Below are 53,176 nucleotides of genomic sequence, written 5' to 3'. Positions count from 1 at the left end.
GGGCCGGGTGGGGTGAGCGGGTCGGGCAGTCGGAGGCGGGCGGGGCGGATGTGCGGGCGTTGGAGCGCAGCGGCAGACGGGCCGGTGGGCGGGTCCGGCGGGCGGTGGGGCGGCTGGGGGACGAGTTGGGCGGTCGGGTCGGTCAGGGTTGTTCGAATGGTTCCACGCGGTTGCGGCCCTTGCGTTTTGCCGTGTACAGGGCGGTGTCGGCGTTGGCGAACAGGCGCTCGAACGTGCCGGGGCCGTCGGCGACTCCCACGCTGACCGTGGGGTGTTGGGCCGTGCCCAGGACCGCCGTCCAGTCGTGGGTGTCGACCGCGGTGCGGATGCGGTCGGCGACCGCGTGGCCGACGGCTTCCTCCTCGGTGGCGGGGTGGGTGAGCAGGACCACGAACTCGTCGCCTGCCCACCGGGCGATCAGGTCGCCCACCCGGCACTCGGTGCGGAGGATGGCCGCGATTTCGCGCAGGGCGGCGTCCCCGGCGGCGTGGCCTGCGGCGTCGTTGACCGCTTTGAACCAGTCCACGTCGATGAGGAGGAGCCAGGGGTGGCGGGCGGCGGTGGCGGCGTGGTGGAGCATGTGGGGGGCGGCGCGTTCGAGGCCCAGGCGGTTGGCCAGGCCGGTGAGGGGGTCGCGTTCGGCGGCTTCCTGGGCGGCGGTGGCGAGGCGTTGGGCCCGGATGGCGAGGCGGCGCTGTTCCAGGGCTTGGCCCAGGCCCTCCTGCAGGGTTTCCACGGCGGTGCGGCGGGCGCCGATGTTGCGGCGCAGCGCGTCGGCCTCGCCCGCGAAGTCGCCGGAGGCGTGGCAGATGTCGGCGAGGTCTTGGGAGTAGCGCTGGACCAGGGAGGGGTCGTTGACCGATTCGGCGTCGTGGACGGCTGATCTGGCGTGGTCGGCGGCTTCGGTGAGGCGGCCCTGGGCTCGGCGGACGGTGGCGAGGACCCAGTTGCCGACGGACATGGCCCAGCGGTTGTCCTCGGGGGCCGCGGCTTCCAGGGTGCGGCGGGCGGTGTGCTCGGCCCGGTCGAGGTCGCCGACCCCGGCCAGGGACGCCCCGTGGGCCGCGGTGAGGGCCAGGTGGATGCGGCCGCCCTCGACCAGGGTGAGGCCTTCCTCCAGGAGGGCGATGGCCTCGCGGAAGGTGGCGGCGGCCTCGGCGGGGGGTTGTTCGGCGGCGCGGAAGTTGAGGGTGCCCGCCAGGTTCTGCAGGGAGTGGGCGAGGATCTCGACGTCGTCGCCGGTCCTGGCGACCTCGACGGCGACGCGGGCGACGTCGAGGGCGGCGTGGCGGTGGCCGATGCCCTCCAGCAGGTAGCCGAGCCTGCCCAGGGTGTCGGCGGCGGAGGAGCCGCGGGGGTGGTCGATGTCGATGTCGCTCCAGCCCTCGGCGACGAGTTCGAGGGCGAGCGGGATGCGGCGCAGCCGCCAGGCCGACACCGCGCGCCTGGTGAGGATGGCCGCCCTGGTCCAGGGGGCCAGGTTCGGCGGGACCTTGGCCAGGAGCTGGTCGAACAGGGCGTTCGCCGCCCCGGTGCGCCCGGCGTCGATGAGCATCCGGATCTCGCGGTCGGCGCGCAACGCCTCGGTCGCCGCGAGCTCGTCGCCTGGTTCCAGCCCGTCCTGCCCCAACACCGTCCCCGACTCCACCTCGCCGAACTCAGCCGGCGAACGGCGCGGTTCGTGGTCTGCGACACAGCTCCGCGCAGGCTACAAGGCGGGCCGGTCGTGACCCGTTCGGAGTAACGCGTTCTGCCTGCTCGGACGGCGGGGGCGCGGGCGGTCAGCCCCTGGTGCCCGCGTGGGGCAGCAGGGCCATCTCCCGGGCGTTCTTGATCGCGGTGGCGACGGCTCGCTACTGCCAGGGGTGAGCCCGGTGACGCGGCGGGCGCGGATCTTGCCGCGGTCGGAGATGAAGGTGAGCAGCAGCGCGGTGGTGGGCGCGCGGCCTGCCGTGGACGGCGTTGCGGATGCGGGTGGCGCCGGCGTTGCGGGGCATCCGGCGCGGTTCGCGGGAGGCGGCGGTGCGGTCCTCTTCGGACGACGGCCTGCGGGTGATCCCTTGCGCTCGACGTGCCGGGCGTCGATCTCGGACTTCTCGGCCATCAGTGGTCTTCCCGGAACTCGACGTGCCCGCGGGCGACGGGGTCGAACTTGCGCAGCACCAGCCGGTCGGGGTCGTTGCGCCGGTGGGAGTGGGAGACCTGGTTGCCGAAGTCGGATTTTGGGCCGGTGACCTGGTACATCGCCGACACGTGACCTCCTGTACATGGGAACCGTTTTCATCCAAGCCGTCGCCGGGGTAACCTCGACCGGGTCCAGATGGAAATGATTGTCGATTGGAGTGCCGGTGCTCACGCTCGTGGCGGGATGGGACCGCGCGGCGGCCGGGGCGTTCGCCGCCCGGCTGCTGGCGCCCGGGACCGCGGTGGTGCAGTACGCGATCACCGACAGTGGAGTCGAACGCCGTTGCCGGGTGGACAACACCGACACGACCGAGCGGTTGGGGGCGGAGCACGACTGCGTTTCGTGCACGCTGCGCGCCGACCTGGCGCTGCTGACCGACGCGTTCGACCGGCTGGTGGTGCACCTCGACCCGGTCCTCGAACCCGGTCCGATCGCCCGGGAGCGCCGGGTCGACGCGGTGGTGACCGTCGTCGACGTCGACACCTGGCTGGCCGCCGCGACCGGCGACGACCTGCTGCCCGATGACGAGCGCACCGTGGCCCAGGTCGTGGTCGGGCAGGTCGAGGCCGCCGACGCGCTGGTGCTGACCGGCGCCCCGGACGCGCGCACCACCGCTGTGCTCGACCGGCTCGCCGCCGCGGTCCCCCGGGTGCCGTTGGCCGAGGCCGGGCCCGCGCTGCTGCGGGCCGTGCGCCGGGGCGACGAGGTCGACGAGGTCGACGAGGTGTTCGGCCCGCTGCTGCGCGGGCAGCCGCCGCTGCGACCGGAGTGCGGGGTCGGGCTGACGGTGTTCCGCGAGCGCAGGCCGTTCGACCAGGACCGCCTGGTCGACGCGCTCGACGTGCTGCTCGACGGCGTCGTGCGGGCGCGCGGGCGGGTGTGGGTGGCCGGGCGGCCGGACGAGGTGCTGCTGCTGGAGTCCGCCGGTGGGGGCGTGTGCGTGGGTCCCGGCGGCACCTGGCTGGCCGCCTCCGACGACTGGGACGCGGTGTCCGCCGAGCGCCGGGCCCGCGCGGCGCTGGACTGGGACCCGGTGTGGGGCGACCGCGTGCAGGAGTTGGTGATCCTCTCCCACGCCGCCGACCCCGAGGCGTTGACCGCCGCGTTCACCGCCGCACTGGTCCAGGAGGAGATCGCGTTGTGAAACCGGGAATCCCCCCCCCCGGCCACCACCCGGTGGTCTCCCGGGACCCGTCCCCAAGCGCAAGACCTCGCGCTCGAACACCAGGTCGCGCCGCCTGGTCGCGGCGTACCGGCGCGGCCACCTGTAGTCGGCCGCCGGGCGGGTGCGTCACACCTGGGTTGTCCCGTCCGGTGAGGGACGCCACTGCTCGAACGGCCGATCCAGCGACCAGGCGTTCCCGACCCGGGTCAGGACGCGCGGGTCGCAGTGGGCCGGGTTCGACAGGGACTCGAACAGGTCGATGCTCCAGGAGAACGCCCGGCGGCACAGCAGCCGGGCGGTGAGGCCGTGCGAGACGACCACCGCGGTGTCCGGGTGGTCCGGGTCGCGGGCCACCCGGTGCTCCAGTTCGGACAGGAAGCTGGCCACCCGGTCGTCGACGTCCGCGCCCGACTCGCCGTGCGGGAGCCGGTAGAAGAAGTGGCCGAACTCGTGCCGCAGCCGCTTCTGCACCTGCTGCTCGTCCGGGTCCTGCAGGTTCCCCCAGTCCTGCTCGCGCAGCCTCGGCTCCGGCACGCACCGCTGCACGGCGGGCAGGTCGAGCAGGCGGAACGTGCCGACCGTGCGCGCGTAGGGGCTGACGTAGGCGGCGACGGGTTCGTCGCCGAGCAGGGCCCGCAGGTCGGCGCCCGCCCGCGCCGCCTGCGCCTCGCCGAGCGCGGTCAGCGGCAGCGAGTGGTCGGGGGTGCGGCAGTACGCCAGCTCGTCGACGTTGCCGAGGCTCTCGCCGTGGCGCAACAGGATGATCCGCATACCGGCATCGTCACACGCCCGCGCGCGGCTGCTAAGAAGGACTCCGGTCGACAGAGGAGGACTCCAGTGGGCGGCGTACCGGCAACCGTGGCGGTCATCGGGGGCGGCACGATGGGGGCGGGGATCGCGCACGTCTTCCTCGCCGCGGGCAGTTCCGTCGTGCTCGCCGAGGCCGACGCGCAGCGGGCGGCGCAGGGGGTGGCGAACGTGACCGCCTCGGTGACCAAGGCCGAGGAGCGGGGCAAGCTCCCGGAGGGGACCACCGCCGCCGACCTGCTGGCGAACCTGAGCACGGTCGAGCGGCTGGGTGACCTGTCGCCGGACACCGCGCTGGCCGTCGAGGCCGTCCCGGAGGACCTCGCGCTCAAGCGGGCGGTGTTCACCGAGGTCGCCGCGGCCTGCCCGGACGCGGTGCTGGCGTCGAACACGTCGTCGCTGTCGATCACCCGGCTGACCGAGGGGCTGCCCGCCGAGCGGGTCATCGGGATGCACTTCTTCAACCCCGTGCCGGTGCAGGCGCTGGTGGAGCTGGTGCACCACGCGGGGCTGCCCGAGCGGGTGCGGGCGGACGTGCGCGGGTGGGCGGAGGCGCTGGGCAAGACCGTCATCGAGGTGCGCGACTCCCCCGGCTTCGCCACGTCCCGGCTGGGGGTGGCGGTCGGGCTGGAGGCGATCCGGATGCTGGAGGAGGGGGTGGCCTCGGCGGAGGACATCGACACCGGGATGCGGTTGGGCTACGCGTGGCCGATGGGGCCGCTGCGGCTCACCGACCTGGTGGGGCTCGACGTCCGGCTGTCCATCGCCGAGCACCTGGAGCGCGAGCTGGGGCCGAGGTTCGCCCCGCCGGAGCTGCTGCGGGCGAAGGTGGCGCGCGGCGAGCTGGGGCGCAAGACCGGGCAGGGCTTCTTCACGTGGTGACCGTCCGTCCCTTCCGGACCTCCGACGCCGACGACGCGTACCGGCTGCGCAGGCTGGCCTTCGGTGGCCCCCGGGAGGTCGACCCGGACTGGGCGGGCGCGCCGGGGTGGACCGGGTTGACCGCTGAGCTGGGCGGGCAGCGGGTCGGGTTCGCCCGGATCTGGGAGTACCGCCAGTTCTTCGGCGGTCGGGCGGTGCCGATGGGTGGCATCGCCAGCGTGGCGGTGGCCGCGCACGCGCGCGGTCGGGGGGTGGCGAGCGCGCTGCTCGACGAGTCGCTGCCGCTGATGCGGGAGGCGGGGCAGGGGATCTCGACGCTGTTCCCCTACGTCGTGCGCCCGTACCGGCAGCGCGGCTGGGAGCACGCGGGGGTGCTGGAGCGGGCGACCGTTCCGCTGGCGGGCCTGGCCTCGGCACCGCGCAGCACCAGGGAGGTGCGGCCGGCCACCGTGGCCGACCTCGGCGAGGTGCACCGGGCGTACCTGCGCACGGCGAGCACGATTGACGGTCCACTCGATCGGGGGACTTCGGCGTTCACCCTGGAGGACGCCCTCGACCTGGACCTGCTCACCGTCGTCCCCGGACCGGACGGCATCACCGGCTACCTGTCCGCCGACCGCCCCGACGGCGAGAGCCTGCACGTCCACGACTTCGTCGCCGACGACGCCGACACCGCCCACGCCCTCCTGCACCAACTGGCGTCCTGGGCCGGGCACACCGAGGTGGCGACGGTGCGCGTGCTCGACAGCGCCCTGTTCGACCTGCTCATCCCCGGTGCGGTGACCAGGGGCAGCCACGTGGAGACGTGGATGCTGCGGGTGGTCGACCTGCCCACCGCCCTGGCCGACCGGGGGTGGCCGCACGCCCCGGACCTGACCGTCGACCTCGACGTCACCGACCGGCACGCCCCGTGGAACGCGGGCCGCTGGCGGCTGACCGCCGCGGGTGGCACCGTCCACTGCGAACGCGGCGGCGACGGCACCGTCCGGCTGGCCGCGCGGGCGCTGGGCCCCTGGTACAGCGGCGCGTCGAGCACCGCGGAACTGCGCCGCGCCGGTCTGCTCGACGGGGACCCGGCCGCGGCACGCGCGCTGGACCTGCTGACCGGTGCCCCCGGCGGGCCCCGGACGGCCGACGCGTTCTGAGCGCTCTCAGGCGCGTCTCAGCCCGGCAGGACACACTGGTCGCATGCGCATCCTCGTGGTCGACGACGATCGGGCCGTGCGCGAGTCCCTCCGGCGGTCGTTGCAGTTCAACGGCTACCAGGTAGACCTCGCCAGCGACGGCAGGCAGGCGCTGGACTCCGTCCTGGGCGCCGACAGCTCCCGCCCGGACGCGATGGTGCTGGACGTGATGATGCCCCGGCTGGACGGGCTGGAGGTGTGCAGGCGGCTGCGCGGCGTCGGCGACGACCTGCCGATCCTGGTGCTCACCGCGCGCGACCTGGTGTCCGACCGGGTCGCCGGGCTCGACGCGGGCGCCGACGACTACCTGCCCAAGCCGTTCGCCCTGGAGGAGCTGCTGGCCCGGCTGCGCGCGCTGCTGCGCCGGGCCACCCCGGAGCAGCAGGGCTCCCCGCAGGCCGCCCCGCTGCGCTACGCCGACCTGGAGATGGACCCCGGCACCCGGGAGGTCCGCCGCGGGGCGCGCGAGATCAGCCTGACCCGCACCGAGTTCGCCCTGCTGGAGCTGCTGCTGTCGCACCCCAGGCAGGTGCTGACCCGCGGCCGCATCCTGGAGGAGGTGTGGGGCTACGACTTCCCGACCTCCGGCAACGCGCTGGAGGTCTACGTCGGGTACCTGCGCCGCAAGACCGAGGCGGACGGTGAACCGAGGTTGCTGCACACGGTCCGCGGGGTGGGCTACGTGCTCCGCGAGACCCCGCCGTGACCGCGGTCGCCGACCAGGACGACCAGGACGACCGGTCCGACCGGTCGCAGCCCCGGGAGCGGGTGTCGCTGCGCTCCCGGATCACCCTGCTCGCCGCGCTGTGCGTGGGCGGGGCGGTGGCGCTGGTCTCCCTCGGCGCGTACTTCACCGTCTACCGGGGCCTGTACCAGCAGGTGGACGACAGCCTGAACGAGCGGGCCACGGCGCTGCTGCGCAACACCCAGGCGATCACCTCCACCCGCGCGGAGATCCCCAGGGTGTTCCTGGAGCTGACCGACATCAAGTTCGACGTGGTCGACGGCAACGGGCAGTCCGCGCTGGGCATGACCGTCGAGCACCCCAGGGTCGGCCCGGAGGAGCTGAAGGTCGCCCAGGGGTTGACGCCGATCTCGATCCGCACCGAGGCGAGCACCGACACCCGCATCCTGGCCCGGCCGTACCCGTTCCTGGACAACACCGCGCTGGTGCTCGCGCAGCCGCTGGACACCACCAAGAGCACGCTGTCGAAGCTCGCGGTGGTCCTCATCGTCATCGGCGGGTCCGGCATCATCGTCGCGGCGCTGGCGGGCACGGCGGTGGCCCGGGGTGGTCTGCTGCCCGTGCAGCGGCTCACCGCCGCCACCGAACGGGTGACCCGCACCGGTGACCTGCGCCCGATCCCGGTGTCCGGCGACGACGAGCTGTCCCGGCTCACCGACAGCTTCAACACCATGCTCGGCGCCGTCGCCGAGTCCCAGGAGCGGCAGCGCAGGCTGGTGGCGGACGCGGGCCACGAGCTGCGGACGCCGCTGACCTCGCTGCGCACCAACCTGGAGCTGATGCTGGCCTCCGAGGCGCCGGGGGCGCCCGCGCTGGCACCGCAGGACAAGGCCGACATCCAGGTGGACCTGCGCGCCCAGCTCGACGAGCTGACCCAGCTCATCGGCGACCTGGTGGAGCTGGCCCGCGAGGACGCCGCGCCGACCGTGCGCGAGCACGTGGAGCTGGTCGAGGTGGTCGACGCCGCCCTGGACCGGGCCCGGCGGCGGGCGGGCGAGGTGACCTTCGAGGTGCGGCTGGAGCCCTGGCACCTGATCGGGCACGCCGCGTCGCTGGAGCGGGCGGTGCTGAACCTGCTGGACAACGCGGTGAAGTTCAGCCCACCGGGTGGTGTGGTGCGGGTCGAGCTGCGCGACGCGGGCGACGGGTACGCGTTCGTGCAGGTCGCCGACGCCGGGCCGGGGATCAGCGACAGCGACCTGCCGCACGTGTTCGACCGGTTCTACCGCTCGGAGGAAGCGCGCACGCTGCCCGGTTCCGGGTTGGGCCTGGCGATCGTGAAGCAGGCGGCGGAGCGGCACGGCGGTTCGGTGTTCGCCAGCCGTTCGGCCGACGGCGGGGCGCTGATGGCGATGCGGTTGCCCGGCGCCGCGGGCTGAGCGTTCCTAGACTGCCGGTGTGAGGCGCACAGTCCGGAACCTGGCCGACGGCCGCGAGATCCTGTACTTCGACGACCACCCGGACGCCCCGGGCAGAACCGCCGTCGACACCCGGGACCTGCCCCGCAACGAGACCGCGTCGCAGATCCGGCGCGACCCGCTGACCGGTGAGTGGGTGGCGCTGGCCGCGCACCGGCAGACCCGCACCTACAAGCCGCCCGCCGGGCTGTGCCCGCTGTGCCCGTCGGCGCCGGGCAGGCCGACCGAGGTGCCGGAGTCGAGCTACGACGTGGTGGTGTTCGAGAACCGCTTCCCGTCGTTCTCCCAGCACGCCACCGGCCCGGTGGAGCCCGGCCTGGTGCCGGTCGGCCCGGGGCTGGGGCGGTGCGAGGTGGTGTGCTTCACCGACCGGCACACCACCTCGTTCGGGGAGCTGCCGCCGAGCCGGGTGCGCACGATCGTCGACGCGCTGGCCGACCGGACCACCTCCCTGGGGGCGTTGCCAGGGGTGCGACAGGTCTTCCCGTTCGAGAACCGGGGCGACGAGATCGGGGTGACGCTGAGCCACCCGCACGGGCAGGTCTACGGCTACCCGTTCGTCACCCCGCGCACGGCCCTCATGCTCACCACCGCCGAGGCGTACCTCGCCGAGCACGGACGTCCTGTGATGGGGGACGTGTTGGAAATGGAGCGTTCCGCGGGTACCCGGGTGCTGTTCGAGTCCGAGCACTGGACGGCGTTCGTGCCCGCGGCGGCCAGGTGGCCGGTGGAGGTGCACGTGGTGCCGCACCGGCAGGTGCCGGACCTGCCCGCGTTGACCGAGGAGGAGCGCGACGACTTCGCCGAGCTGTACCTGCGGGTCCTGGGCAGGCTCGACGGCCTCTACGACCGCCAACTGCCCTACATCGCCGCGTGGCACCAGGCACCGGTGTCGACCGGGCGCGACCTCGCCTGGCTGCACCTGGAGGTGTTCTCCGTGCTGCGCACGGCGGACAAGCTCAAGTACCTGGCCGGTTCGGAGTCCGGCATGGCGGTGTGGATCAACGACGTCACACCGGAAGACCTCGCCGCCCGGCTGCGCGCGGCCCCCGCCCGCTACGGCCGCTGATTTTCCTCGGCGAGCGCACAGGCACGTCTCAGGTCCTTCTCAGTCGAGAGGTTCAAGGTGGTCACATGACCGAGAACAACCCCGACGCCACGACCGGACAGGGAACCGGCGACGTCAACCCGTGGTCGGCGCAGGCGGCAGCAGGGGCCGCCTCGACGTCGCAGGGGGCGTCGGAGTCGAGTGATCGGGCATCGGTCGGGGAACAGGGCCCCGACCGACAGGAGTCCGGCCCCCGCGCGACCGGGGAGCAGGGCCCCGCGACGCCGGGGGCCGGAAACTCCGCCTACTCCCCACCCGCGCAGTGGTCCCCGTGGGCCGCGAGCGGGTCGCAGCAGCACCAGCCCGCCACGGGCACCCACGGCGTGCTCTACGGCTCGGCCGCGCAGCACCCCGGCTACCCCGCCGCGCCCTACCAGCAGCAACACCAGACCGGGCAGCTCCAGACGGCGCCGCCCGAGCAGCGGCGCCGCGCGGGCGGCCTGGTCGCGGGCATGACGGTGCTCGCGCTGCTCGTCGGCGGCGGCGCCGGTGCCGCGGGCGGCTACCTGGTGGCCCAGGACAACGACACCGGCAGCCCCGCGGCGACCGCGCTGAACACCCCGCCGACCGCCCAGCAGACCGGGTCGGCCCCGGCGGGCTCGGTGGAGGCGGTGGCGGCGAAGGTGCTGCCCAGCGTCGTGCAGTTGCAGGTGCGCGGCCCGTCCTCGGCCGGTGAGGGCTCCGGGTTCGTCATCAGCGGCGACGGCCTGATCGTCACCAACAACCACGTGGTCGAGGTCGCCGCCTCCGGCGGGCAGATCGAGGCCGTGTTCCAGGACGGCCGCACCGCCAAGGCCACCATCGTCGGCCGCGACCCCACCTCCGACCTGGCGGTGGTCCGCGCCCAGGGCGTGACCGACCTGCCGGTGGCGGAGCTGGGCCGCTCCGACGACCTCAGGGTCGGCCAGCCCGTGGTGGCCATCGGCTCCCCGTTCGAGCTGGCGGGCACGGTGACCTCCGGCATCGTCAGCTCGCTGCAGCGCCCCACCAGGGCGGGCGGGGAGAACGGCAGCCAGGCCACGGTCATGGACGCCATCCAGACCGACGCGGCGATCAACCCGGGCAACTCCGGCGGCCCGCTGGTGAACATGGCCGGGCAGATCATCGGGATCAACTCGGCGATCTACAGCCCGTCGTCGAGCGCCAGCGCCCAGGGCGGTTCGGTCGGCATCGGCTTCGCCATCCCGATCAACCAGGCCCGGCGCACCGCCGACGAGATCGTCAAGACCGGCAAGGCCACCCAGACCGTCCTCGGCGTCTCGGTCCGCGACAACGCCGACGGCGGCGCGCTCGTCGCCGACGTCGTGGCGGGCGGCCCCGGCGAGAAGGCGGGCCTCAAGCAGGGCGACGTGGTCACCCAGCTCGACGACCGCCGCATCGACTCCGCCGACGCCCTGGTGGCCGCGGTCCGCTCGCACGCCCCGAACGACACCGTGAAGCTGGTCGTCGGCGCGAACAACACCGTCCCGGTGACCCTGGGCGGGCAGCCGGTGGAACTCAAGTAGACGCTGGGCCGTCGGGAGACGGCCCAGACCAACCCCGGTCCGCTGCCCCCGGACCGGCGCTCCATCCCCGGAGCAGACACGAGCCGCGAGCGCGGGACCCTCCCCTTGGTCCCCCGCTCGCGGCTCTGTCACGCTCGCCCGCCGGTCAGGCGATGAGCCCGCCGCGGTAGGCGACCAGCGCGGCCTGGACCCGGTTCGCCGCCCCGATCTTGCCCAGCACGGCGGACACGTACCCCTTCACCGTGGCCTCGGACAGGTGCAGCGCCGCCCCGATCTCCGCGTTCGACATCCCCTGCCCGATCAGGCCGACGACCTCCAGCTCCCGCTCCGACAGCGACGACAGCAGCCGCCGGGCGGGCTCGGCGGCCCGCTCCCCGTCGGCCACCGCCGAGACCACCCGCGCCGCCACCTTCGGGTCCAGCACCGCGCCGCCGCGGGCCAGGTCGCGCACCGCCTTGATCAACTGGACCGGCTCGGTGTCCTTGAGCAGGAACCCCTGCGCGCCGATCCGCAGCGCCAGTTGCACGTACTCGTCCACGTCGAAGGTGGTCAGCATCGAGACCGAGGGCGGTTCCGGCAGCGCCACCAGCCCGCGCAGCGCGGCGATCCCGTCGGAGGCGCCCATCCGGATGTCGAGCAGCACCACGTGCGGCCGGTGCTGCCGGGCCAGGTCGGCGACGTGGGAGCCGTCGTCGCACTCGGCGACCACCTCGATGTCCCCGGCGCTGGACAGGATGGTCCGCAGCCCGGAGCGGACGAGGTCCTCGTCGTCCGCGATCATCACCTTGATCACAACGCCTCCCGACTGGCGTCCTCGGCCCCCGGTGGGGGGCCTCGTGGCTGGCCGACGCCGCACCCGCCCGGGTGCGCCGACCAGGTCGGACTCGGTCGGATGCTACCCCGCCGGAGGCCGACACCCCGGCTCTCGCACCACCCGGCCGCTGCGCGCTTCCCCGGGCACGGCAAGGGCCCCACCGCCGAGGCGGTGGGGCCCTTGCCGGACCGGTGTCAGCTCGCGCGCAGGGCGTCCCTGAGCTTGACCTTCGCCCCGCTGCGCATGACGGCGTTGCGGTAGATCCGCCCGGAGAGCCACACCAGGCCCGGGATGAGCGCCAGCATCAGGACCACCGCGAGCCCGGCCTCCCAGGCGGGCACCCCGCCCATGGCCAGGCGCATCGGCATCAGCGTGGGGGCGAACAGCGGGACCACCGACAGCACCTCCACAAGCTGGTTGCCCGGGTCGTTGGGCAGGATCGAGATGCCCAGCACGTACCCGAGGATCACGAACATCAGCGGCGGCATGATCACCCCGCCGACGTCCTCCTGGCGGGAGACCAGCGCCCCGAGCGCGGCGAACACCAGCGAGTAGGCGATGAACCCGAGCAGGTACCACACCACCAGCCAGACCACCGTCCCCACGGCGGTCGACAGCGAGACGTCCAGCACCCCCAACCCCAGCGCGGCCCCCAACCCGACCCCGCCGATGAGCACCATCTGCAGCAACCCGATCGCGCCGATGCCCACCACCTTGCCCACCATCAACTGCCACGGCCGGATGGTGGCGAGGAGCAGTTCGACCACCCGGCTGGACTTCTCCTCGACCACGCCCTGGGCCACCGACTGCCCGTTGATCAGCAGCGACATGTAGATCAAGATCCCGGCGAGCATGCCGATGACCAACTGCTGCCCGTCGTAGTCGAAGGGCGCCTCCAACGGCCGCACCTCGGCGGTGGCGCCGCTGACCTCCTGGGCCACCTGGGCGGGGTCACCACCGAGCTGGGTGATCTGCCGGTTGAGCGCCAACTGCCCCGCCAGCACGTTGACCACGCTCTCCAACGAGGAGTCGATCTCCTTCTCCACCACCACGATGATCTTCGACCCGTCCCCCACCAGCAGGGCGTCGAGCGAACCGTCCTCGATCAGCCGCCGCCCCTCGGCCTCGTCGGCGACGGTCCGAGTGGCGATGTCCTGCCCGACAGCGCCCGCGCTGTTCTTCAGCGGCGCCTCCAACGCGGCCGACGCGCCGGTGAACCCGACGGTCGCGTCCGCCCCGTCACCGCTGGTGAACTTCATGACCAACGAGAACCCGACCAACAGCAGCAGGGTGACCGCGGTCGTGACCTGGAACGCCTTCGACTTCAACCGGATGGTGACCTCCCGGCCCGCCACCAGGCTGATCGCGCCCCAGTTCCCCATCCGGACATCCGGCACCCCACTCATGCCGCCACCTCCTCGGACACGACGTTGCGGAACAACTCGGTGAGCGACTGCCGCCGCCGGGAGAACTCGACCACCGGCCCGGTGGCCAACGCCGCGCGGAGGACTTCCTGATCATCGGCCCCCTCCCCGAGTTCCAGGACGGTCTGCGTCCCCACCTGCTCCAGCACGGTCACACCGGGCACCCGATCCGCCCACCCCGGCGAAGCCCCGGGGGCCTCCACGACCAACCGCACCAGTCCCCCTTCCCGCAGCGCGTCAACCCGGTCGCATGCCACCATCCGCCCACTGCGCACGATCCCCACCCGGTCGCACAACCGCTCCACCAGGTCCAACTGGTGGCTGGAGAACACCACCGGCACCCCCTGCCGGGCCTTGTCCACCAGCACCTGGCTCATCACGTCAACGGCCACCGGGTCCAACCCGGAAAACGGCTCGTCGAGCACCAAGATCCGAGGCTCGTGCACCAGCGCGGCGGCCAACTGCACCCGCTGCTGGTTGCCCAGCGAAAGCTTCTGCACCTCGTCCCCCAACCGCTGGGACACCCCCAGCCGCTCCGTCCACTCCTCCACGGCCCGCTTGGCCCGACCGGCGGAAAGCCCGTGCAACCGGGCGAGGTAGACGAGCTGCTCCCCCACCTTCATCTTCGGGTAGAGCCCCCGCTCCTCCGGCATGTACCCGATCCACCGCCGGGTCTCCGCGGTGATGGGCGCCCCACCCCACCGCACCTCCCCCGAGTCGGCCGAGAGCACCCCGAGCGCGATCCGCATCGTGGTCGTCTTCCCCGCCCCGTTCGACCCCACGAACCCGAACAGCTCCCCCGCCCGGACGTCGAAGGACATGCCGGCCAACGCCACCACGTCCCCGTACCTCTTGGAGATCGAGTCGATCTCCAACGCCCCGTCAGTCACCCCTGGCTCCCCTCTCACCTGCGCTTACACCCCACTTGCCCCCCGGCAGCGGGAGACAAACCCACTGCGCAGCCTGCCCGGCCGACAGGTTGGGGACATCCGGGATCGCCCCTAGTGGAGCAGCCGGGGGTGTGGTCCTGCATCAGCCTGCGGGAGGACCCGGTAGGGTGTCCCGGCGTAGGCCCTCGTAGCTCAGGGGATAGAGCATCGGTTTCCTAAACCGTGCGTCGCAGGTTCGAATCCTGCCGGGGGCACCACGCCCGCCTGTCTGTGTCGCGACATGGCTGGATGATCTCCTTCGCGTTCGCCGCGCGAGGCATGACATGTGGATCGGCTGCCACGTCTCACCTCCTCGTCAGGACACGGCGGACACCGGGTTCCGAGGCACGCACCTCCGCGGTACGATTTCGCGGTGTTTCCCCAGGCTGCGTTTCCCCTAGAGGTCGGTACCAGCGTCGAACTGTTCTCCGGCGGTGGCGGTCTCGCGCAGGCCATGCACGAGGCGGGCTTCAGGCACCTCGTGGTCAATGAGTTCTCCAAGCGGGCGTGCGAGACGCTGTTGGCGAACTTGGCCGTCAAGCGCAAGGGGGAAGACCACATCCCCGTCGACCTGATGGAGAAGTGGCCCTTAGTAGAGGGTGATGTCCGCGAAGTCGACTTCAGCTACCTGCGCTCCCAGGGGGTGGATGTCGTAGCGGGCGGTCCACCATGTCAGCCGTTCAGCCTCGGCGGCGTGCACAAGGGGGATGAAGACGCACGCAACATGTTTCCCGAACTGTTCCGCGTAGTCCGTGAAACTCGTCCCTTGGCTGTCGTGTGCGAGAACGTCCGAGGGCTGTTGAGGCCTTCTTTCAGCCCGTACTTCGACTACATCCTGCGTGAACTCTCCTTGCCTTTCGAAGAGCGGTCCGACGATGTGGACTGGGAGGAACACGATGCCATCCTCCAGAACCGGGACAAGGTCGTCCCCCTTGACTCCGCTCAGCGCTACGTGGTGAACGTCGCGCTGGTCAACGCTGCCGACTACGGCGTCCCCCAAGTCCGCAACCGCGTGATCATCGTCGCCTTCCGCGCGGATCTCGGGATCACCCAGGAGATGTGGGATCAGGTCTTCAAGCCGAAACGAACACACTCGCAAGCCGCTCTGTTCAAAAGTCAACTTGACGGCAGTTATTGGCGACGGCACAAAAAGGTTCCACCTGAGGTACGCAAGCGGATCAAAGAGTCAATCAAGGACAAGAAGGTTTTGGACGGCTCGGACCTACTGCCTTGGCGGACATTGCGAGACGCGCTCTACTCGAACCCCGACGCCGAGGACTTCAAGCCGCTGCCAAGAGATGTGGTCAACGGTGCGGACCACCCGGAAGAAGAATGGACTCATCACATAGGGTGGCCCGGGGCCCGTATTTACGCGGGGCATACACCGAACAACCTGGACAAGCCGGCGAAAACCGTGAAAGCGGGCGTCCACGGCGTTCCCGGTGGAGAATCCGTCATGTTGCTCGACGACGGAACATACCGGTACATGACCGTGCGCGAAACGGCAAGAGTGATGACTTTTCCCGACTGGTGGCGATTCAAAGGCCCTCGGGGTGAGCAGATGCGACAACTGGGCAACGCGGTTCCCGTGCTGCTCGGCAAGGTGTTCGCCAAGGCTGTCGCGCGAGCACTGGCCGCGGCGAGCGTGGGAGAACTCCCCGACCTCGGGAAGTGAGTCCGGATGCCTTCTTGGCGGAGCCCAACGCCTGAGGACTCCGCATGGCGGCCCCAATCCGGACTACCACGCGCGGAGCGCTCCGCGGAGCAAGACGAAGCGGCAGGTGGTCGCGGCAACCGTACTCTGCTTTTGCCGGACGGCCGCACCGCCACCGCATCGGTGTCACTCCGCCTCTACAGCAAAACGCGAAGAATCCGAGCTTACCTGCGATGGTCCGACGCCGGGAAAACCCAAGAATCCTACATCGGCGAGGTTGATCGCACTTCCCGGGTCGAGAACCTCGAACTCGCTTGGTCGGAAGCACGCAGGAGTGGCCGGTTCAAGTTCGCGATGCTCAAGATCGAGGGGTCGTGGGCTTCATCAGCGAGCAGTCGCGCGGTGATGCGGGCGAACAAGCGCAAGGACACCCGGATTGAGTTGCGCCTGCGCACCGCCCTCCACTCCAGGGGTTTGCGGTACCGCGTCGATGCCCAACCCGTCAAGGGCATCCGCCGTCGAGCGGATGTTGTCTTCACCGCCGCACGGGTCGCCGTGTTCGTGGATGGCTGCTTCTGGCACGGCTGCCCCGAGCACTACCGCCCGGCGAGCAAGAACGCGGTGTTCTGGAGCGCCAAGATCGAGGGGAACCAAGCGCGCGACGCCGAAACGGACAGACTGCTGGACGAGGCGGGTTGGCGGGTGATCCGGGTGTGGGAGCACGAACCCGTGGATGACTGCGCGCGGCGGATCGAGGACACCGTGCGAGCGCGCCGCGGTGGAGGCTCTGACTCCCGCGGGGGTTCGGGCGTCCAGGGCGGTCCGCCGCCGAACCGGAAGAGGATGTTAGCCTAAAGCGGTTTCCGAAATTTCTCAAATCAGGGTTACACGTACCCTCGACTTCCCCTACAGTCTTCGCTACGTTGCCGGACGACACCTGGGTCGCTCCGGTGTTCAGCGAACCAAAATGACGACTCAAGCACCTCCCCATCCATCGGGAGGATGGTCGCGAGGGGAGACGAATGCGGATCACACCATCTGCGCGTATTCTGCGCATGCTCGGTGAGATCGAGTTCGATGAATGGCAGTGCATCGCCGAGTTGATCGACAACTCGTTTGACGACTTCAACGAGATCGTCCGCAGCGGTACCTCGTGGCCGGACGGATTCAAGGTCAGCGTCACCCTGCCGAGTCTCAACTCCCGACCCGCCGATGCCGAAGTCGTCATCAGCGACACCGGGCGCGGCATGACCTACGAACGGCTTGAGCAATCTGTTCGCGCCGGGTGGTCGAGCAACGACCGGTTCGACAAGCTCGGCCTGTTCGGCATGGGGTTCAACGTGAGTACCGCCCGCCTCGGGCGGCGAACGCGCGTCCTGACCACTCGTGTCGGCGACCCGGAGTGGATCGGGGTGGAGATCGATCTCGACCGCATCGGCGACGACTACGAAGCCGACGACATCCACGAGCCGAAGGACGACCCGACCAAGCACGGCACTCGCATCGAAATCGGCAGGCTGAACCCCGAGCGCGCAGAATGGCTGCGCAGGAATGCCGCCAACCTTCGCACCACTCTGGGCAAGACCTACTCTTGGATCTTGGAGAACAACCCGTTCGAGCTGTGGGTGCAGGGGCAGCGCGTCCATCCACGGCGCCACTGCCGGTGGGGTGACGACCGCTTCGTCGTCTTCGGCAGCGGGGCATCATCCGAGAAGATCCCGGCCTACATCCCCATCGACCAGAAGTTCGAGCCCGCGGAGGCGTGCTTCAACTGCGGGAACTGGCAGGTTCCGGACAAGGGGAAGTGCGATCAGTGCGGCAGCGACCGGCTCACGCGGCGCGAGCGCAGAATCCACGGCTGGCTCGGTGTCCAACGCCATCTCGACAAGCGGGAGTTCGGCATCGATTTCCTGCGCAACGGCCGCAAGATCCTCCAGTGGGACAAGCAGCTCTTCAACTGGCAGAATCCCAATGACCCCTTGGGTGCCGTGGACATGGAGTACCCGATCGAACTCGCCAACCAGGGCGGGAGACTGATCGGGGAGATCCACTTGGACCACGTGCCAGTGACCTACCAGAAGAACGCGTTCGAATACAGCGACCGCAGTTGGCGCGCGGCCGTGGATTTCCTCCGCGGCATCGGTCCCCTCCAGCCGGAGAAGGCGAAACGGGCGGGCTACGAACCGAACACCAGTCCGCTGGGACGACTGCACAAGGGGTACCGACGCAATGCGGCGGGCACCCGCTGCCTGATCCCGGGTGATGGCACGCGTCCGATCCACGAGCAGACCCGGCGCTGGGCTCAACTGTTCCACCAGAGGAAGGAGGAGTACCAGCCGGACACGATTTGGTGGGAAGCAGTCCTCCATCACGACGCTCAGGGAAACCACGCGAAGGTGGGCCGTGCCCGGGAGCAGACTCCGGACCAGGCCGACGAAGCCGCGGTGCTCGAGGCGCTGGGCGTGTCGAGTGCCCAGCGCGCGGACACAGATTCCACCGGTTCGGAGGATTCGAAGCACACCGTGGACGTGGAGTCGTCCACGGCGCCACCGAAGAAGGAAACCTTTCAGGACCAGTTGGCCCGCTACGATGGAGCCTCGACTGTGGTGACCGCGCTGACCAGGGATTTCGGGCTGCCCCGGATGGGTGACCTCCAGGTGACCACCCGGAGGCTCGACGTTGTCCGACTACGAGCCGAGGACAACAGTGAAACACCGGTCCTGCTGGTCCAAGGTGCGGGCGGAACGGCGACGGCCTACTACGACCCGGCGCACGAGGCGTTCGCGAAAGTGGGCAGCGATCCCGCGGAACTGCTGCTCATCGAGATCGCCGCGGTGCTCAAGGTACGCGCGGAGACGAACCGCGGTCTCGCCGAGATCGTGAGCGCACTGCGCGCACGGTGCTTGCCGGACACCCTGGCCGACCCCAATGTGGTTGCAACCCAGGCTCGGGAATTGCTTGCCGAGGTGCGCAGGCTCATGGCCGTTCGGATCGATCCCATCGCCGAAGAGGTCTTCCAGACCTTGTCAGCGGATGAGCGGACGGCAACGGAGAACGAGGTGATCGCCAACGGACGGGACGCCGTCATGGGAGATCTGGGCCAGAACGGTGAGTTCCTGCTCTACACCCCACCGCTGTTCTCGGTGCGCTTGCTGGAGACCCGACCCGAGGTTTTCATGGATGGCAGGGTGTTCACCGGTCCGTACACCTCGCTGACTTCGCCTTCCGCTCAGCGGCTGAGCGTGGCCAAAGTGGTCGGCTACATGAACGACATCGCGATGGTGGTCGGCTTCCGCGTCGAACAAGAGCTCGCCCAGCTGCAGCGCACGCGCCTCAGCGTCGAGCTGCTCGCCAGAGAACTGGTGACGACAGCGTGAACTTCCTCTCCGGCGAGGAGCTCCTCCGAGGAGGGGCGACCGGGTTGCCCATCGCCGTGGAGCGTGCGCTGTGGTATCTCGGGTTCGTCGATGTGCGCGTGGTCGACGGTGCCGGGGACGACGGTGCGGACCTCCTCGCGGTTCGCGACGGCGAGCAGTGGATCTTCCAGTGCAAGTGGTCGAGCCGCGGAGCGGTGGATCGTCAAGGCGTGGACGACTTGGAAAGGGCTTTCACCAAGTACCAAGCCGAAAAGGCGGTACTGGTCACCAACACCGGTTTGACCAAGTCCGCCTTGGAGCGCAGGCAGGCGCTCCAAGGCGTGGGGATCAAGATCACGGTCTGGGATGGGCCGACCCTGGAGGCGATCTGGCGGCGAATGCCGAACAGGGTGCCGAACGCGTACAGGTTGCGCGACTACCAGGGCGCGGCCGTGGCGGCGGTCGAGCGCGACCTGCACGGCCAGGGGAGGGCGCTCCTCGTCCTCGCGACGGGGTTGGGCAAGACGGTCGTGGGTGGTGAGGTCATCAGCCGGTTCCTGGAGAACAAGCCCGGAGCGTCCGTCCTGGTGACCGCGCACACGAAGGAGCTCGTGGCACAACTCGAGAAGGCCATGTGGCGGCACATCGACAAGGCGACCCCGACGCGATTGGCAACGGGGGACACCAAGCCGAAGACCTACGACGGCGTGGTGATCGGCACAGTGGAGACCGCGCTGGGTGCCGTCCAAGCGGGTTTCGAGCCCGCCCTCGTCATGGTTGACGAGACACACCACGTCGGCGAACAAGGCATGTTCGCCCGCTTGCTCGACCTGTGCTCCTCGGCGGCGCAACTGGGGGTCACGGCGACGCCGTGGCGCGGCGACAAGTTCGACATCACCGCGCGGTTCGGAACGCCGAGCTTCACCATGGGGATCGCCGAGGGCATGGCGAACGGGTTCCTCTCGACCGTCGACTACCGGCTCTACGTGGACAACATCGACTGGGACGTGGTCAGACAGGCCAGCAAGCACGGCTACTCGGTGCGCGAGCTGAACAGGGTGCTGTTCCTCCCACAACGCGACGAGGAAATCGTCGAGCGGTTGCGAACCGCTTGGCGGCGGACCACCGACCCGCGAGCGATCGTCTTCTGCCAGACCATCGAGCACGCCGAGCGGATAGCGACCATGTTGACCGGGGCGGACGCGCTCTGGCGGCGGGCCACGTGCCTGCACAGCGGTGTCCCCAGGCAACGACGCCAGGTGCTGCTCAACGAGTTCCGGTTGGGCAGGGTTCCGATCATGACTTGCGTCGACATCTTCAACGAAGGCGTCGACGTGCCTGACGTGAACCTGATCGCCTTCCTCCGGGTCACCCACAGCAGGCGCATCTTTGTCCAGCAACTGGGGCGAGGGCTGCGGTTGAGCCCGGGCAAAGACTCGCTCAGAGTTCTGGACTTCGTTTCCGACATCCGACGGGTGGCGGCCACTCTCGAACTCCGAAGGTCGCTGGAGGCCGAGGCGGAATACTTGCGCATCAGGAAGCGCGAAGGCACCGGTGTGACGTTCAGCGACAAGACAGCGGGCAAGCTCTTGGATCACTGGATCGAGGATGCGGCCGACCTGGAGACGGCCGCGGATGAAGTCCGGCTTCAATTTCCACCATTCGAGGGGAGTTTCTGACCATGGCGGTTCCCGAAAATATTGAAGAAAAAGTCGTCGGAAAGATATTCGCGGACGCACAAGCGAGAGGATGGACGAACCTCTCCGCCAACGCGCGCACGAATATGTACAACGAATGGGTCAACCACCCGGACGTGGGCGGACGTCTGCGGGGGTCCATGTCCGCGGAACAAGCTCGGGTGTGGATCAAAGACGGACCTATGAAAGAGTTCAGTCGAGCCCGGTACGGCATCGGCAAGTACAAGGACTACATCACCGAGCCCGCCCTGGGCAGGCAAGAACTCATCCGCCGAGCCCTAGGAGTGGGCTGGCAAGAGGAGCCGAAGAGTCTGCGTGTCAAGCCGCTCCGCATCACGGCGAGCAAGGAGGGCGAACTGGTTCGACTGACGTGGGGACCAGCGAGCGATTTCAAGCACCTCCTGTGGGCGGCTCTGCAATCCGGCGCGAATGGTGACACCATGGAATGGGAGCTTTGTGTGGTGAGCACTTTCGAGGACCCCACCCCGACCGACAAGCGAGAACTCTTCAACAGGATCGCTGAACGCTGCGGCCTGCGCGTCAAATTCCTCTGAGGTCCGGGACGATAAACGTGGACATCGTGGAGTCGGCGGCACTGGATCTGCCACACGACTTCTGGGAACCCCGAGAGCGAGACATACTCGAGCTCCGTCGGGCCCGCCAGACATTGCACGCCATCGGCAGGAAGCACGGCTTGACCGGCGAGCGCGTTCGACAGATCAGCCGTCACGCCGAGGCTCGGTTGATCGCCGAGTGCGACCAACGCGAGCCGAGATGGAGAACCGCGACGCGAGCGTTTCTGGACGAGGCCCTCGCGGTGCCGGAGGCGGACTTCGCGTGCTTGTTGGTTCGCGAGGACGGCTTGGTGCTGGATGCGCTGCTGCGTGAAGCCGGTGCGGTGCGGCCGCGATTCTGGAGGTACGACGCGACGGGGTACTGGACATCGAAGACCGGTCAGCTCCGCCACGCCATGACGGAGCTGATCAGTGGGGCCCCCTACCAGGGCCACGAACTGGGGCCACGAGCCGAATCACTGGGGATTCCGGCGGAACTCCCGTGCGCGGTACTGCTCGGTGGAGTCGACCCCCCGCTCATCCGGACTTCGTCGGGGACGTGGGTTCGCCGCAGGTCCAAGCGTACCGACTCCGCCTACCTCTGGATGCTGGATGAGGGTGAGGAACGCACCGCGGAGGAGATCGCGGAGGCGTTGGGTGACGAGGTGCGCGCGGTCAACGCGGCGATGAGGAAGGACGACCGCTTCCAAAAGGTGCCGCTGGAGCGCACCTGGTCATTGACAAGCTGGGCTTCAGGCAGGGGAACACCGTACGGGGACACTCTGGAAGCCATGCTCGCGGTCCTCACGGAGCATGGACCGGTGACGCAGAAGGAACTCTTTTCCGAGGTGACCAGCCGCTACCCGGTGAGCTACGCGCGGCTACGGCAATGCTTGCTGAGCGATCGTTTGGGTGTCCTGGACGACGGTCGCTTCGACCTCGTCGAACGAGGAGCGGTCCACTTCGACGAGCCCGAACCCCGACGTCCGTCGAACATGGTCAGCGCCGCGGACGACAATGTCATCGGTGTGGTGCTCAAGGTTGATGCGGACATGGTGGCTGGGAATGGGATTCCGGTGCACAACTGGCTCACCTGGCGCCTCGGCTTGAGAAGCGCTCCCATGAAGAAGTCATTCGCTTTCAACGACGGAGGGAAACCACTGATCGTCAGCCGCAACACAGGAGGCGCGCAACTGTCAACGCTTCGAGCGCGAGTGACGGCTCTTGGCACGGTGCCAGGGTGTCTGATCACTGTCGCCTTCCACCTGAGCACCTCGACGGCATCCATCAATCACACCTGTGGGGAAAGCACATGTGCGGCCCGAGGAGAGGAATCCAACCACTGAGACACTGACCGCAGCAGATTTCTCCCATCAGTTCGTCGCCAGGTCACAAACTTGGCAACGTCAATCTTTGACAGGAAAGCTTCAGAATCAGTAGACGTCGCGGACGTAGCGCTTTTCGGTGGTGAGGCGTTTGACGTAGGCCGTGGTTTCCTCTGGGGTGAGGTGGCCCTGGTGGGCTATGACCTCGTGCAGGGCCTTGTCGACGTCCTTGGCCATTCTGGTGGCGTCGCCGCAGATGTAGAGGTGGGCTCCTTGTTCGAGCCAGGTCCAGAGGGTGGGGGCTTGTTCTCGCATTCGGTCTTGGACGTAGACCTTGTTCCTCTGGTCTCGGGAGAAGGCCGTGTCGAGGCGGGTGAGGGTGCCTGTGGTGTGGTGGTGGGTGAGTTCTTCTTGGTAGTAGAAGTCTGTGGATTGCCGTTGTTCGCCGAAGAAGAGCCAGTTGGGGGCTTTGTCGCCCCTGGCTTGGCGGTGGTCAAGGAAGGCCTTGAAGGGGGCTACGCCGGTGCCGGGGCCGACCATGATGGCGGGGGTGGCGGGGTCGAGCGGGGGGCGGAAGTGGGGGGAGCGCTGGATGAAGACGGGGACCCGGGTGTCGGGGGCGGCGTCGGCCAGGTAGGCGGAGCAGACGCCTGTTCTGGGGCGGCCGTGGGGGTTTCCGTAGCGGACCACCGACACGGTGAGGCTGACCCGGGTGGGGTCGGTCAGCGGGCTCGACGAGATCGAGTACTGGCGGGGTTGCAGGCGCTTGAAGGTGTCGGCCCAGGCCTGGGCGCTTGCTCGCAGGGGGTATTCGGCGGCGATGTCGACCGCCTGCCTTCCCCAGGCCCACTTGGACAGGGCGTCGCGGTCGTCTTGGCGGAGGAGGATCTTGAGGTCTTTGTCCTGGGTGTGGTCGACCAGGAAGTGCAGGAGGTTGGGGGTGACCTTGGCGATTTCCAGGTGCCGGGTGAGGGCTTCCCGCAGGGGGACCTCGCCGATGCCCTTGATGTCCACCGTGGACTCGGGGTCCAGGCCGGTGACGGTGAGCCATTCCTGGACCAGGAGGGGGTCGTTGTCCGGCCAGATGCCCAGGGCGTCGCCCACGTCGTAGGTGAGGTCGGTGCCGGTGAGGTCGAAGGTGAACTGGCGGACTTCCTTCTGGGCGCCGGGGAGGCTCAGGAGGCGGTTTCCGGTGAGGGTGACCGTGCGGACGTCGGGCTTGGCGCGGCCGGTGGGGGCGGGGGCGACTCGCTCGGCGGTGGTGGCGGGTGAACCCGCCAGTGCGGCCAGGACCCGGTCGAGCCACTGGTGGGCGGGGGTTTCGTAGTCGGGTTCGCAGTCGGTCCTGGGGGCCAGGCGGTGGGCGCCCAGTTCGCCCAGGCGCTGGTCGAGCCGTTTGCCGTGGCCGCAGAAGTTGTCGTAGTTCGAGTCGCCCAGGGCGAGGACGGCGTAGCGGACGCCCGCCAGGGCTGTCGCATCCACTGTGGACAGTTCGGACCAGAAGTCGGTGCCGTTGTCGGGGGCGTCCCCGTCGCCGAAGGTGCTGCTGATGAACAGGAGGTCCGATTCCCTGGGCAGGGAGCGGGGGGTGATGTCGGACATGCACAGGACGCGGGCTCGGTGCCCGGCTCCGGCCACCGCCTCGGCGACGGCCGCCGCGACCCCCTCGGCGTTGCCGGTCTGCGACGCCCACAGGACCAGGACCTCGCGGCCCGGCGCGGAGCGGGAGAACAGGCCCGCCAGGAGGCCGTTGACCCAGTGCTGCTGCTCGGTCGACAGCGGGGAACCCGGGGGCAGCACCGGCACACCAGGGGCGCTCGTGGCCGCGCCGACACCGGAGAGGAAGCCCGCCAGGTAGGTCTTCTCCGCGTCGCCCAGCGGGGGCGGGGTGAGCGCGGGCAGGCCGAGGGCCTGGGCCAGGATGGCGGCGGGGCCGCCCTCGGGGGTGGGTGCGACCAGGGTGGGACCGGGATCGGGCGCCGGGGTCACCGAGGCGACCTTGGCCAGGGCCACCGCGCACACCTTCAGCTCCGGTTGGAACGACAGCGGGTCCACCGCGTCGTTGGTCACCGCGTTGATGCTCAGGTACTCGCCGAACAGGTCGTTCCAGTGGAACGGGGCGAACAGGCTCCCCGGCCGCACCCGGTCGGTGACCACCGCGGGCAGCACGGCCCGGCCCCGGCGGGACGCCACCTCGACCGGGTCGCCGTCCCCGACCTCCAGCGCCGCCGCGTCCGCCGGGTTCAGCTCCACGAACGGGCCCGGGTTGAGCCTGGTGAGCTTGGCGACCTTGCCCGTCTTCGTGAGCGTGTGCCACTGGTGCTGGACCCGGCCGGTGTTGAGGACGAACGGGTAGTCCTCGTCCGGCATCTCGCGGGCGGGCAGGTGCGGGCGGGCGAAGAACTGGGCCTTGCCGCTGGGCGTGGGGAAGACCAGGTCGCGGTAGCGGATGGGGTTGCGCGCGGGGCCCGCCGGGGCGCTGGGCCACTGGACCGGGGTCTCGCGGAGCCGGTCGTAGGTGACCCCGCGCAGGTCGTAGCCGGTCTTCGGGTTGTGGAAGCGCTTGATCTCGGCGAACACGTCCTCGGCGCAGGCGTAGTCGAACGCGTCGGCGAAGCCCATTTCGCGGGCGACCCTGGCGATGATCAGCCAGTCCGGCAGGGCCTCCCCCGGTGGGGTCACCGACTTCGGCACCAGGGTCAGGTTCCGCTCGGAGTTGATCAGCACCCCCTCCCCCTCGACCCACATCGCCGCGGGCAGCACCACGTCGGCGTAGGCGTTGGTCTCGGTGGCGGCGAACACGTCCTGGGTGATCACCAGCTCGGCCCGTTCCAGGCCCTCCAGCACGGTCCTGCGGTTGGCCACCGACGCGACCGGGTTGGTGCAGATGATCCAACAGGCTTTGATCTCCCCGGCCGCCATCCTGGCGAACATGTCGACGGTGCCGGTGCCCGCCTCGGTGCGCAGGGTCCCCTCCGGCAGGCCCCACACGTCCTCGGTGAACGCGCGGTCGTTGTCGGCGAGGACGCTGCGCTGCCCGGGGAGGCCGGGGCCCATGTAGCCCATCTCCCGGCCACCCATGGCGTTGGGCTGGCCGGTGAGGGAGAACGGGCCGCTGCCGGGGCGGCAGATCGCCCCGGTGGCCAGGTGCAGGTTGACCAGGGCGTTGGTGTTCCAGGTGCCGTGGGTGCTCTGGTTGAGGCCCATGGTCCAGCAGCTCATCCACTCCCCGGCGGTGCCGATCAGCTCGGCGGCGCGGCGCAGGTCGGCCTCGGGGATGCCGGTGGTCTCGGCGACGGTGGCGGGGGTGTAGTCGGCGAGGAAGTCGGGCAGGGCGTCCCAGCCCTCGGTGTGCGCGGCGATGAAGTCGGGGTCGGTGTGGCCGTTCTCCACGAGCAGGTGCAGCAGGCCGTTGAGCAGCGCCAGGTCGGTGCCGGGTTCGATCCGCAGGAACAGGTCGGCCTTGTCGGCGGTGGCGCTGCGGCGCGGGTCGACCACGATGAGCTTGGCGCCCGCCTTGACCCGGTCCATCATCCGCAGGAACAGGATGGGGTGGCAGTCGGCCATGTTGGCGCCGGTGACCAGGAAGACGTCGGCGCGGTCGAAGTCGTCGTAGGAGCCGGGCGGCCCGTCGGCGCCCAGGGAAAGCTTGTAGCCGGTGCCCGCGCTGGCCATGCACAGCCGCGAGTTGGACTCGATCTGGTTGGTGCCGATGAACCCCTTGGCCAGCTTGTTCGCCAGGTACTGCGCCTCCAGGGTCATCTGCCCGGACACGTAGAACGACAGCGCGTCCGGGCCGTGCTCGTCGAGGAGGGCGCGCAGCCTGCGGGCGGTGTCGGTGATGGCCTGGTCGACGGGGGTGCGCACGGGTTCGGCGCCGCGCTCGGGGCGGACCAGGGCGGTGTCGAGGCGGTCGGGGGCGGCGAGCAGGTCGGCGCTGGTGGCGCCCTTGGTGCAGAGCCTGCCCGCGTTGGTGGGGTGCTGCTTGTCGCCGACGGCCTTGAGCGCCGTGCGGGTGCCGTCGGGTCCGATCCCGATGTCGAGCACGATGCCGCAGCCCACGCCGCAGTACGAGCACACCGTGCGCACCGACGTCCCGCCCACCGCGCCTTCCCCCTTCGATCACGACCGCCTGCCACCGAAAGTTAAGGAGCGCGCGTTACGCCCGGATGACTTTCACCCCGGGGGTGCGTTACATGGCGCTCGCGCTGCCGGGATTCACCCTGTGCGCGACTGAGTCGGAGTTCACAGGTCCGAACGCGGTGTACGCGTCGAGGGTGACCTGCTCCAGGAGGTCCCGGTGCGGCGGTTCCCCGGGCAGGCCGGGCAGGCCGTGGCGGGCGCCGAGCAGGGCACCGGCGAGGGCGGCGGTGATCGGGTCGCCCGCGGCGGCGAGGGCGGCGGCCGGGTCGTGGCCGAGGCGCAGGACGACCAGCAGCGCGCCGTGCCAGCACAGCCCCTGCCACCCCACCTGCTCGGCGACCGGCGTCTCCCGGTGGCCGCGCAGGACCAGGAGGTGGCCGTACCGGCCCTGTTCGGCGAGGACCTGGTGCAGGGCGGGCGCGGGCAGGCGCTTGGCGAACAACGCCCGGAAGACCTGGGTGACCCCGTCGGACCACCATTGCGGGTCAGCGGTGGCGGCCACGGCACCCGCGATGCCCCGCGCCTCGCCGAGCGGTTCGGCGTGCGGGATCAGCGAGTCGAGCCGGCCGTCCGGGCGCAGCGGTCCGGCCACGGTGGCGCGGAGGGTGTCCAGGTCGTGCAGCAGCCCCGCGATCAGCGTGCCGTCGCCCCCGGCGGTCGCCTCCCCGAGGGCGAAGCCCGCCACCGCGCCGAGCACCCGGTCCCAGGCGTGGGGGTGCGCGCCCGCGTCGACCCGAGGCACCTTGCCGAAGGTCGGGGCCTCGGGCACGGGCTCGCCGTCGGCGGACCAGGTGGTCCGGGTGCCCACGGGCGGGGGCGTGGTGCGGGCGCTGTGGGTCCAGGGCAGGACCGCGGCGAGCTGCCAGTACTCGACCCCGGTGACGTCGTGGCCCAGGGCCCGGGCGGCGACGGTGAAGGCGCGCAGGTGGGCGCGGATCGCCTCGGGCGCGTCGTCGGGGGCGTCGAGGTCCCGGCAGGCGCGGGTGATCTCGGCGATCTGCTCCGGCCGGTCGTGGAACGGCAGGTGTTCGACGGACTCCGCCCGGCCACCCCCGCCGGTGGCCTCGAACCACCGGCCGCCGTGGGCCGGGTTGAGCTTGACCCCGTCCGCCCCGGTGGTGGCCAGCAGGTCGCGCATGGTCACCTCCCGCCACGAGCGGTCCGCGAGCGGGAAGTGCCGGGGTGAGGTGTAGGCGGCCTGCCAGGTGCGGGCGCCGCCGAGTTCCTCGAACAGGTACTCCGAGGTCACCAGCACCGGGAAGTCGGTGAACGCGCCGGGGTCCGGCAGCCAGCCGCAGTCCAGGTGGGCCAGCACCGCGTCGCCCAGGGTGTCCGGGGGCGGGGCGCCGTGCCACGACGGGCCGGGGAGGTACCCCGGGTTGCGCTTGACGTCGTCGCCGCGCCGCCACCCGAGCACCGCGGCCCCCGGTGCCGCGCCGAACACCGCGCTGTCCCACTCCGGGTCGACCACCGCGCCGTCCGGGAGCGGGTCCGGCCAGGACGGGGGCACGCCCGGCGTCCACGGCTGCGCCCGGGCGAGCACCGCGTGGACCTCGGTGGCCAGGCACTCCAGCAGGTCGGCGGCGGCGACCGGGGGCAGGCCGGGGGCGCCGTGGCGGGCGCCGACCAGCGCGCCGACGACCACCCCGACGACCGGGTCGGGTGCGGCGGCGAGGGCGGCGCCCGGGTCGTGGCCGAGCACGGCCGCGATCAGCAGCGCCTGCTCGCGCGGGGCCAGGCCGGGCAGGTGCGCGTGGACCGGCACGTGCCGCTGGTCGCGCAGGTCCAGCAGGTGCCCGTACCCGCCGGACTCGGCCAGCAGCAGGTGCGTGGCCGGGGCGTGCCGGTGCAGCGCGCGCTCCAGGACCGGGCTCAGGTCCGGTGCCCACCGGTCCCCGAGCAGGACCGCGCCCAGGTCGGAGGCGACGGCGGCGACCAGCGCGCCCGCCTCGGCCCCCGGCTCGACCGGGGCGACCCAGCGGTCCAGCCACCCGGCCGGGCGGGTCGTCCCGTCGCCGGACGGGCTCAGCTCGGGGTTGTTCCCGGCCAGTTCGCGCAGCAGGGCGTCGGTGGCGTGCAGCAGCCCGGCGGTGAGCGTGCCGTCACCGCCCGCGGCGACCTCCCCCGCGGCGAACCCCAGGTAGGCGCCCACCACCCGGTGCCAGGCGTGCACCGCGTCCGGGTGCTCACGGGGTGAGTGCTTGCCGAACGTCGGCGCCTCCCACACCCGCTCACCGGTCGCGTCCCACCACGCCCGCGCGCCCGGGGGCGGTGAGCCGGGCCGGTCGGCGGCGAGCCAGCCGAGCACGGTCCACATCCGGGTGAACTCGCCGTGGGTGGGGGAGAACCCGTTGGCGCGCACGCCGTCGAGCCACGGCCCGGCCTGCTCCCGGGCCCGGCCGGCGGCGTGGACCGGGTCGGTGGCGCCGAGGGCGGTCAGCCGCTCGACGAGGGCGGCGCGGTTGGCGCCGTCGACCTCGGCGGAGGTGAATTCCGCGCTGGGCAGGGCTTCGAACTCGAACGGGTGCCCCGGTGCGACGGTGTACGCGTCGTCGACCAGGACTTCCCGCTGCTCGGTCCGCACCAGGACGCGCACGTGGACCTCCCGCCAGGCGCGGGTGCCCGCGGGCAGTCGCCGCCACGAGCTGTACGCCCGGACCGGCAGCCCAGCGGGGTCGCCCGCCTCGACGACCAGGACGGTGGTGTCCAGCAGCAGGTCGGTGGTGGGGAGCCAGCCGCAGCGGTGGTAGGCGATGACCTCCTCCGCGGGCGTCTCCGGCCGCGGCAGGCCGATCCACTGTGGACCGGGCAGGTGGGCGGCGTTCCACTGGAAGCCCTGGTTCGTGGTGTACCCGAGGACGGCGGCCTCGGGGAAGTCCGGGAACGCCACCCAGTCCCACTCGGGGTCCAGGACCGGCTGCGACCACGGCGCCCCGGGGACGTGCGGGATCGGGGCGAGCGCGGGGTCGAACGCCGTGTGCGCGGTGTCCGCCACGCACTCCAGCAGGTCGCGGGTCGGGGTCGGCGGCATCCCGGGTGCGCCGTGCCGGGCGCCGACCAGGGCGCCGACGAGCGCACCGGTGAGCGGGTCGTCGGGTGCGGCGAGGGCGGCGGCCGGGTCGTGGCCGAGCCCGGTCGCGATCAGCAGGGCCCGCTCCCAGGTTGTCGACAAATCGGCAAGCCGCTGCGGCAGTGGGGTTCCGCGCTGCTCGGCGATCGTCGGGTGCAGGTCGGCGAGGACCGTGCGCAGGGCCTGCCGCGGGCGGGCCAGCACCCGGTCGACGACCTCGCTGATCCAGTCGACCCACAGGTCGTCGCGCAGGTCCCGGTCGACGCCCGCGGCCACGCCCGCCAGCACCGCGGCGACCTCGGTGCCCGCGTTCGCCTTGGGCGCCAACGGGTCCAGCCAACCCGGCGGGCGCACGACGGTGGCCGCGCGGACGGCGTCGGACCGGTCGGCGGCGGCGCGGACCAGTGCGTCGGTGGCGTGCAGCAGGGCCGCGGTGAGCGTGCCGTCGCCACCCGCGGCGGCCTCACCGGCGGCGAACCCGGCGTACAGGCCGACCACGTGCTGCCTGCCGTGCGGCTGCCCCGTGCCCCTCCCGGGGGGCGCCGCCGCGGTCGCCTCGATCCGCTCCTCGTCCACCGGCGGCACGGGGTGGACCTCGGGTTCCGGCATCAGGGCCGGGGCGGCACGTCGTACGGCTGGGCGGCGTCGTAGGCGCCCTTGGCGTAGCCGCCCACCTCGGCGACCGTGCCGAAGCGCTCCAGGCCCTTGGCCAGTTCGTCCATCTTGGTGCCCAGTTCGGCCAGCCTGCCGCCCATCCGGCCCATGGCCGAGCCGAGCTTGCCCAGCCTGCCCGCGATCTTCGTGGCCATGGTGGCGCCCCGGACGCCCGCGTACCCGGCGTAGGCGGCGATCGAGCCGCCGAAGGTCGGGGCGGCGGAGGCGGCGGCGATGAGGGCGCCTGCGACCAGTTCACCGATGAGGTCGGAGATCCAGCCGAACACCAGCGAGCGCAGTTCGCACACCAGCATCCCCGACAGCGCGTAGATCGCCGCCGTGCCGTCCATCGTCTTGCCCAGGGCCTCGAACTCGGCGGCCAACCGGTCCATGCTGCCGTGGAACGCCTCGCCGGACTCGCCGCCCCAGTCCGCGGCGGAGCCCAGGTCCTCGCGGTGCTCCTGGGCGATCACCTTCATCTCCAGCGCCGCCTGCTTGAGCTGGTCGACGTTGGCGTTGATCTCGTCCGGGTCGCCCAGCAGGGCGTCCAGCGGCTCGCGCAGGAAGTCGACGTGCTCGAGCAGCCAGCCCACACCCGCGGAGGCGACCGCCGAGAGCGGGTTGGCCAGCGACGACACCACGTCGACCACGGCGCCCGCACCACCCAGGGCCGCGTCGATGACGTCGGGCCCCTCCCCCTCGGCGTCGGCGGTCAGCGAGTCGACGAACCCCGCCACGCTGTCGACGGCACCCGCCCCGGTGGACCAGGTGGTCGTGGACTGTTCTTCACTCACGATGTGCGGACCCCCAGGTCAGCGACGGCCGCGACGCAGGATGGAGTCGTCGCTGAAGTCCCCGTCGTCGTCCAGCGGGGACGGCGGCGGGGTGGCGGTGTCGTCGCCCTCGGGCGGCGGCAGGTAGTCGGTGATCACCCGGAGGGTGTCGGACCCGCCCTCGCCGACGGCCTCGAACGCCTCGACGACCTTGGCCGCGGCGGCGCGCTGGGCCTGGCGGGCGACGGCCACGATCTCCGCGGCCAGCCGCTCCGGGGAGCGCCCGGCGCACGCCTGGCCGAGCCGGATGTCCTGCAACGCCCCGTTCGGCGACACCCGCACGGCGATCGCACCGTCCGCCGAGGACGCCGCGCCGTCGGCCTGGGCCAGCCCCTCCTGCAACCGGACCGACCGCTCGCGCGCGTCGGCCACCCGCGTCTCGAAATCGCGCAGCCACTCGTCGGGCGTCTTCATCGCGGCCCGTTCCTCCCCCCGGAACCCATACGGCGGGAGCGTACCTCGACCGCTGGGAGGGCGGAGGCGAGTCCGTGGAAACAGGTCACCGCCACGGCCACGGGGCGACCGGAATCGCGTCGCCGGCGAGCGAGCCGGGGTGGCGGGGGCGGGGCCGGCTAGCCTGACGGGTGTGGGGTATTCGGTGATCGACCTGTTCGCGGGCTGCGGTGGGCTGAGCGAGGGGTTCCGCTCGGGCTTCGAGCCGGTGTTGGCGGTCGAGCACGACCTGGCGGCGGCGGCCACCTACGCGGCGAACTTCGGGGCCGGGCACGTGCACTGGGGTGACATCGCCGGGGTCGGGGAGATCCCGGAGGCGGATGTGATCATCGGGGGACCGCCGTGCCAGGGGTTCTCCAGCCTCGGGTCGCGGGACGTGGACGACCCACGCAACGCGTTGTGGAAGGAGTACTTCCGGTTCGTGCACCGGGCACGGCCGAAGGTGTTCGTGATCGAGAACGTCGACCGGTTCCTGGGGTCCGCCGAGTTCGGGTTGTTGGCGCGGGAGGCCGCGGCCAGCGGGTACACCCTGACCTGGGGGTTGTTGCTCGCCGCGGACTTCGGGGTGCCGCAGCGGCGCAAGCGGGCGTTCGTGGTCGGGTCGCGGGTGGGGGCGGTCGCGCTGCCGGGGCCCACGCACCCGAAGGGGCACTGGAACGGGGTCAAGACGGCCATCGCGGACCTTCCCGAGGTGCCCGTGTCGACCACGCTGCCGGAACGGGTGACCGAGGTGTTCGGCAGGCGGGTGCCCGGGTGCTTCCGCGCGGACGAGTTGCACCTGGGCCGCAACCCGACGGCGCTGTCGCTGGCGCGGTACCGGGCGGTGCCGCCGGGGGGTGGGCGGTTCGACCTGCCGGACGAGCTGCTGCCCCGGTGCTGGCGGGAGAAGAAGACCGGGACGACCGACGTCATGGGGCGGATGCGGTGGGACGAGCCCTCGTTGACCATCCGCACCGAGTTCTACAAGCCGGAGAAAGGTCGGTACCTGCACCCGGAGCACCACCGGCCGATCACGCACCGGGAGGCGGCGCGGTTGCAGACCTTCCCGGACGACTTCCGGTGGTGCGGGACGAAGATCGAGATCGCCCGGCAGATCGGGAACGCGGTGCCGCCGGTGCTGGCGCGGGCGGTCGCGGAGCGCGTCGCGGATCACCTAGGCAACTAGTTGCATTGCACTTCGTTGCATAGGTAGCCTCGGGCGCATGGCGCTGGAGCACGCGATCCTGGTGTCGCTCGGGGAGCGGGTCGGGTCCGGGTACGAGCTGACCCGGCGCTTCGACAAGTCGATCGGGTTCTTCTGGCGGGCCACCCACCAGCAGATCTACCGGGTGCTCAAGCGGATGGACGACGCCGGGTGGGTCACCGCCGAGCACGTGCCGCAGGACGGGAAGCCGGACAAGAAGGTCTACACCGTCAGCGACACCGGGCGGGCCGAGCTGGCCCGGTGGCTGGCCGAGCCCGGTGAGCCGTCGGAGATGCGCGACGACCTCGCGGTGAAGATCCGCGGCGCCGCGCACGGCGACCTGGACGCGCTGCTCAAGGAGGTGGCGCGGCACCGGGACCGGCACGCCGAGCGGCTGGCGGTCTACCGGGGGATCGAGGCCCGCGACTTCCCCGACGCCGACGCGCTGCGCGGTCCGGCGCTGCACCAGTACCTGGTGCTGCGCGGGGGGATCAGCGCCGAGCACGGGTTCGTCTCGTGGTGCACGGAAGTGTTGCAAGCCCTGGAGAGAGGCGCGCGATGAGCGAGTACCCCACCCTGCTGTCCCCGCTCGACCTGGGCTTCACCACCCTGCGCAACCGGGTCGTGATGGGCTCCATGCACACCGGCTTGGAAGACCGGGCCAAGGACATCCCCAAGCTCGCCGCGTACTTCGCCGAGCGGGCGCGCGGCGGGGTCGGCCTGATGGTGACCGGCGGGTTCGCCCCGAACCGGGTCGGGCGGCTGTCGCCGTTCGCCTCGAAGCTGACCACCGCGGCGGAGGCGGTCAGGCACCGGGAGGTCACCGGGGCCGTGCACGAGGCGGGCGGCAAGATCGCGTTGCAGGTGCTGCACGCGGGCCGGTACGCCTACCACCCGTTCAGCGTCTCCGCGTCGGCGATCAAGGCGCCGATCAACCCGTTCACCCCGCGTGCGCTGTCCGACCGGGGCGTGCGGGCACAGGTCGACGCGTTCGTGCGCTGCACCGTGCTCGCCCGCGAGGCCGGGTACGACGGGGTGGAGATCATGGGGTCGGAGGGGTACTTCATCAACCAGTTCCTCGCCCCGCGCACCAACAAGCGGTCCGACCGGTGGGGCGGGTCGCCGGAGAACCGGCGGCGGTTGGCGGTGGAGGTCGTGCGGCGGGCGCGGGCGGCGGTGGGGCCGGACTTCATCATCGTCTACCGGCTGTCGATGGCCGAGTTCGTGCCCGAGGGGCAGACCTGGGAGGAGGTCGTCGCCCTGGGCCGGGAGGTCGAGGCGGCCGGGGCGACGATCATCAACACCGGGATCGGCTGGCACGAGGCCAGGGTGCCGACCATCGTGACCTCGGTGCCGCGCGCGGCGTTCACCTCGATCACCGCCGCGTTCAAGCCGCACGTGTCGATCCCGGTGGTGACCTCGAACCGGATCAACATGCCGCAGGTCGCCGAGGAGGTGCTGGCCCGCGGCGACGCCGACCTGGTGTCGATGGCGCGGCCGTTCCTGGCCGACCCGGAGTGGGTGCGCAAGGCCGCGGAGGGCCGCGACGACGAGATCAACACCTGCATCGCCTGCAACCAGGCCTGCCTCGACCACGTCTTCGCCAACCGCAAGGCGAGCTGCATGGTCAACCCGCGGGCGGCCCGCGAGACCGTGCTGGTGCTCTCCCCCACCCGCCGCGCCAAGCGGGTCGCGGTGGTGGGCGCCGGCCCGGCGGGGCTGTCGGCGGCGGTGGCGCTGGGCGGGCGCGGGCACGACGTCGACCTGTTCGAGGCGGCGGCGGAGGTGGGCGGGCAGTTCGACATCGCCCGGCGCATCCCGGGCAAGGAGGAGTTCGCCGAGACCATCCGCTACTACACCCGCCAGTTGGAGCTGACCGGGGTCAAGGTGCACCTGTCGACGCGGGTGGACGCACAGCGGCTGGTCGGCGACGGGTACGACGAGGTGGTGCTGGCGACCGGCGTGGCGCCGCGGGTGCCCGCGATCCCGGGGATCGACCACCCCTCGGTGCTGTCCTACGTGGACGTCGTGCGGCACGGCAGGCCGGTCGGGGCGCGGGTGGCGGTGATCGGCGCGGGCGGCATCGGCGTCGACGTCAGCGAGTTCCTGACGCACACCGACACCCCGTGGGCGGCGGAGTGGGGTGTCGGCGAGTCCGGCAGCCTGGTGGAAGCCACCCCGGCCGCGCCCGCCCGCCAGGTCTACCTGTTGCAGCGCAAGGCGGGCCGGATCGGGGTGAGCCTGGGCAAGACCACCGGCTGGGTCCACCGGGCCGCGCTCAAGGCCAAGGGCGTCGAGCAGCTCAGCGGGGTCAACTACGAGCGCATCGACGACGACGGCCTGCACATCACCTTCGGCAAGGACCGCGGCGGGGCGCGCACCCTGGCCGTGGACACGGTGGTGGTGTGCGCGGGGCAGGAGCCCGTGCGCGACCTCGCCGAGGCCCTGCGCGCGGCGGGCACCACCACCCACCTCATCGGCGGCGCGGACCACGCGGGCGAGTTGGACGCCAAGCGCGCCATCGACCAGGGAACCCGGCTGGCCGCGACGATCTGAGGACCTTTCGGTGCCCGGGGCCCCTTGACAGGGGGAGCGCCCCGGGCACCGGCACGTCGTGTTACCGGGGATCGGCCGTCCCCGTAACACCGGGACACGTCCGCGTCACCGGCGGAGGCCGGAGCGGAAACACCCCGTCCCTAGCTTTCCCGCTGGCACTGGTTGGACACAGACCAGTCGACAGTCCTGGACACAGCAGGTCGCGCGGGAGGTGTGGGGTGTTCGACACCGCGCTCGTCGCCGATCGTCCAGGGACGCCGGAACTCCCGAACCCCCGAAAGGCCTCCCTGTGCGCACACCCCCCGGACGCCTCGTCCGCGTCGCCGCCCTGCTGTCCATCGCGGCCCTGGGCGCCTCCGCCTGCGGCAGCCGCACCGGCGACACCGCCACCGGCCCCGGCGCGTCCTGTGTGGACACCTCGGGTGACACCGTCAAGATCGGCTTCCTGAACTCGTTGTCGGGCACCATGGCCATCAGCGAGAAGACGGTCAACGACTCGCTGAACCTGGCCGCCGAGCAGATCAACGCCAAGGGCGGGGTCAACGGCAAGAAGCTCCAGATCGTGACCGAGGACGGGGCCTCGGAACCGACTGTCTTCGCCGAGAAGGCCAACAAGCTCATCAGCTCGGACTGCGTGGCCGCGGTGTTCGGCGGCTGGACCTCCTCCTCGCGCAAGGCGATGCTGCCGGTGTTCGAGGGCGCCAACGCCCTGCTGTTCTACCCGGTGCAGTACGAGGGCCTGGAGTCCTCGCCGAACATCTTCTACACCGGCGCCACCACCAACCAGCAGATCGTCCCGGCGCTGGACTACCTCAAGGAGAAGGGCGTCAAGTCCCTCTTCCTGGTCGGGTCGGACTACGTCTTCCCGCGCACCGCCAACAAGATCATCAACGCCTACGCCGAGGCCAACGGCATCGAGGTCAAGGGCGAGGAGTACGCCCCGCTCGGGCACACCGACTTCGCCACGATCGTCAACAAGGTCAAGGGCGCGGGCGCCGGGGCGGTGTTCAACACCCTCAACGGCGACTCCAACGTGGCGTTCTTCAAGGAGTACAAGAACGCGGGCCTGACCGCCGACGCCATGCCGGTGGTGTCGGTGTCGATCGCCGAGGAGGAGGTCGGCGGCGTCGGCGTCGACAACCTCGTCGGCCAGCTCACCGCGTGGAACTACTACCAGACCGTGGACTCGCCGGTGAACAAGGCGTTCGTCGAGGCGTTCAAGGCCAAGTACGGCACCGACCGGGTCACCTCCGACCCGATGGAGGCCTCCTACACCTCGCTGTTCCTGTGGGCGGCGATGGTCGACAAGGCCAAGTCCTTCGCCCCCGACGACGTCAAGAAGGCCGCGGGCGGCACCGCCCACGACGCCCCCGAGGGCAAGGTGACCGTCAACGGCGAGAACCACCACATCGCCAAGACCGCGCTGATCGGCAAGGTGGGCGCCGACGGCCTGATCCACACCGAGTGGAGTTCGCCGCAGCCGATCGAGCCGGACCCCTTCCTCAAGGGCTACCCCTGGGCCGCGGGCCTGTCGAGCTGATCCCGCCGCCGGGCCGCGCTCCCGGGCGCGACCCGGCGCAACCCCTGCACCAGAAGGGAAAACCGGCAATGGAAGCCCTGTTCGGACAGCTCTTCGCGGGTCTGTCGCTCGGGTCGGTGCTGCTGCTCGCGGCGCTCGGGCTCGCGCTCACCTTCGGCCAGATGGGCGTGATCAACATGGCCCACGGCGAGTTCATGATGGCGGGCGCCTACACCGCGTTCGTCGTGCAGGGCGTCATCGCCGACGCCGGGATCGCACTGGTGGTGTCGATCCCCCTCGGATTCGGAATCGGCGGCCTGCTCGGGTTGCTGCTGGAGCTGACCCTCATCCACCGCATGTACAACCGGCCGCTGGACACGCTCCTGGTCACCTGGGGTGTCGCGCTGATCCTGCAACAGGTCGCCCGCGACGTGTTCGGCGCCCCGAACGTCGACGTCCGCTCGCCGTCCTGGCTCTCCGGCAGCGTCGACCTGGGCGTGGCGGAGGTGCCCGCGTCGCGGCTGTTCATCCTGGTGCTGTCGGTCGTGGCGGTCGGCGGGCTGGCGCTGGTGCTCACCAAGACCCCGCTGGGCAGGCGCATCCGCGGTGTGGTGCAGAACCGCGACCTCGCCGAGACCGCGGGCATCTCCACCCGGGGCACCGACCGGCTCACCTTCTTCATCGGCTCCGGCCTCGCCGGGATCGCCGGGGTGGCGCTGACCCTGCTCGGCTCCACCGGCCCGACCCTGGGCACCAACTACATCGTCGACGCGTTCCTGGTGGTCGTCGCGGGCGGCATCGGGCAGATCAAGGGCACCGTGATCGCCGCGTTCGGCCTGGGCATCCTCCAGGCGGCGTTCGAGTACTCCACCACGGCCAGCATCGCGAAGGTGGCGGTGTTCGCGGTCGTCGTCGTGTTCTTGCAGATCCGGCCGCAGGGCATCTTCAGCATTCGGACGAGGAGCCTGGCATGACGACCCTCAAGGACAAGACCGAGTCCGCTGCCCCGCAGGCCAGGGTCAGACGCAAGAGCGAGCTGCCCACGGCCATCGGGTTCATCGCCCTCGGCCTGGCGCTGCTGGTGCTGGCCCCGGCTGTGCTGTCGGACTTCCGGCTGGCGCTGCTGGGCCGGTTCGTCTGCTACGCGATCGTGGCCGTGGGCATCGGCCTGGCCTGGGGTCGTGGCGGGATGCTGACGCTGGGGCAGGGGGTGTTCTTCGGCCTCGGCGCGTACGTGATGGCCATGCACCTCAAGCTCGCCGACGCGGGGGCGGACGGGGTGCCGGACTTCATGAAGCTCTACGGCAGCGGCGAGGTCCCCGGCTGGTGGGAACCGTTCCGCTCGCCGATCGTCACCGTGGTCGCCATCGTGGCCGTCCCGGCGCTGGTCGCGTTCGGCCTGGGTGCGGCGATCTTCCGGCGCCGGGTGCGCGGGGCGTACTTCGCGATCCTGTCCCAGGCGCTGGCGGCGGCGTTCGCGATCCTGCTCGTGGGGCAGCAGGCCACGATCGGCGGCACCAACGGGCTCAACGGCTTCAAGTCGTTCTTCGGGTTCAACCTCTACGACCCGGTGAACAAGCGGATGCTGTTCTACATCGCCTCGGCCACCCTGCTGCTGATGGTGCTGGTCGTCTGGCAGCTCTACCGCTCCCGCTACGGCGAACTCCTGATCGCGGTGCGCGACCAGGAGGAGCGGGTGCGATTCCTCGGCTACGACCCGGCCAACGTCAAGATCGTGGCGTACGTGGTGGCCGCGGCCATGGCGGGGATCGCGGGGGCGCTGTTCGTGCCGATCGTCGGGATCATCTCCCCGGCCAGCGTGGGTGTGGTGCCGTCCATCGCGTTCCTGATCGGGGTGGCCATCGGCGGGCGGTCGACGCTGTTCGGGCCGGTCGTCGGGGCGATCGCGGTGGCGTGGGCGCAGACGTCGCTGTCGGAGAGCTTCCCGTCGTTCTGGACCTACTTCCAGGGGGCCATGTTCGTGCTCGTGGTGGCGTTCCTCCCGCGCGGGTTCGCGGGTGTGGGAGCACTCTTCAACCGACGCAAGGAGACGGCGTGAACGGCGACTACCTGGAGCTGACCGACGTCCGGGTCACCTTCGACGGGTTCGTCGCCGTCGACGGCGTGTCCATGACGGTGTTGCAGGGCGACCTGCGGTTCCTCATCGGACCCAACGGCGCGGGCAAGACGACCCTGGTGGACGCCATCACCGGCCTGGTCGCGGCGTCCGGGTCGGCCACCTTCGGCGCGACCCAGCTCCTGAACCAGAAGGTGCACAAGATCGCCCGGCTCGGTGTGGGGCGCACCTTCCAGACGGCCAGCGTGTTCGAGGAGCTGACCGTGCTGCAGAACCTCGACATCGCCGCGGGCGCCGGTCGCGGCCCGCTGACGCTGCTGCGCAGACGGTCTTCGGTGCCCGAAGAGGTCGAGGAGGCGCTGGAGATCATCGGCCTGGGCGACCTGCGGGACAAGCAGGCCGGGGTGCTCGCGCACGGGCAGAAGCAGTGGCTGGAGATCGGGATGCTGCTGGTGCAGAACGCGCGGGTGCTGCTGCTGGACGAACCGGTCGCGGGCATGAGCGCCCACGAGCGCGACGAGACCGGGCAACTGCTGCGGCGCATCGGGGCGGAGCGCACGGTGGTGGTGGTCGAGCACGACATGGACTTCATGCGCTCGTTCGCCACCTCGGTCACCGTGCTGCACGCCGGGCGGGTGCTCAGCGAGGGGACGGTCGCCGAGGTGCAGGCCGACCCCCGGGTGCAAGAGGTCTACCTGGGCCGCGCGGCCACCACCGGGGAGGTTCGGTCGTGATGCTGGAGATGATCGACGTCCACGTCGGCTACGGCCGCACGACCGTCGTCCACGGCGCCACCGTGGCGGTCCCGGCCGAGGCGGTGGTGGCCGTCACCGGCCACAACGGCGCGGGCAAGACCACCCTGCTGCGCGCCGCCGCGGGCCTGCTGCGCCCCACCTCGGGCAAGGTCCTGCTGGACGGTGCGGACGTCACGCGGATGCGGCCGAACGAGCGGGTGAAGCGCGGCCTGGCGTACGTGCCGCAGGGCCAGCAGTGCTTCCCGCAGCTCACCGCCGAGGACAACCTCCGCCTGGTCGCCGACACCCGCCGCGACGGCAAGCGCCTGATCCGCGACGCCCTGGAGGTGTTCCCCGCCCTGGTGCCGGTGCTGGGCAGGCGCGCGGGCCTGTTGTCGGGTGGTCAACGCCAGCAGCTCGCCATCGCCAGGGCGCTGATCACCCAACCCCGCCTGCTCGTCCTCGACGAACCCACCGAGGGCATCCAACCGTCGGTCGTCGCCGAGATCGAGGAGACCATCCGCGCCCTGGCGACCGGCGGCGGCCTGTCGGTGCTGCTGGTGGAACAGCACATCGGCTTCGCCCTCTCCGCCGCCGACCGCTACTACGTGCTGGAGGCGGGCCGGGTCACCGCCACCGGCGACGGCGGCCCCGGGGCCGTCGAGCACGTCCGCACCGCCATGGCGATCTAGGCCGTGACCGATTCCCTGCGCGACCAGGTGTACCTGCGGCTGCGGGAGGAGGTGCTGAGCACCCGCTGGTCGGTCGCGGACCGGTTCACCGAACCCAAGCTGGCCCGCGCCCTCGGGGTCTCCCGGACCCCCGTCCGCGAGGCCCTGACCCGCCTCATGGCCGACGGCCTGGTGCGGCGCCAGGACTACGGCTACTCGATCGTCGTCCCGGACGCGCCCGGCGTCCGGGACCTGTACGAGGTCCGCATCGCGGTGGAACTGCGCGGCATCACCCGGTCCGTGGAGAACCCCACCGTCCGCCACGACCGGGCGGCGCTGGAGGCCGAACTGGAGCACTGGTACGCCCTCCGCGCCGCCCCACCGCCCCCGACCCCCGACTTCGTCCTGGAGGACGAGCGCTACCACGCCACCCTCCTCGCGGCGTCGGGCAACGAGGCGCTGGTGGAGACCCTGGTGGGGGTGAACCGGCGCATCCGGCACGTGCGGATGTACGACTTCACCGTCGAGGGCCGCATCGAGACGTCCATCGCCGAACACATCGAGATCATGGAACGCGTCCACGCGGCGGACCTGGAGAAGGCACTGGCGCTGCTGCACGAGCACATGGGCGCCACCCTGCGGGTGCTGGTCGAACGCGCGGGCCGCGCACTGGCCGCCCGGCACACGACCACCTGACCGCTCACCGACGGTTTCCCACCGCTTTTCGCAACCGACGGGACACCGCCGACCGAATTCGGTTATCGATGGACAACGGCCGAGAAGGAAACCGCGCCGTTGTTTCACCGAATCACCATTCGAGTCGAAGGAGTCCTGTGACTGACGTCCGCACGCACTGCCTGACCACGCTGGCCAAGGTGGCCCGCGCAGGGTGGCCGACCACGCTGCGAATGGCCCTGCTGATGGTCACTTTTGCTGCGGTTCTGGCCGCCGCGGCCACGGTGCTGCCCACTTTCTGACAATCCCCGGAAGCCCGCCGTACATCACGTGCGGCGGGCTTCCGTTTGCCCGGCGACGGTCTCAACCATGAAACAACCGTTCACCGATCGCAGAACACCGACCGTTGCGGCAATAGTATAGCAATACCTGGCAATACTTGGCTTTCAGAGTTTTGCCGCCTTCCCCCTCGGCGCCGGTAAGAGATCATCCGTGGCATGACCGGCCGACCGGATGTGGCGAAACTCCAGGCGTTCGGCCGCAGCCTGGAAGAATGGAGGCTGGCCAGAACGCTGTCGCACGCCGAGGCGGCCGAAGCGGCGGACATCTCCAAGACCACCTGGCAGAACATCGAGCGCGGCGGCCGCCGCTACAACGGCACCCAGTCCTTCCCACTGGCGAAGAACATCGTCAAAGCGGGCCGGGCGATGGGCCTCCCCCGGGAGGAGATCCTCGCGCTGGCCGGCTACACCCCCCGCCCCCTCCCGGCGGTGACGCAGACGCCGTCCGCGCTGCGCCAGCAAGCACTCGACCTGGTCACCCACATGCCGGAGGAGAACCTGCCCATGACCGTGGGGGCGCTGCGGAGCCTGGCGGAGGCGAAGCCCGTGCTCAGCCCGCTCAACACCGAGGTCCAGCGGGCGGAACCGGAACACGAGGACGACTGACCGGGCTAGCCGGGCCTGCCCCGGTCCCTGCGCGCGTCGAACAGCGCGTCGTCGAGCATCCCCCGCTCCAGGGTGGCGTCCATCTCCCCCAGCGGGTAGACCCGCCCCCGCCTGGTGAGAGCCCGGCCGTCCTCGCGGACCTCGTAGGTGCGGAACACGACCACCGCGTGGGTCAGCACCCGGCCCGCGGGCAGCTCACCCTCTTGCGCCAGGAACGCCCGCAGTACAGCACCCACCGCACCGTGCTCGACCTCCGACACCGCGCGCCCCTCTCCAGTAGGTTCCGACAAGTCCACCACGGGGGACTGTCAGAAACCGCTGCGCGCCAAGAGGGTTGTGGACAAGCGCAGTGCGCCCCACAACGCGAGAGGCCCCGACCACCCCCAGTGGCCGGGACCTCCTCACGCCTTCAGTTGACGCACTGGCGAGTGCTCCCCGTGGGCACTTCCGGTTCAGAGCTGAGCGAAGCGGCGTTCGGTGACGACTGCCGCACCGCGAACTGCTGCTCGGTGAACTGCTTGACCGCGGCCGGGTCCACCTCCAGCGCCGAACCGCTGTTCGGGGTGTCCACCTCGCCGACGACGGGGATGGTGGCGGTGACCAGGGGGGTGCCGCCGACGAGGGTGGCCGCGAAGGCGAGCAGGTCCCAGCCCGGGTCGGTGCGGACGGTGCGGTTCACCGCGTCCACCAGGGCCGCCAGGTCGTTCAGGTTCGTGAGGGTGCCGTCGGTCAGGAGCTTGGCGGAGAGGTTGCGGAGGAACACCTGGGCCCTGGCGACGCGGTCGAGGTCGCCGTTGGGGAGGCCGCGGCGTTGGCGCAGGAAGGCGAGGGCGCTCTGACCGGTCAGGGTGGTGGGGCCCGCCTGGAAGTCGGCGCCGGAGTAGGGGTCCTCGGTGGCGTGGTTGAGGCAGACCTCGACGCCGCCGAGGGTGTCGGCAAGGGCGGCGAAACCCGCCATGTCGGCGATGGCGACGTGGTCGGCGCGGACGCCGGTGAGGTTTTCGACGGTGGCGACCAGGCCGTCGCGGCCCGCGGCGGCGGCGGTCCGGTCGTCGGCGCCGCCTTCCTTCGCCTGGGTGTAGAGGGTGTTGTAGGAGTGGCTGAGCTTCTTGTTCCCCGCGCCCGGGACCGCGGTGTACGAGTCGCGCGGCAGGGAGACCCCGCGCAGGGAGCCGTCGTCGCCCACCCGGACCAGGACGACGGTGTCGAGGTAGCCGTTCGCGTCGCTGCCCGCGAGGAGGACGTTCTGGGCCCGGCGGGGCGGGGGCGGCTGGGTGGCGACGTGGTCGGCGGTGCCCGCGTTGTCGCCCCGCAGCAGTGACGGCAGGACCACCGCGCCCGCCACGACGGCGACCACGGCGGCGGCGATGACCGCGAACCTGGGCCAGGTGCGGTGGTGGCCCCCGCGCAGCCGGGCGAGCACCGCCTCGGGGTGCGCCGCCTGGTCGGCTTCGGCGGCGATGGCCTGGCGGATCAGGGATTCGTGCTCGGTCATCGCAGGGCCTCCGATGCGGTCGCGGTGGTGTCGGCGCGGAGAGTGGACAGGGCGTGGGAGAGGTGGCTGCGGGCGGTGCCCTCGGTGCAACCGAGGACGTGCGCGATCTGGGCCGTGGTGCAGTCCTCGTAGTAGCGCAGGACCACCGCCGCGCGCTGCCTGCGCGGGAGGGCCGCTATCCGGGCTCGCATGGCGTCGCGCTCCACGTAGTCGTGGGCGAAGTCGCCGACCGGCGGGGAGGCCGCTTCCAGGGCGGCGCGGGTGGCGGTGATGTCCCGGGCGGCTCTGCGCCTGCGCCAGGACAGGTACTCGTTGGTGACCATCTTCTTGACGTAGAGGTACGAGGCCTCCATGTCGCCGATGCGCGACCACTTGCGCTGCGCCCTGAGCAGCACCTCCTGCACGATGTCCTGGGCCAGGTGCCGGTCGCAGGTCATCGCGGTCGCGTAGCGCAGCAAGCGGTCCAGCCGTTCCGCCACGAACTGGTCGAAGCTTTCGCGCACCGTGGCCCCCCTTCCGCTGAAGTGTCGAGTGCGTCCGGGGAACACCGCGGGAGTGCCGGAACGTTGAAGCCACTCGCCGTGATCCCGGTCACGTCGAGTATTCGGTTGCCGCCCCCAGTCTCCCCCGGTGACACTGGCGGCGATGACCGGGCGGCTGGTGTTCGTGCTGGCGCTGACCTGCGGGATCACCGTCGGCAACCTGTACTTCCCGCAGGTCGTGAGCCCGTTGGTCGCCTCCGGGCTCGGGGTGGCACCCACGGCTGCCGCACTGGTGGTGACGGTGGCCCAGCTCGGGTACGCGGTCGGGGTCTTCTTCCTGGTGCCGCTGGGCGACCGGGTGCCGTACCGGACCCTGGTCGTGGCGCTGCTCGGGCTGACCTCGGTGTTCCTGCTGGTGGCGGGCACCGCCACCGCGCTCCCCGCGCTGGTCGTCGGCGGCGGCCTGGCCGGGGTGACGACGGTGGCGGCACCGCTGGTCGCGCCCATGGTGGCCGGGATGGTCGTCCCGGAGCGGCGCGGGGCGGTGACCGGCACGGTGCTCAGCGGGTCGATCGGCGGGATGCTGCTGTCCCGGGCGTTCGGCGGGGTGCTCGGCGAGGGGTTGGGGTGGCGAGCGCCCTACCTGCTGGCGGCGGGGCTGTGCGCGGTCGCCGCGGTCGTGCTGGCGCGGCTGCTGCCGTCGTCGGCGGCGCCGTCGCGGCAGCGGTACCCGGCGCTGGTGGCGGAGTCGGTGCGGTTGCTGTGGGCGGAGGCGGCGCTGCGGCGGTCGTGCCTCAACCAGGCGTGCGTGTTCGGGGGGTTCTCGGCGGTGTGGACCGCCGTGGCGCTCCTGCTGACCGGCGGGCGCTACGGGTTGGACGCGCGGGCGGTGGGAGCGTTGGCGCTGGTCAACGCGGTGACGATGCTGTGCACGCCGGTCGCGGGGCGGTTCGCCGACCGGCGGGGGCCGGACGTGGTGAACGCGGTGTGCTTCGGCGCGGTGCTGGTGGCCGCGGCGGTCCTCGCGCTGGGCGCGCTGGGCGGGGCCGTGGGGTTGGGCGCGCTGGTGGTGGGGACGCTGCTGCTGGACGTGGCCATGCAGTCGGGCATGGTGGCCAACCAGGTGCGGATCTTCGCGCTGGGCCCCGAGGTCCGCAGCAGGCTCAACACGGCCTACATGACCTGCGCCTTCCTCAGCGGCGCGGCGGGTTCGTGGGCGGCGACGGCACTGCCGGGCTGGCCATGGGTGTGCACGCTGGTGGCCACCCTGGCCGCGGTCGCCTGGCTCAGCGCCGCTCGGCGACGAGGTCGCGCACCCGCCGGGCGGCGCTGAGCGGGTCCTCGTGCTCCCACACCCGCACGACCGCCCACCCGTCGTCGGCGAGCTTGCGGTCTGTGTCGCGGTCGCGGGACCGGTTGGTCTCGATCTTCGAGCGCCAGAAGTCGGCGTTGTTCTTCGGCCAGGTCACGTGCTCCGGGCAGCCGTGCCAGAAGCACCCGTCGACGAACACCGCCACCTTCACCGGGCCGAACACCACGTCGGCCTCCCGGCGGACCGCGCGCACCGGCCGCCGGTGCACCCGGTAGCGCAAACCCAGGGCGTGCAGCTCTTTCCGCAGCGCGATCTCGGTCCCCGTGTCCCGTGAGCGCTGCTTGCTCATCCGCCCCCGGACCGCGTCCGTCGTCTCCAAGGAACCCACGGCCACATCATCCTCTTGCGGCTGGGGATTAAGACCCGTACCCCTACGGATGCCTGCCCTGATTGTTCCTCCCGCCGCACCGCCCGACAGTGGCCGCAGTGAACGCCGCCCTCCCTGCCTTGGGCGCGTGTTCCGGACCGAAAGGAATCCACTGTGAGACGAACTGGTGTGGTGTGGGGGCTGGCGGCGGCCGTGGTCGCCGGGGTCGTGATTCCCGGGGTGGCGGCTGCGGGGGCGCCCGCAGGCGCGGCGACCTACGAGGGCAGTGTCGTCCCCACGGGGGGTGGGCCGGGAGCGCTGTTCTTCAACGGGCAGGACGCCACGGTCGCCGAGTTTCCCGGTGTCATCGCGGGTCTCCGGGCGGGTGGCACCCGGCCCGAGGGACAGACGTGCACCGGGACGGTCGTGGCACCGCGCAAGGTTCTGATCGCCGCCCACTGCGCCGACGCCACGGGGACCAAGACGTTCGTCTACGGCCTCGACGACCTGCGGGACGCGGGTGGGCTCCAGGTGGACGTGGTGGAGTACAAGAAGCACCCAAGCTACGTCAACTTCGACCAGGGCTACGACGTCGCCGTGGTGACCGTGGACCGCGACATCGCGCTCAAGGGCGGCGCGGCCTACCCGGCCGTCGCCACCTCGGCCGACGCGGGGATCGCCGCGCCGGGCAAGAGCGGCGTCGGCTACGGGTACGGCAAGAAGGACTTCGACGACAACACCGCTGACGTCACCCTGGACAAGGCCACCCTGCCGATCGTCGACGGCGCCCGGGTGTGCACCGGGGTCGGCGCGGGCTTCCAGGCCGCCACGATGACCTGCGCGGGTTACAACGACGGCCGCGTCACCATCCTCCCCGGTGACAGCGGTGGGCCCCTGGTCGTCGACGGCAAGATCGTCGGTGTGGCGAGCTGGAGCCGTTCGGACTTCAAGTGGTACAGCGTCTACGGCCGCTTGGACAACACCATGGGCGACTGGGTCAAGTCGCAGATCGGCAGCACGGCGGGCCTGACGGTCAGCCCCACCGGCGGCACGGTGGCGGTGGGCAACCACGTCTCGGCCACGGTCACCTCCAGCACCGCGGGCACGCTGACCGCCACCGGCCTCCCGGCGGGCGTCAAGGCGACGTTCCAGCCCACGTCGATCACGGCGGGTGGAACGGCCAAGGTCACCTTCGAGGCGACCACCGCGGCCACCTCCGGCACCTCGGACATCACCGTGTCGGCGGGCGGCTCGTCGGCGCGGTACGCGCTGACCGTGACCGGGGGCGGCAGCCAGCCCACCTTCACCCTGACGGCCTCTCCGACGGCGCTGACCGTCGTCGGGGGCAAGTACGCCTCCACCGCGATCACCAGCAACGCCACGGAGAACCTGACCCTGTCGGCCACCGGCCTCCCCGCGGGCGTCAAGGCCACCTTCCAGCCCACCACCCTCCCCGCGGGCGGCTCCGCGAAGCTGACCCTGGAGGCCACCACCACCGCGGCACCGGGCACCGCCACCATCACGGTGACCGGCACCAACGCGGCCGGAAAGTCCGCCACGGCAACAGTTTCCCTGACCGTCGAGGGCAGCACGGGTGGCGTCGTCGTCACGGCGAGCCCGTCCTCGGGCGGCGGCAACCAGGGCAGCCTGGTGCAGACGTCCATCCGGGCGAGCGGCGGCACGGGCAACCTCACCCTGACCACGTCGGGCGTCCCCACGGGCACGCAGGTGCAGCTCAACCCGGCCGTGGTCGGCCAGGGCGGCACGAGCACGGTGTGGTTCTTCACCAGCCTGAACACCCCGGTGGGCACCTACCCGATCACCGTCAAGGCCACCTCGGCCGACGGCAAGACCGGCACAACCACCTTCACGCTGACCGTCACCCCGTTCGGCGTCCGCTGACGGCAGACCGCTGAAGCCGGCCGCGAACCGGGCACGGAGGGGTGCCCGGCTCGCGGCCGGTCCGGGAGCTCCATCCGAGTGATTCGCAGGCGAAGGCAGGACAGCTTTCGCCTGCCCCCTTATCCTCGCCTCACGCACCCGTGGGGGGGACAGTGGACGGCTACGAGGTCGACATCGAGGGCCTGCGCAAGGCAGCGAGAGCGGCGAGCTCCGCTGGGGAACAAGCCGGTCAGATCGGGCTGGGAGAAGCGGTGGCGCCGGCCGCGGAGGCCATGCCGGGCTCGGCGTCCGCGGGGCAGGCCCAAGCCCTGGCCACCGCGTGGGGCGAGCGGCTGCGCGGCTGGTCGACGGACATCACCGCGTTCGGCGGCAACCTCGCCACCTCGGCCGAGGGCTACCAGAAGGACGAGTCGGCCGCGGCGGAGGACTTCGACATCCTGGGCGGCATCCTCGGCAGGTTGGGCGGATGACCAGCTACGCCGACGTGCGCTCGTGGAACGCCGACGCCCTGGAGGGGGTCGCGCAGGCCGTACGCGGCCGCAAGGAGCAGATCCTGGGCTTGCAGGACGAGCTGGACATGTCGTTCGGCCCGCTGTTCTGGCACGGGGAGAACGCCACCAACGCGCGGGGCGCGCTCAGCGGGTTGCGCGATCGCGCCGAGCACATCGTCGCCGAGGCCGCCCACGTGCAGAAGGCGTTGCAGGACGCCGCCGACGCCGTGGACGACCTGCGCCGCCAAGTCGAGGAGCTGGAGACCACCGCCCGGGCCAACCGGTTCACCATCGGTCCGGATGGTTCGATCCGCGACGACGACCCCTCGACCGACCCGGACCGCCCGCGCACCGCCCAGCTCCTCGCCGAGGGCGTCGGCCGGGTGCTGGGGATCGCGGGCGAGGTCGACTCCCGCCTCGTCGCGGCCCTGACCGCCGCCGCGGGCGGCAACGTCGATGACCACGGGGCCACCACCCTCGCCGACGCCGATGTCACCACCACGGCCGACGGCAAGTACCACACCGGCCCACCGGAGAAGCCGACCTTCACGTTCGACGAGGACTTCGCCTACGACTCCGCGGACTCCGAACTCTCCGACCACCTCGCGAAGGCGAAGTGGCTGGCCCAGTTGCGCGGCGCCCAAGCGCTCGGCCTCATGCCCGACGCAACGGAGATGTACGAGCACTACTGGGACAACACCGGTGCGCCGAAGGAGTGGGACTACGAGAAGGCGTACCGGGAGGACTCCGGTATCCGCCAGGGGGTGGACTCGGAAGTCACCCGCGCTGCCCGGGCCGCGGAGGAGCTGATCCGCTCCGGCCGCACCGACTTCTCGATGACCGGTGCCCCCACCGGCGCGGAGCCCTACCCGAAGACCGAGAACTGGCAGAAGGCCGTCGGCGGCTACCAGATCTGGAGCCACGGCAACGTCAAGGTCGAGGGCAACAGGGTCACCATGGTCGTCACCGTCGAGGGCCAGGACCGCTACAACTTCAACCGGGGCCAGTCCGACATCGCCACCGGGGCCTCCGACAACGGCAACGGCCGCTTCACCGAAATAGGATGGGCCAAGCCGTTCGACACCCACGGCAGCATGACCAAGACCATCACCTGGGAGCTCGGCCACCCACCCACGGGCCTCACCGACGACCCCGCCCCCGACGACGGCACGGTCCGCGGCACCGACCGCGACCGCGGCCCGACACCGGACAACCCCCGGGAACCCGGAAGGAACCGCGCACGGTGACCCCCACCGCCCGCCGACTCACCGCGGCAGCCTTCGTGCTGCTGACCACGACCGCCTGCGGCAGCACCCAGCCGGAGAAGGGAACCACCATGCCCTCCAAGTCGGGCACCGGCGAACTCCGCACCGACCTCGACCCCCTCACCAAGCGCTTCCCGCTGCTCACCCAGGCGGAGACGGCGCAGTGGATGTCCGGCACCCTCGGCGACGACCGCGTCCCCGGCCCCTCCACGTACTGGATCGACGCGATCGTCACCCTCCCCCGGGCGACGGTCGCCGAGATCAGCGAGGGCGCCCGGGAAGGCGCCGCCACACCCGAGGTCGTCGAGGGCCTCCGAGATCGCCTCCCCGAAGGCCCCTTCCTGACCGGCGAATCCCTCGACGACGCCTTCACCGGCAAGGGCTGGTCCGCCACCGCCTACCTGGCCAAGGACACCAACACGGTCGTCCTCGTGACCGTGGGCCAGTAGGCGACGCCCGCTGGCGTCGTGCTCGCCGAGGGCGCCTCGACTCCATTTCGATCCCTGAGACACTTCACTTCCGTGCTCTGTACTGTCACTCCGGGGATACAGCTCAGCTGGGGAGACGAGCATGGACAACATGAACGCCGCATCGATGCAGGCCATCGGCGCTTCGATGAACGCATTCGCCGGGGCAGCGGCGGCAGGCCAGTTCGCCGTCAACGAGCACGGCGGCAAGGCAATCTTGGACGCGATCAAGAAAATGGCCGACTGGATCGAGGGGCAGGAGTTCGACTTGGCGCAGCTCGAGCAGGAGCCGCTGCTGGGATCGAGCAACGCTGCTCAAGTCATGAAACCGTTCATGGTGCAGGTGGCGACCGATGCCAACGGCTTCATCACCCAGCTCATGGCTTTCAAGGACACTCTTCGCCAAGCCGATCAGGCGATCCGCTTGGCTATGGAAAACTACCGCGAGGTCGATCAAGAGGTCGCCAGTGCGTTCACGGTGGCGGGAGAGTGACAGTGGGCCGGTTCGGCGCGTGGCCGTTGGCGGTGGCGGTGGGGCTCGCGGTTTTGGCCGGGTGCTCCACCGAGACGCCAGGGCAACCTCTTCCCGGTGAAACGACGTCGGCCGGATCAGCGGACGCCTCACCCCCACCTCGATCGACTTCAACGGCAGGAGGCGGCGAGTCGCTCGAAGGCGTTGATCCGTGCGGGTTGTTCACCGACTCGATCAAGGCCAGGCTGGGGATCACGGGGAGCGGAACGCCCAACTCGGCGCCCTCCAGCGAGGCGTGCCGGTGGAAGGTCGACAAGGGAACCGTCGCCGACAGTTACACCATCGGGGTGGTCGTGTTTCCGAAACTGGGACTGGACGAGGTGGTGTCCACCGGTGAGAAGACGCCGGTGCAGGTCGCCGATCGGCGGGCGATTCAGTCGCTTCGGGCTGCGGGGAGTGTGTGCGCGATCTCCGTGGAGGTGACGGCCACCTCGCGGGTTGATGTTCAGATCACGGGTGATGACGCCACGGCGCTGTGCCCGAAGGCGTTGGAAGCGGCGGAACTGATCGAGCCTGCACTGCCGTGAACACCCGGTGCCCCCGCTGTTGGGCGGGGGCACCGGGTGTTGGCTAGCGGGCGAGCTTGGTGATCAGCTCGCGCACGGCGTCGCGGGACACCGGCAGTGACACACCGGGTCGCTTGCTGTCCCGGACGGCCGAGAGGTCTTGCCGCAGCTCGACACAGTCGCCAGCGTTGCCCGAACGGGACGACTTGCGCCACTCCATGATCACAACCTTTTCGTTGGTCGGGGTCAGTTGATCGTGCCGTCCTGCCAACCGTGCCAGATTTTTCGGCCTCGCGGTGGGGTCTTCTGGCCTCGTGGCCACAACTGGAGTCGGTATGAGTCCATGCCTTCGGTGCCTGCGGCGGCCTCGGTGTAGCCGCGACCCGAGACGCGGGCGCGGTATGCGCCGGGAGGGACGTCGCAGGGGATCGGGTCGCGGCCGCCGGAGCCCTCGAACCACAACCGGCCGTTCGGTGCGTCGAGGTCGATGTCGACCACGTGGTCCCATCGGTCGTCGTCGGGGGCGGTTCGTGTGGCCAGACTTCGACTCGCATGGGGGCGTGGGAGTTCCACTGGGCCGGGCTCACGAGATCGGCCAGGCCATCGGACTGGCCGACGAAACGACCGGACTGCCGTGCTTCGTCCAGTGCGTGGAAGATGGCGTTGTTGTCGGGGTTGTCAGCCCAGGGAGCCTCGCCGTAGATGTAGACCTGGCCGTGGTTGATCTCGACGGTCAGGTCGACCGCGCTGTTCGGTTGGCTCATCCGCAGGTCTGGTCCTTTGCGGTGTCTGCCCCCTGGAACGGGCCGGATGCGATCTGGTCCGGGTGGATGATGACCACCGGGTAGTCATCCCCGTCCTTGATCTTCGACGCACGGTATCGGGTGGCCAGGGTGCCGCCTTGGCACTGGTTCTCCCGCGCTGGGACCTCCTGCTCTTGAGCACCGGCGCCACCCTGCCGGGTACCCGCGAAGGGGAATTCGTCGCACTGGCCGCCGTGCGGTCTGGGGAAGCCGGCCCACGGGAAGGCTTGTGGCGTAACGGCTACGCTACCCGGCATGATCGAGGAGATGGTGCTGGACTGGGCGACCGGTGCCGACGAGCTGGTCGATGAATTCCTCGATGCGCTGGGCGACGGCGAGGTCGTAGAGCTGAACGTCGACACCAGCGGTTTCTGCGACGAGGTGGCCCCCGAGGACGACAACCGGGTGCGAGCGGCGCTCGCCGCCCCGGGCCAGGCCGGGTACGCGGTGGTCCGCCACGGGCGGGAGCACTTCGTGATCGTGGCGCACGCCGTGGGCGCGGTGATCGGCAGGGTGCCGCAGCGGACCCACTTCTTCGGCCGAGCAGGCGTCCCGGGCAGCGGGGCGGAACACGCGGCGGGTGACGACGCGACCCTGTGCGGGGCGGAGACGTTCACCCACTACCGCTCCCCCTTCTCCCCCTACTCGCCGAGCGCGTGCTCGCGGTGCCGGGACGAGGTCTTGGCTGTGTTCGGGCTCCCCGACCCGCCCGGCCCGGTCGCCGAGGTGGTCGCGGGAACGCCGCCGGGACCGCTGCGGGACACCCTGTCGGAAATCCTGTCCGAGGGCGCCCGCACGTCGGGTTGGAGCGAACTCACGGCCGACGACCGCGAGGCCGCCCGACTCGACGACCTGGTCGAGGGCAGGGCAGCCGCCACCGCCCTGTCGTTGGCCCACCGGGCGGTGGCCACAGCACGCGTCGAGGACCCGAACGGCGACTTCCTGGTCCTCGTCTCCCGCCACGACACCGTACTGGCCCGTCACGCGACCGGAGGTGGCTGGGACCCGACCCGGTGAGGGCTGTTCGGGCGCGGCGTGTCGGCACGTCGAGGGTTTGACCACCCAGCCCATGGGCTTCGAGCGTGTTCACGACTTCCGTCGAGGTGACAGCCACCTCGCGGGTTGATGCCCAGACCACGACCGAAGGCACCACGGCGACGTGCCCGGATGCGTCGGGAGCGGTGGAGTCGGTCGAGCCCGAGCTGCCCCTAACCTGCGGTGCCCCCGCTGTAAGGCGGGGGCACCGGAGGGGGCTAGCGGGCGAGCTTGGTGATCAGCTCGCGCACG

49 protein-coding genes, 1 tRNA gene and 2 pseudogenes are annotated in these 53,176 nt (G+C 71.0%); 34 read left to right on the top strand and 18 right to left on the bottom strand.

Features of this window, described 5'->3' with window-relative positions; genetic code table 11:
* Positions 1–142: 142 nt before the first annotated feature.
* From UO65_RS22850 to rpmG, 3 genes and pseudogenes are all read right to left on the bottom strand, one after another.
* Entirely contained in the window at positions 143–1,648 is a 1,506-nt protein-coding gene (locus UO65_RS22850) for a GGDEF domain-containing protein (RefSeq protein ID WP_233427800.1), read from the bottom strand.
* Between the two features lie 133 nt (positions 1,649–1,781).
* Positions 1,782–1,933 (bottom strand): annotated as a pseudogene (gene rpsR, locus UO65_RS38850) (30S ribosomal protein S18); the annotation flags it as partial.
* Positions 1,934–2,103: 170 nt separating this feature from the next.
* Positions 2,104–2,202, bottom strand: a pseudogene (rpmG, locus tag UO65_RS34050) (50S ribosomal protein L33); the annotation flags it as partial.
* A gap of 146 nt (positions 2,203–2,348) precedes the next feature.
* On the opposite strand from rpmG, the gene UO65_RS22840 reads away from it, so the two are divergent.
* Positions 2,349–3,329 (top strand): GTP-binding protein, encoded by a 981-nt coding sequence (locus tag UO65_RS22840; RefSeq protein ID WP_161784497.1) that lies wholly within the window; start codon positions 2,349–2,351, stop codon positions 3,327–3,329.
* 147 nt (positions 3,330–3,476) lie between these two features.
* On the opposite strand, the gene UO65_RS22835 is transcribed toward UO65_RS22840, so the two are convergent.
* On the bottom strand, positions 3,477–4,121 hold the full coding sequence (locus tag UO65_RS22835) for a histidine phosphatase family protein (RefSeq protein ID WP_035286109.1): 645 nt from the start codon (positions 4,119–4,121) through the stop codon (positions 3,477–3,479).
* Positions 4,122–4,187: 66 nt separating this feature from the next.
* On the opposite strand from UO65_RS22835, the gene UO65_RS22830 reads away from it, so the two are divergent.
* The 6 genes from UO65_RS22830 to UO65_RS22805 all read left to right on the top strand — a co-directional run bounded on the left by UO65_RS22830 (position 4,188) and on the right by UO65_RS22805 (position 10,999).
* The gene (locus tag UO65_RS22830; RefSeq protein WP_035286108.1) at positions 4,188–5,039 is read left to right on the top strand and encodes a 3-hydroxyacyl-CoA dehydrogenase family protein; all 852 of its coding nucleotides are present in this window, start codon (positions 4,188–4,190) and stop codon (positions 5,037–5,039) included.
* Complete coding sequence (locus UO65_RS22825) at positions 5,036–6,184, top strand: GNAT family N-acetyltransferase (RefSeq protein ID WP_035286122.1); 1,149 nt, start codon at positions 5,036–5,038, stop codon at positions 6,182–6,184. The genes UO65_RS22830 and UO65_RS22825 overlap by 4 nt, the downstream gene beginning before the upstream one ends.
* 43 nt (positions 6,185–6,227) lie before the next feature.
* Complete coding sequence (locus UO65_RS22820; RefSeq protein ID WP_035286107.1) at positions 6,228–6,929, top strand: response regulator transcription factor; 702 nt, start codon at positions 6,228–6,230, stop codon at positions 6,927–6,929.
* Complete coding sequence (locus tag UO65_RS22815; RefSeq protein ID WP_035286106.1) at positions 6,926–8,347, top strand: sensor histidine kinase; 1,422 nt, start codon at positions 6,926–6,928, stop codon at positions 8,345–8,347. The genes UO65_RS22820 and UO65_RS22815 overlap by 4 nt, the downstream gene beginning before the upstream one ends.
* Before the next feature lie 19 nt (positions 8,348–8,366).
* The gene (galT, locus tag UO65_RS22810) at positions 8,367–9,455 is read left to right on the top strand and encodes a galactose-1-phosphate uridylyltransferase (RefSeq protein WP_035286105.1); all 1,089 of its coding nucleotides are present in this window, start codon (positions 8,367–8,369) and stop codon (positions 9,453–9,455) included.
* A 65-nt stretch (positions 9,456–9,520) separates the two neighbouring features.
* Positions 9,521–10,999 carry a S1C family serine protease gene (locus tag UO65_RS22805; RefSeq protein WP_035286104.1) on the top strand — a complete coding sequence of 493 codons (1,479 nt, stop codon included), beginning with the start codon at positions 9,521–9,523 and terminating at the stop codon, positions 10,997–10,999.
* Between the two features lie 145 nt (positions 11,000–11,144).
* Here the strand turns inward: UO65_RS22805 and UO65_RS22800 are convergent, their stop codons facing one another.
* The 3 genes from UO65_RS22800 to UO65_RS22790 form a co-directional block, all read right to left on the bottom strand.
* A complete protein-coding gene (locus UO65_RS22800; RefSeq protein ID WP_035286103.1) occupies positions 11,145–11,792 on the bottom strand; it encodes a response regulator in 648 nt (215 codons plus the stop codon).
* A 215-nt stretch (positions 11,793–12,007) separates the two neighbouring features.
* Positions 12,008–13,219 (bottom strand): ABC transporter permease, encoded by a 1,212-nt coding sequence (locus UO65_RS22795; protein ID WP_152552215.1) that lies wholly within the window; start codon positions 13,217–13,219, stop codon positions 12,008–12,010.
* Positions 13,216–14,127: an ABC transporter ATP-binding protein gene (locus tag UO65_RS22790; protein ID WP_035286101.1), complete on the bottom strand. Its 912-nt coding sequence runs from the start codon at positions 14,125–14,127 to the stop codon at positions 13,216–13,218. Before UO65_RS22790 ends, UO65_RS22795 begins: the two co-directional genes overlap by 4 nt.
* A 181-nt stretch (positions 14,128–14,308) precedes the next feature.
* Here UO65_RS22790 and UO65_RS22785 point away from each other — a divergent pair.
* From UO65_RS22785 to UO65_RS22755, 7 genes are all read left to right on the top strand, one after another.
* Positions 14,309–14,384, top strand: a tRNA-Arg gene (locus tag UO65_RS22785).
* A 155-nt stretch (positions 14,385–14,539) separates the two neighbouring features.
* Positions 14,540–15,841 carry a DNA cytosine methyltransferase gene (gene dcm / locus UO65_RS22780; protein ID WP_035286100.1) on the top strand — a complete coding sequence of 434 codons (1,302 nt, stop codon included), beginning with the start codon at positions 14,540–14,542 and terminating at the stop codon, positions 15,839–15,841.
* A gap of 333 nt (positions 15,842–16,174) precedes the next feature.
* Positions 16,175–16,675 (top strand): very short patch repair endonuclease, encoded by a 501-nt coding sequence (locus tag UO65_RS38300; RefSeq protein WP_052021610.1) that lies wholly within the window; start codon positions 16,175–16,177, stop codon positions 16,673–16,675.
* A gap of 200 nt (positions 16,676–16,875) precedes the next feature.
* Entirely contained in the window at positions 16,876–19,197 is a 2,322-nt protein-coding gene (locus tag UO65_RS22770) for an ATP-binding protein (protein WP_200873432.1), read from the top strand.
* A complete protein-coding gene (locus UO65_RS22765; RefSeq protein WP_035286098.1) occupies positions 19,194–20,855 on the top strand; it encodes a DEAD/DEAH box helicase family protein in 1,662 nt (553 codons plus the stop codon). Before UO65_RS22770 ends, UO65_RS22765 begins: the two co-directional genes overlap by 4 nt.
* Before the next feature lie 2 nt (positions 20,856–20,857).
* Positions 20,858–21,427 (top strand): hypothetical protein, encoded by a 570-nt coding sequence (locus UO65_RS22760; protein ID WP_152552214.1) that lies wholly within the window; start codon positions 20,858–20,860, stop codon positions 21,425–21,427.
* A 17-nt stretch (positions 21,428–21,444) separates the two neighbouring features.
* Positions 21,445–22,773 (top strand): sigma factor-like helix-turn-helix DNA-binding protein, encoded by a 1,329-nt coding sequence (locus UO65_RS22755; protein WP_052021608.1) that lies wholly within the window; start codon positions 21,445–21,447, stop codon positions 22,771–22,773.
* 87 nt (positions 22,774–22,860) lie between these two features.
* Here UO65_RS22755 and UO65_RS38720 read toward each other — a convergent pair whose 3' ends face one another.
* From UO65_RS38720 to UO65_RS22735, 4 genes are all read right to left on the bottom strand, one after another.
* Positions 22,861–26,856 (bottom strand): bifunctional nitrate reductase/sulfite reductase flavoprotein subunit alpha, encoded by a 3,996-nt coding sequence (locus tag UO65_RS38720; RefSeq protein WP_200873431.1) that lies wholly within the window; start codon positions 26,854–26,856, stop codon positions 22,861–22,863.
* An 88-nt stretch (positions 26,857–26,944) separates the two neighbouring features.
* Positions 26,945–30,574, bottom strand: coding sequence for a hypothetical protein (locus UO65_RS22745; protein WP_035286096.1), 3,630 nt, complete (start codon positions 30,572–30,574; stop codon positions 26,945–26,947).
* Complete coding sequence (locus UO65_RS22740) at positions 30,574–31,413, bottom strand: WXG100 family type VII secretion target (protein ID WP_052021606.1); 840 nt, start codon at positions 31,411–31,413, stop codon at positions 30,574–30,576. Before UO65_RS22740 ends, UO65_RS22745 begins: the two co-directional genes overlap by 1 nt.
* An 18-nt stretch (positions 31,414–31,431) precedes the next feature.
* A complete protein-coding gene (locus tag UO65_RS22735) occupies positions 31,432–31,866 on the bottom strand; it encodes a YbaB/EbfC family nucleoid-associated protein (protein ID WP_052021604.1) in 435 nt (144 codons plus the stop codon).
* Between the two features lie 172 nt (positions 31,867–32,038).
* Here UO65_RS22735 and UO65_RS22730 point away from each other — a divergent pair, with 172 nt between their 5' ends.
* From UO65_RS22730 to UO65_RS22685, 11 genes are all read left to right on the top strand, one after another.
* Complete coding sequence (locus UO65_RS22730) at positions 32,039–33,070, top strand: DNA cytosine methyltransferase (RefSeq protein ID WP_035286095.1); 1,032 nt, start codon at positions 32,039–32,041, stop codon at positions 33,068–33,070.
* Positions 33,071–33,107: 37 nt separating this feature from the next.
* Positions 33,108–33,650 (top strand): PadR family transcriptional regulator, encoded by a 543-nt coding sequence (locus UO65_RS22725; protein ID WP_035286094.1) that lies wholly within the window; start codon positions 33,108–33,110, stop codon positions 33,648–33,650.
* On the top strand, positions 33,647–35,644 hold the full coding sequence (locus tag UO65_RS22720; RefSeq protein WP_035286093.1) for an NADPH-dependent 2,4-dienoyl-CoA reductase: 1,998 nt from the start codon (positions 33,647–33,649) through the stop codon (positions 35,642–35,644). Before UO65_RS22725 ends, UO65_RS22720 begins: the two co-directional genes overlap by 4 nt.
* Before the next feature lie 289 nt (positions 35,645–35,933).
* Entirely contained in the window at positions 35,934–37,184 is a 1,251-nt protein-coding gene (gene urtA / locus UO65_RS22715; protein WP_035286092.1) for an urea ABC transporter substrate-binding protein, read from the top strand.
* Positions 37,185–37,252: 68 nt separating this feature from the next.
* A complete protein-coding gene (gene urtB, locus UO65_RS22710; RefSeq protein ID WP_035286091.1) occupies positions 37,253–38,137 on the top strand; it encodes an urea ABC transporter permease subunit UrtB in 885 nt (294 codons plus the stop codon).
* On the top strand, positions 38,134–39,222 hold the full coding sequence (gene urtC, locus UO65_RS22705) for an urea ABC transporter permease subunit UrtC (RefSeq protein ID WP_084176134.1): 1,089 nt from the start codon (positions 38,134–38,136) through the stop codon (positions 39,220–39,222). Before urtB ends, urtC begins: the two co-directional genes overlap by 4 nt.
* Positions 39,219–39,974: an urea ABC transporter ATP-binding protein UrtD gene (gene urtD, locus UO65_RS22700; RefSeq protein ID WP_035286090.1), complete on the top strand. Its 756-nt coding sequence runs from the start codon at positions 39,219–39,221 to the stop codon at positions 39,972–39,974. Before urtC ends, urtD begins: the two co-directional genes overlap by 4 nt.
* On the top strand, positions 39,974–40,666 hold the full coding sequence (locus UO65_RS22695; RefSeq protein WP_035286115.1) for an ATP-binding cassette domain-containing protein: 693 nt from the start codon (positions 39,974–39,976) through the stop codon (positions 40,664–40,666). The genes urtD and UO65_RS22695 overlap by 1 nt, the downstream gene beginning before the upstream one ends.
* A gap of 3 nt (positions 40,667–40,669) precedes the next feature.
* Positions 40,670–41,341 carry a GntR family transcriptional regulator gene (locus tag UO65_RS22690; protein WP_035286089.1) on the top strand — a complete coding sequence of 224 codons (672 nt, stop codon included), beginning with the start codon at positions 40,670–40,672 and terminating at the stop codon, positions 41,339–41,341.
* A 137-nt stretch (positions 41,342–41,478) separates the two neighbouring features.
* The gene (locus UO65_RS36905) at positions 41,479–41,622 is read left to right on the top strand and encodes a hypothetical protein (protein WP_161784496.1); all 144 of its coding nucleotides are present in this window, start codon (positions 41,479–41,481) and stop codon (positions 41,620–41,622) included.
* A gap of 195 nt (positions 41,623–41,817) precedes the next feature.
* Complete coding sequence (locus UO65_RS22685; RefSeq protein WP_035286088.1) at positions 41,818–42,267, top strand: helix-turn-helix domain-containing protein; 450 nt, start codon at positions 41,818–41,820, stop codon at positions 42,265–42,267.
* Positions 42,268–42,272: 5 nt separating this feature from the next.
* Here UO65_RS22685 and UO65_RS22680 read toward each other — a convergent pair whose 3' ends face one another.
* From UO65_RS22680 to UO65_RS22670, 3 genes are all read right to left on the bottom strand, one after another.
* On the bottom strand, positions 42,273–42,527 hold the full coding sequence (locus UO65_RS22680; RefSeq protein ID WP_035286087.1) for a hypothetical protein: 255 nt from the start codon (positions 42,525–42,527) through the stop codon (positions 42,273–42,275).
* A gap of 149 nt (positions 42,528–42,676) precedes the next feature.
* Positions 42,677–43,762, bottom strand: coding sequence for an LCP family protein (locus UO65_RS22675; RefSeq protein ID WP_052021602.1), 1,086 nt, complete (start codon positions 43,760–43,762; stop codon positions 42,677–42,679).
* On the bottom strand, positions 43,759–44,265 hold the full coding sequence (locus UO65_RS22670) for a SigE family RNA polymerase sigma factor (protein WP_035286086.1): 507 nt from the start codon (positions 44,263–44,265) through the stop codon (positions 43,759–43,761). Before UO65_RS22670 ends, UO65_RS22675 begins: the two co-directional genes overlap by 4 nt.
* Before the next feature lie 142 nt (positions 44,266–44,407).
* On the opposite strand from UO65_RS22670, the gene UO65_RS22665 reads away from it, so the two are divergent.
* Positions 44,408–45,577 carry an MFS transporter gene (locus UO65_RS22665; RefSeq protein WP_035286085.1) on the top strand — a complete coding sequence of 390 codons (1,170 nt, stop codon included), beginning with the start codon at positions 44,408–44,410 and terminating at the stop codon, positions 45,575–45,577.
* Here UO65_RS22665 and UO65_RS22660 read toward each other — a convergent pair.
* A complete protein-coding gene (locus UO65_RS22660; RefSeq protein ID WP_052021614.1) occupies positions 45,531–45,905 on the bottom strand; it encodes a very short patch repair endonuclease in 375 nt (124 codons plus the stop codon). The two genes, UO65_RS22665 and UO65_RS22660, sit on opposite strands and share 47 nt — an antisense overlap.
* Before the next feature lie 192 nt (positions 45,906–46,097).
* On the opposite strand from UO65_RS22660, the gene UO65_RS22655 reads away from it, so the two are divergent.
* The 6 genes from UO65_RS22655 (at position 46,098) to UO65_RS34855 (ending at position 51,107) form a co-directional block, all read left to right on the top strand.
* Entirely contained in the window at positions 46,098–47,825 is a 1,728-nt protein-coding gene (locus UO65_RS22655; RefSeq protein WP_035286084.1) for a trypsin-like serine protease, read from the top strand.
* A 140-nt stretch (positions 47,826–47,965) separates the two neighbouring features.
* On the top strand, positions 47,966–48,295 hold the full coding sequence (locus tag UO65_RS33560) for a hypothetical protein (protein WP_152552213.1): 330 nt from the start codon (positions 47,966–47,968) through the stop codon (positions 48,293–48,295).
* Positions 48,292–49,563 (top strand): hypothetical protein, encoded by a 1,272-nt coding sequence (locus UO65_RS33555; protein WP_052021598.1) that lies wholly within the window; start codon positions 48,292–48,294, stop codon positions 49,561–49,563. The genes UO65_RS33560 and UO65_RS33555 overlap by 4 nt, the downstream gene beginning before the upstream one ends.
* Complete coding sequence (locus tag UO65_RS22640; protein ID WP_052021596.1) at positions 49,560–50,030, top strand: hypothetical protein; 471 nt, start codon at positions 49,560–49,562, stop codon at positions 50,028–50,030. Before UO65_RS33555 ends, UO65_RS22640 begins: the two co-directional genes overlap by 4 nt.
* 121 nt (positions 50,031–50,151) lie before the next feature.
* Positions 50,152–50,541 carry a hypothetical protein gene (locus UO65_RS22635; protein ID WP_035286083.1) on the top strand — a complete coding sequence of 130 codons (390 nt, stop codon included), beginning with the start codon at positions 50,152–50,154 and terminating at the stop codon, positions 50,539–50,541.
* On the top strand, positions 50,538–51,107 hold the full coding sequence (locus tag UO65_RS34855; protein WP_084176131.1) for a DUF3558 domain-containing protein: 570 nt from the start codon (positions 50,538–50,540) through the stop codon (positions 51,105–51,107). The genes UO65_RS22635 and UO65_RS34855 overlap by 4 nt, the downstream gene beginning before the upstream one ends.
* 43 nt (positions 51,108–51,150) lie before the next feature.
* On the opposite strand, the gene UO65_RS34850 is transcribed toward UO65_RS34855, so the two are convergent.
* A complete protein-coding gene (locus UO65_RS34850) occupies positions 51,151–51,306 on the bottom strand; it encodes a DUF397 domain-containing protein (RefSeq protein ID WP_084176142.1) in 156 nt (51 codons plus the stop codon).
* A 26-nt stretch (positions 51,307–51,332) separates the two neighbouring features.
* Complete coding sequence (locus UO65_RS36065; RefSeq protein ID WP_152552212.1) at positions 51,333–51,584, bottom strand: hypothetical protein; 252 nt, start codon at positions 51,582–51,584, stop codon at positions 51,333–51,335.
* A 62-nt stretch (positions 51,585–51,646) separates the two neighbouring features.
* Here UO65_RS36065 and UO65_RS37515 point away from each other — a divergent pair, with 62 nt between their 5' ends.
* Positions 51,647–51,934, top strand: coding sequence for a hypothetical protein (locus UO65_RS37515; protein ID WP_200873434.1), 288 nt, complete (start codon positions 51,647–51,649; stop codon positions 51,932–51,934).
* Here the strand turns inward: UO65_RS37515 and UO65_RS39035 are convergent.
* On the bottom strand, positions 51,847–52,146 hold the full coding sequence (locus tag UO65_RS39035; RefSeq protein ID WP_084176128.1) for a NucA/NucB deoxyribonuclease domain-containing protein: 300 nt from the start codon (positions 52,144–52,146) through the stop codon (positions 51,847–51,849). The genes UO65_RS37515 and UO65_RS39035 overlap by 88 nt on opposite strands.
* Here UO65_RS39035 and UO65_RS22620 point away from each other — a divergent pair.
* Positions 52,145–52,906 (top strand): hypothetical protein, encoded by a 762-nt coding sequence (locus UO65_RS22620; protein WP_035286080.1) that lies wholly within the window; start codon positions 52,145–52,147, stop codon positions 52,904–52,906. The two genes, UO65_RS39035 and UO65_RS22620, sit on opposite strands and share 2 nt — an antisense overlap.
* The last annotated feature ends 270 nt before the right edge of the window (positions 52,907–53,176 follow it).

The sequence above is a fragment of the Actinokineospora spheciospongiae genome, assembly GCF_000564855.1.
In the GTDB taxonomy this organism is placed as follows: domain Bacteria; phylum Actinomycetota; class Actinomycetes; order Mycobacteriales; family Pseudonocardiaceae; genus Actinokineospora; species Actinokineospora spheciospongiae.
Note: the sequence above shows the minus strand (reverse complement) of the source record. Positions and strands in the feature narration are given on the sequence as shown.

Excerpts from the sequence above, each read along its gene's own strand:
- UO65_RS22835 (WP_035286109.1), bottom strand. The coding sequence starts at position 4,121 with ATGCGGATCATCCTGTTGCGCCACGGCGAGAGCCTCGGCAACGTCGAC.
- UO65_RS22820 (WP_035286107.1), top strand. The coding sequence starts at position 6,228 with ATGCGCATCCTCGTGGTCGACGACGATCGGGCCGTGCGCGAGTCCCTC.
- UO65_RS22805 (WP_035286104.1), top strand. The coding sequence starts at position 9,521 with ATGACCGAGAACAACCCCGACGCCACGACCGGACAGGGAACCGGCGAC.
- UO65_RS22795 (WP_152552215.1), bottom strand. The coding sequence starts at position 13,219 with ATGAGTGGGGTGCCGGATGTCCGGATGGGGAACTGGGGCGCGATCAGC.
- UO65_RS38300 (WP_052021610.1), top strand. The coding sequence starts at position 16,175 with ATGCTCAAGATCGAGGGGTCGTGGGCTTCATCAGCGAGCAGTCGCGCG.
- UO65_RS22770 (WP_200873432.1), top strand. The coding sequence starts at position 16,876 with ATGCTCGGTGAGATCGAGTTCGATGAATGGCAGTGCATCGCCGAGTTG.
- UO65_RS22760 (WP_152552214.1), top strand. The coding sequence starts at position 20,858 with ATGGCGGTTCCCGAAAATATTGAAGAAAAAGTCGTCGGAAAGATATTC.
- UO65_RS22745 (WP_035286096.1), bottom strand. The coding sequence starts at position 30,574 with ATGCCGGAACCCGAGGTCCACCCCGTGCCGCCGGTGGACGAGGAGCGG.
- UO65_RS22735 (WP_052021604.1), bottom strand. The coding sequence starts at position 31,866 with ATGAAGACGCCCGACGAGTGGCTGCGCGATTTCGAGACGCGGGTGGCC.
- UO65_RS22725 (WP_035286094.1), top strand. The coding sequence starts at position 33,108 with ATGGCGCTGGAGCACGCGATCCTGGTGTCGCTCGGGGAGCGGGTCGGG.
- UO65_RS22720 (WP_035286093.1), top strand. The coding sequence starts at position 33,647 with ATGAGCGAGTACCCCACCCTGCTGTCCCCGCTCGACCTGGGCTTCACC.
- urtB (WP_035286091.1), top strand. The coding sequence starts at position 37,253 with ATGGAAGCCCTGTTCGGACAGCTCTTCGCGGGTCTGTCGCTCGGGTCG.
- urtC (WP_084176134.1), top strand. The coding sequence starts at position 38,134 with ATGACGACCCTCAAGGACAAGACCGAGTCCGCTGCCCCGCAGGCCAGG.
- UO65_RS22695 (WP_035286115.1), top strand. The coding sequence starts at position 39,974 with ATGCTGGAGATGATCGACGTCCACGTCGGCTACGGCCGCACGACCGTC.
- UO65_RS22685 (WP_035286088.1), top strand. The coding sequence starts at position 41,818 with ATGACCGGCCGACCGGATGTGGCGAAACTCCAGGCGTTCGGCCGCAGC.
- UO65_RS22675 (WP_052021602.1), bottom strand. The coding sequence starts at position 43,762 with ATGACCGAGCACGAATCCCTGATCCGCCAGGCCATCGCCGCCGAAGCC.
- UO65_RS22665 (WP_035286085.1), top strand. The coding sequence starts at position 44,408 with ATGACCGGGCGGCTGGTGTTCGTGCTGGCGCTGACCTGCGGGATCACC.
- UO65_RS22660 (WP_052021614.1), bottom strand. The coding sequence starts at position 45,905 with ATGAGCAAGCAGCGCTCACGGGACACGGGGACCGAGATCGCGCTGCGG.
- UO65_RS33555 (WP_052021598.1), top strand. The coding sequence starts at position 48,292 with ATGACCAGCTACGCCGACGTGCGCTCGTGGAACGCCGACGCCCTGGAG.
- UO65_RS22635 (WP_035286083.1), top strand. The coding sequence starts at position 50,152 with ATGGACAACATGAACGCCGCATCGATGCAGGCCATCGGCGCTTCGATG.
- UO65_RS34850 (WP_084176142.1), bottom strand. The coding sequence starts at position 51,306 with ATGGAGTGGCGCAAGTCGTCCCGTTCGGGCAACGCTGGCGACTGTGTC.
- UO65_RS22620 (WP_035286080.1), top strand. The coding sequence starts at position 52,145 with ATGATCGAGGAGATGGTGCTGGACTGGGCGACCGGTGCCGACGAGCTG.
- UO65_RS39035 (WP_084176128.1), bottom strand. The coding sequence starts at position 52,146 with ATGCCGGGTAGCGTAGCCGTTACGCCACAAGCCTTCCCGTGGGCCGGC.